Origin of the sequence: Pedobacter suwonensis (genome assembly GCF_900111825.1) — a bacterium.
Taxonomy (GTDB): Bacteria; Bacteroidota; Bacteroidia; order Sphingobacteriales; family Sphingobacteriaceae; genus Pedobacter; species Pedobacter suwonensis.
Map to the genome: position 1 here is coordinate 57672 of NZ_FOJM01000006.1, position 57671 is coordinate 115342.

Annotated in this window: 47 protein-coding genes (2 of these 47 cut by a window edge); 36 read left to right on the forward strand and 11 right to left on the reverse strand. The window is 39.7% G+C overall.

From position 1 onward, the window contains the following. Nucleotides 1-976 carry the 3' portion of a type I glyceraldehyde-3-phosphate dehydrogenase gene (gene gap / locus BM107_RS09045; protein WP_208864367.1) on the forward strand. It extends 20 nt beyond the left edge of the window, so 976 of the gene's 996 nt are visible here — the last part of the coding sequence; its start codon lies off the left edge, out of view; its stop codon occupies nt 974-976. A gap of 1 nt (nt 977) precedes the next feature. On the opposite strand, the gene BM107_RS09050 is transcribed toward gap (BM107_RS09045), so the two are convergent. After that, complete coding sequence (locus BM107_RS09050; RefSeq protein WP_090982469.1) at nt 978-1367, reverse strand: DoxX family protein; 390 nt, start codon at nt 1365-1367, stop codon at nt 978-980. A 366-nt stretch (nt 1368-1733) separates the two neighbouring features. Here BM107_RS09050 and BM107_RS09055 point away from each other — a divergent pair, with 366 nt between their 5' ends. From BM107_RS09055 to BM107_RS09145, 18 genes are all read left to right on the forward strand, one after another. Further along, nucleotides 1734-2171: a GNAT family N-acetyltransferase gene (locus tag BM107_RS09055; RefSeq protein WP_090982472.1), complete on the forward strand. Its 438-nt coding sequence runs from the start codon at nt 1734-1736 to the stop codon at nt 2169-2171. Between the two features lie 6 nt (nt 2172-2177). Continuing rightward, nucleotides 2178-3371 (forward strand): phosphoglycerate kinase, encoded by a 1194-nt coding sequence (locus tag BM107_RS09060; protein WP_090982473.1) that lies wholly within the window; start codon nt 2178-2180, stop codon nt 3369-3371. A gap of 404 nt (nt 3372-3775) precedes the next feature. Beyond that, nucleotides 3776-4243, forward strand: coding sequence for a division/cell wall cluster transcriptional repressor MraZ (gene mraZ, locus BM107_RS09070; protein WP_090982477.1), 468 nt, complete (start codon nt 3776-3778; stop codon nt 4241-4243). Beyond that, nucleotides 4233-5138 (forward strand): 16S rRNA (cytosine(1402)-N(4))-methyltransferase RsmH, encoded by a 906-nt coding sequence (gene rsmH / locus BM107_RS09075; RefSeq protein WP_090982479.1) that lies wholly within the window; start codon nt 4233-4235, stop codon nt 5136-5138. The genes mraZ and rsmH overlap by 11 nt, the downstream gene beginning before the upstream one ends. Beyond that, nucleotides 5135-5557: an FtsL-like putative cell division protein gene (locus BM107_RS09080; RefSeq protein ID WP_090982481.1), complete on the forward strand. Its 423-nt coding sequence runs from the start codon at nt 5135-5137 to the stop codon at nt 5555-5557. Before rsmH ends, BM107_RS09080 begins: the two co-directional genes overlap by 4 nt. Beyond that, a complete protein-coding gene (locus BM107_RS09085) occupies nt 5547-7649 on the forward strand; it encodes a penicillin-binding protein (RefSeq protein ID WP_090982484.1) in 2103 nt (700 codons plus the stop codon). The genes BM107_RS09080 and BM107_RS09085 overlap by 11 nt, the downstream gene beginning before the upstream one ends. Nucleotides 7650-7750: 101 nt before the next feature. Then, on the forward strand, nt 7751-9208 hold the full coding sequence (locus tag BM107_RS09090) for a UDP-N-acetylmuramoyl-L-alanyl-D-glutamate--2,6-diaminopimelate ligase (protein WP_090982486.1): 1458 nt from the start codon (nt 7751-7753) through the stop codon (nt 9206-9208). Further along, complete coding sequence (gene mraY, locus BM107_RS09095; protein WP_090982488.1) at nt 9208-10455, forward strand: phospho-N-acetylmuramoyl-pentapeptide-transferase; 1248 nt, start codon at nt 9208-9210, stop codon at nt 10453-10455. The genes BM107_RS09090 and mraY overlap by 1 nt, the downstream gene beginning before the upstream one ends. 137 nt (nt 10456-10592) lie before the next feature. Further along, on the forward strand, nt 10593-11981 hold the full coding sequence (gene murD, locus BM107_RS09100) for a UDP-N-acetylmuramoyl-L-alanine--D-glutamate ligase (protein WP_244278775.1): 1389 nt from the start codon (nt 10593-10595) through the stop codon (nt 11979-11981). Between the two features lie 15 nt (nt 11982-11996). Continuing rightward, nucleotides 11997-13190 (forward strand): FtsW/RodA/SpoVE family cell cycle protein, encoded by a 1194-nt coding sequence (locus tag BM107_RS09105; protein WP_186462440.1) that lies wholly within the window; start codon nt 11997-11999, stop codon nt 13188-13190. 271 nt (nt 13191-13461) lie between these two features. Beyond that, on the forward strand, nt 13462-14580 hold the full coding sequence (gene murG / locus BM107_RS09110) for an undecaprenyldiphospho-muramoylpentapeptide beta-N-acetylglucosaminyltransferase (protein ID WP_090982490.1): 1119 nt from the start codon (nt 13462-13464) through the stop codon (nt 14578-14580). A gap of 67 nt (nt 14581-14647) precedes the next feature. Continuing rightward, nucleotides 14648-16003 carry a UDP-N-acetylmuramate--L-alanine ligase gene (murC, locus tag BM107_RS09115; RefSeq protein ID WP_090982492.1) on the forward strand — a complete coding sequence of 452 codons (1356 nt, stop codon included), beginning with the start codon at nt 14648-14650 and terminating at the stop codon, nt 16001-16003. Further along, entirely contained in the window at nt 15996-17201 is a 1206-nt protein-coding gene (locus BM107_RS09120) for a cell division protein FtsQ (protein WP_090982494.1), read from the forward strand. Before murC ends, BM107_RS09120 begins: the two co-directional genes overlap by 8 nt. Before the next feature lie 4 nt (nt 17202-17205). Next, nucleotides 17206-18564, forward strand: a complete 1359-nt coding sequence (ftsA, locus tag BM107_RS09125; RefSeq protein WP_090982496.1) for a cell division protein FtsA — start codon at nt 17206-17208, stop codon at nt 18562-18564. Between the two features lie 130 nt (nt 18565-18694). Continuing rightward, nucleotides 18695-20326: a cell division protein FtsZ gene (gene ftsZ / locus BM107_RS09130; protein WP_090982497.1), complete on the forward strand. Its 1632-nt coding sequence runs from the start codon at nt 18695-18697 to the stop codon at nt 20324-20326. A 165-nt stretch (nt 20327-20491) separates the two neighbouring features. Next, complete coding sequence (locus BM107_RS09135) at nt 20492-21733, forward strand: aminotransferase class I/II-fold pyridoxal phosphate-dependent enzyme (protein ID WP_090982867.1); 1242 nt, start codon at nt 20492-20494, stop codon at nt 21731-21733. Nucleotides 21734-21987: 254 nt separating this feature from the next. Next, nucleotides 21988-22164, forward strand: a complete 177-nt coding sequence (locus BM107_RS09140; RefSeq protein WP_090982499.1) for a histone H1 — start codon at nt 21988-21990, stop codon at nt 22162-22164. Between the two features lie 99 nt (nt 22165-22263). After that, the gene (locus BM107_RS09145) at nt 22264-23433 is read left to right on the forward strand and encodes an esterase (protein ID WP_090982870.1); all 1170 of its coding nucleotides are present in this window, start codon (nt 22264-22266) and stop codon (nt 23431-23433) included. Nucleotides 23434-23501: 68 nt separating this feature from the next. Here the strand turns inward: BM107_RS09145 and dapA are convergent, their stop codons facing one another. The 4 genes from dapA to BM107_RS09165 form a co-directional block, all read right to left on the reverse strand. Further along, the gene (gene dapA / locus BM107_RS09150; protein ID WP_090982501.1) at nt 23502-24389 is read right to left on the reverse strand and encodes a 4-hydroxy-tetrahydrodipicolinate synthase; all 888 of its coding nucleotides are present in this window, start codon (nt 24387-24389) and stop codon (nt 23502-23504) included. A 344-nt stretch (nt 24390-24733) separates the two neighbouring features. Then, nucleotides 24734-26746: an NAD-dependent DNA ligase LigA gene (ligA, locus tag BM107_RS09155; protein WP_090982503.1), complete on the reverse strand. Its 2013-nt coding sequence runs from the start codon at nt 26744-26746 to the stop codon at nt 24734-24736. A gap of 30 nt (nt 26747-26776) precedes the next feature. After that, nucleotides 26777-28276 (reverse strand): hypothetical protein, encoded by a 1500-nt coding sequence (locus tag BM107_RS09160; protein WP_090982505.1) that lies wholly within the window; start codon nt 28274-28276, stop codon nt 26777-26779. A 37-nt stretch (nt 28277-28313) separates the two neighbouring features. Next, nucleotides 28314-28988 carry an ACP phosphodiesterase gene (locus tag BM107_RS09165; RefSeq protein WP_090982507.1) on the reverse strand — a complete coding sequence of 225 codons (675 nt, stop codon included), beginning with the start codon at nt 28986-28988 and terminating at the stop codon, nt 28314-28316. Nucleotides 28989-29160: 172 nt separating this feature from the next. Between BM107_RS09165 and tyrS the strand changes: the two genes are divergently transcribed. After that, on the forward strand, nt 29161-30447 hold the full coding sequence (gene tyrS, locus BM107_RS09170; protein WP_090982509.1) for a tyrosine--tRNA ligase: 1287 nt from the start codon (nt 29161-29163) through the stop codon (nt 30445-30447). A gap of 468 nt (nt 30448-30915) precedes the next feature. Here the strand turns inward: tyrS and BM107_RS09175 are convergent, their stop codons facing one another. Continuing rightward, nucleotides 30916-32127, reverse strand: coding sequence for a GTP-binding protein (locus tag BM107_RS09175; protein ID WP_090982511.1), 1212 nt, complete (start codon nt 32125-32127; stop codon nt 30916-30918). Nucleotides 32128-32213: 86 nt separating this feature from the next. Here BM107_RS09175 and BM107_RS09180 point away from each other — a divergent pair, with 86 nt between their 5' ends. From BM107_RS09180 to BM107_RS09210, 7 genes are all read left to right on the forward strand, one after another. Then, nucleotides 32214-32606, forward strand: coding sequence for a MerC domain-containing protein (locus BM107_RS09180; RefSeq protein WP_090982513.1), 393 nt, complete (start codon nt 32214-32216; stop codon nt 32604-32606). Nucleotides 32607-32769: 163 nt separating this feature from the next. Continuing rightward, nucleotides 32770-33396, forward strand: coding sequence for an ABC transporter ATP-binding protein (locus tag BM107_RS09185; RefSeq protein ID WP_090982515.1), 627 nt, complete (start codon nt 32770-32772; stop codon nt 33394-33396). Then, nucleotides 33396-34610, forward strand: a complete 1215-nt coding sequence (locus BM107_RS09190) for an ABC transporter permease (protein WP_090982517.1) — start codon at nt 33396-33398, stop codon at nt 34608-34610. Before BM107_RS09185 ends, BM107_RS09190 begins: the two co-directional genes overlap by 1 nt. Beyond that, nucleotides 34611-35051, forward strand: a complete 441-nt coding sequence (locus BM107_RS09195) for a hypothetical protein (protein ID WP_090982519.1) — start codon at nt 34611-34613, stop codon at nt 35049-35051. It begins immediately after the preceding gene. Nucleotides 35052-35063: 12 nt separating this feature from the next. Continuing rightward, complete coding sequence (locus tag BM107_RS09200; RefSeq protein ID WP_090982521.1) at nt 35064-35498, forward strand: hypothetical protein; 435 nt, start codon at nt 35064-35066, stop codon at nt 35496-35498. Then, nucleotides 35495-35944 carry a hypothetical protein gene (locus BM107_RS09205; protein ID WP_244278776.1) on the forward strand — a complete coding sequence of 150 codons (450 nt, stop codon included), beginning with the start codon at nt 35495-35497 and terminating at the stop codon, nt 35942-35944. Before BM107_RS09200 ends, BM107_RS09205 begins: the two co-directional genes overlap by 4 nt. Nucleotides 35945-35964: 20 nt before the next feature. Further along, nucleotides 35965-36402 carry a Fur family transcriptional regulator gene (locus tag BM107_RS09210; protein WP_090982523.1) on the forward strand — a complete coding sequence of 146 codons (438 nt, stop codon included), beginning with the start codon at nt 35965-35967 and terminating at the stop codon, nt 36400-36402. A 2-nt stretch (nt 36403-36404) separates the two neighbouring features. On the opposite strand, the gene BM107_RS09215 is transcribed toward BM107_RS09210, so the two are convergent. Genes BM107_RS09215 through BM107_RS09225 form a run of 3 tightly spaced genes read right to left on the reverse strand, consistent with a single transcriptional unit; the run spans nt 36405 to nt 40203 of the window. Further along, the gene (locus BM107_RS09215; protein WP_208864368.1) at nt 36405-37388 is read right to left on the reverse strand and encodes a LuxE/PaaK family acyltransferase; all 984 of its coding nucleotides are present in this window, start codon (nt 37386-37388) and stop codon (nt 36405-36407) included. A gap of 19 nt (nt 37389-37407) precedes the next feature. Next, complete coding sequence (locus BM107_RS09220) at nt 37408-37767, reverse strand: hypothetical protein (RefSeq protein WP_090982527.1); 360 nt, start codon at nt 37765-37767, stop codon at nt 37408-37410. A 6-nt stretch (nt 37768-37773) separates the two neighbouring features. After that, on the reverse strand, nt 37774-40203 hold the full coding sequence (locus BM107_RS09225; protein ID WP_090982529.1) for a penicillin acylase family protein: 2430 nt from the start codon (nt 40201-40203) through the stop codon (nt 37774-37776). A gap of 196 nt (nt 40204-40399) precedes the next feature. Here BM107_RS09225 and BM107_RS09230 point away from each other — a divergent pair, with 196 nt between their 5' ends. The 9 genes from BM107_RS09230 to BM107_RS09270 all read left to right on the forward strand — a co-directional run bounded on the left by BM107_RS09230 (nt 40400) and on the right by BM107_RS09270 (nt 54948). Continuing rightward, nucleotides 40400-43309, forward strand: a complete 2910-nt coding sequence (locus BM107_RS09230; RefSeq protein ID WP_090982531.1) for a TonB-dependent receptor — start codon at nt 40400-40402, stop codon at nt 43307-43309. Nucleotides 43310-43680: 371 nt separating this feature from the next. After that, nucleotides 43681-46143 (forward strand): glycoside hydrolase family 31 protein, encoded by a 2463-nt coding sequence (locus BM107_RS09235; protein ID WP_090982533.1) that lies wholly within the window; start codon nt 43681-43683, stop codon nt 46141-46143. Between the two features lie 62 nt (nt 46144-46205). Continuing rightward, a complete protein-coding gene (glgB, locus tag BM107_RS09240) occupies nt 46206-48170 on the forward strand; it encodes a 1,4-alpha-glucan branching protein GlgB (RefSeq protein ID WP_090982535.1) in 1965 nt (654 codons plus the stop codon). 674 nt (nt 48171-48844) lie between these two features. Next, nucleotides 48845-51004 carry an Ig-like domain-containing protein gene (locus BM107_RS09245; protein ID WP_139222286.1) on the forward strand — a complete coding sequence of 720 codons (2160 nt, stop codon included), beginning with the start codon at nt 48845-48847 and terminating at the stop codon, nt 51002-51004. A gap of 36 nt (nt 51005-51040) precedes the next feature. After that, nucleotides 51041-51760 carry a hypothetical protein gene (locus tag BM107_RS09250; protein ID WP_090982539.1) on the forward strand — a complete coding sequence of 240 codons (720 nt, stop codon included), beginning with the start codon at nt 51041-51043 and terminating at the stop codon, nt 51758-51760. A gap of 31 nt (nt 51761-51791) precedes the next feature. Then, nucleotides 51792-52727, forward strand: a complete 936-nt coding sequence (locus BM107_RS09255) for a T9SS type B sorting domain-containing protein (protein WP_090982541.1) — start codon at nt 51792-51794, stop codon at nt 52725-52727. A 22-nt stretch (nt 52728-52749) separates the two neighbouring features. Further along, a complete protein-coding gene (locus BM107_RS09260) occupies nt 52750-53721 on the forward strand; it encodes a PorP/SprF family type IX secretion system membrane protein (RefSeq protein WP_090982543.1) in 972 nt (323 codons plus the stop codon). A 216-nt stretch (nt 53722-53937) separates the two neighbouring features. Continuing rightward, the gene (locus BM107_RS09265; RefSeq protein ID WP_090982546.1) at nt 53938-54258 is read left to right on the forward strand and encodes a hypothetical protein; all 321 of its coding nucleotides are present in this window, start codon (nt 53938-53940) and stop codon (nt 54256-54258) included. An 81-nt stretch (nt 54259-54339) separates the two neighbouring features. Beyond that, nucleotides 54340-54948: a Crp/Fnr family transcriptional regulator gene (locus BM107_RS09270; protein WP_090982548.1), complete on the forward strand. Its 609-nt coding sequence runs from the start codon at nt 54340-54342 to the stop codon at nt 54946-54948. Nucleotides 54949-55384: 436 nt separating this feature from the next. Here the strand turns inward: BM107_RS09270 and BM107_RS09275 are convergent, their stop codons facing one another. Together BM107_RS09275 and gap (BM107_RS09280) are read right to left on the reverse strand one after the other, a co-directional pair. Then, nucleotides 55385-56608, reverse strand: a complete 1224-nt coding sequence (locus BM107_RS09275; protein ID WP_090982550.1) for a GAF domain-containing sensor histidine kinase — start codon at nt 56606-56608, stop codon at nt 55385-55387. Nucleotides 56609-57453: 845 nt separating this feature from the next. Beyond that, a protein-coding gene (gene gap, locus BM107_RS09280) for a type I glyceraldehyde-3-phosphate dehydrogenase (RefSeq protein ID WP_090982552.1) crosses the window boundary here: on the reverse strand, nt 57454-57671 show its 3' portion. Its footprint extends 781 nt past the window's final position; 218 of the gene's 999 nt are visible here — the last part of the coding sequence; its start codon lies beyond the right edge, outside the window; the stop codon is at nt 57454-57456.

The window sequence follows — 57671 nt, forward strand, 5'->3', positions numbered from 1 at the left end:
TTTTGGTAGAATAGGAAGAACATTTTTACGCCTGGCATTGGCCGAAGGCTTTGATGTAGTAGCCATTAACGATCTTGCAGATGCCAGAACAATGGCACATTTGTTTAAGTATGACAGTGTTCACGGTGTTTTTAAGGGTAACGTTTCGGCTAAAACCGATGCATTGGTGATTAATGACCTTTCCATTCCCGTTTTTGCCATTGAAGCAGCTGATGAACTGCCATGGTCGGCACTGCGTGTTGATTTGGTTATTGATTGTACGGGCAGGAACCTGACGCGGACATCAGCTGAAAAACATCTATCCTCAGGTGCCAAACAGGTCTTGATTTCTGCCCCGGCTGCAGAAGATATTCCAATGGTGGTGTTAGGCGTAAACGACGATCATCTTGATCTGACCAGCACGATATTATCAAACGCAAGCTGTACAACCAACAACATTGCCCCAATGATTAAAATTCTGAACGACAACTGGGGCGTGGAGGAAGGTTATATTACAACCATCCATTCTATGACGGGAGATCAGAATCTGCATGATGCCAACCACAAAGACTTGCGCAGGGCAAGAGCAGCTTCATCTTCTATTATCCCCACTACCACGGGGGCAGCAAAAGCCATCACCCATATTTTTCCCGAATTGGATGGCCGTTTAGGTGGCGCGGGAATCAGGGTTCCGGTATTAAATGGATCGTTAACCGATTTTACCTGTTTGTTAAAGAAGAAAACCACCATCGAAGAAATTAACTCAGCTTTTAAATATGCTGCCGAAAATGAATTGAAAGGCCTTATTCAGTACACTGCAGATCCGATTGTTTCCATTGATATTATTGATAATCCCCATTCCTGCATATTCGATTCGCTGTTGACTTCGATTGTTGGCGACCTGGTTAAAGTGGTGGGCTGGTACGATAATGAGTACGGTTATAGCAGTCGTTTGATCGATGTCGTGAAAAAAATCAATATCCTTAATACAAAATAATTTAGGGTTTTTGTGTTGATTTTAATGCCCAATAAACCAGCACTGGCTGAAAAAATAAGCGTAAAAAGCGTTTGCTATCTGTATTAAGCCCGAATGCGCTGCGTTTGTGGGTATATTGAGCTATATTTCCTGGAAAAACGCTAACAAACAGGCCAGCGGCAATTTTGCCAATTAATGCCTGATGTTTTTTGGGCGCTAATACCAAAGCAGTGCCCAGGGCAATTTCAACAAAACCTGAGTACACAACGGTATCGTCTTTCTTTAAAGGTACCCAATCTGGCACCTGTGCCTGGAAAGGTTTACGGGCAAAAGTTAAATGCCCAATCCCGGCGGTTATTAAACCCGCGCCCATTAATACCCTGGCTGCTGTTTTTATGTTTTCTTCTTTCATTGTTTACATCAAATGATAATTCAATTTGCTTTGACCTGAACTGGTATATTAGAGAAACTGTTTTTGTAAATGCCCTTAGATAGATTTTTGCTTTAATCAAAAGCTGGTTTTAAGCTATCCAAAAGCGAAAATTACTCGTTCAGCCCTGACCCTATTAATCAAACAAGTAAATAGGATGTCTGTTTTGCACGATGTGCATTTTATGTTCGCTTCAGCTAAGGCGGTTGATTAGATGGGTTTTATATCAAAATTTTAGCACTTTCTGGCATTATTATTAGCGTGTTTCAATTGCTTTATTAACTTTGCAAACGTTTGCGGTGTATTCAATGGCGATTTCTTTGGGTACAGACTAATCATAAAATAAATATGGTCAAATTCATTCTTCCTGAAGAAGTTCTGCCTTTAAGGAGCCTGGTTTTACGCAACGGCAAACCATTAGAAGCCTGTGTTTTTGAAGGGGACCTGGCCTACGACACCTTTCACCTGGGTTTTTTTAAAGATGGAGAAATAAAATCTATTGCCACATTTATGCGCAATGATTTTTTCCCCGGAGAAGGTGAAGGTTATCAGTTACGTGGGATGGCCACGCATCCGGATGAAGTTGGTAAGGGATACGGTGCAGCACTGGTTACTTTTGCTATCGAATATTTAAAAGAATACAAAACCGATTATTTATGGTGCAATGCCCGCTCAACCGCAGCAGCTTTTTATAAAAAAATCGGCTTCACTACTGATTCGCCGGAATTCGATATCCCGGGCATCGGTTTCCATTACGAAATGAAATTAAACTTAAATCAAAAATAATTAATCATGAACACCATTGACCAGTTTGACTTTAAAGATAAAAAAGCATTAATCAGGGTAGATTTTAACGTGCCTTTGGATGATGAATTTAAAATTACCGATGATAAAAGGATCAGGGCTGCATTACCTACCATAAGCAAGATTTTAAAAGATGGCGGTGCGGTTATTTTGATGTCTCACTTAGGTCGCCCGAAAGACGGCCCTACCGATAAATATTCTTTAAAACATATCTTATCTGATTTATCTGCGCTTATTGGTGTTGACGTTAAGTTTGCCGACGATTGTATTGGCGAAAGCGCGGTAAAACAGGCAGCTGATTTAAAATCGGGCGAAGTTTTATTATTGGAAAACCTTCGTTTTTACAAAGAAGAAGAAAAAGGTGATGTAGCCTTTGCAGAGAAATTATCAAAATTGGGTGATGTTTATGTTAACGATGCCTTTGGTACTGCACACCGTGCACATGCTTCAACCTCAATTATTGCCCGGTTCTTCCCAAATGCAAAGTACTTTGGTTATTTAATGGCTTCTGAAGTAGAAAATGCAGAGAAAATTTTAAATCATGCAGAAAGGCCTTTCACAGCCATTATGGGTGGTGCTAAAGTATCTGATAAAATTCTTTTGATCGAGAAATTACTGGAGAAAGTTGATAACCTGATTATTGGTGGCGGTATGGCTTATACTTTTGCCAAGGCACAAGGTGGCGAAATCGGTACCTCATTGTTAGAGGCTGATAAGCAGGAACTTTCTTTAGAACTGATCGAAAAAGCGAAAGCAAAAGGAGTAAACCTGATTTTGCCGGTTGATACCGTAATTGCAGATAAATTTGCCAACGATGCTGGTAAACAAGATGTTGCGGCAGGTCATATTCCGGCTGACTGGATGGGCTTAGATATCGGTCCTAAAACGGCTGAACTGTTCCAGGATGTAATTAAAAACTCCAAAACATTATTGTGGAATGGCCCGATGGGTGTTTTCGAAATGGAAAGCTTTCAGGTAGGTACCAAAGCTGTTGCCGATGCGGTAGTAGCTGCAACTAAAGATAATGGTGCATTTTCATTAATCGGCGGTGGCGATTCAGCTGCGGCGATTGCCAAATTCGGAATGGAAGATGAAGTGAGTTATGTTTCTACCGGTGGTGGTGCCTTACTTGAGTATATGGAAGGTAAGGAATTGCCAGGTGTCAAAGCCATTAACGAATAAGAGATAACAACCTTATAAAAGGCCTTGCAGATAATCTTTGCAAGGCCTTTTTGTTTAAACGGCTGAAAATGCAATTCGTATTTAATGTATGGTGCACCATGTAAATTCGGCGTTGAAATCTGGTTGATTTTTGCTATCAATAAGTTATTAAGACGCTCATTTTTAGTGCTATTTCGTTTTAGGTGTAAAAAGTGGGCGAACGTGACACTTTTATTTAATTTGTTTTTAACCTGCTTATTATCAGTTATTAATATGTTTTTAATTGTACGGGTGGGTTTGCTGTAGCTATATTTGCTAGCCATTAATGTAACAAAAAAGATGTGGAAAACTTTTTTGTGGTAAAAAGTGGTAAAAAGTGGTAGAACTATTTACTTTTACACTAGATAAAAAGTGTAGATACCACTATGACCCAACTTTTAGGAGAATTTGATTGTAAACTTGACGCAAAGGGACGCCTTATGGTTCCTGCTGCGCTTAAGAAACAATTGCCTGAATCTGAGAAGGAAGGGTTGATCATCAACCGTGGTTTCGAAAAAAACCTGGTTATCTATCCAAGGAAAGTTTGGGATGCTGTTGTTGCCGATCTTTCTAAGCTTAATATTTACGATCAGGAAAACCGGGCCTTTGTAAGGGCCTTTACGCGTGGAGCAACCGAGCTTTCGCTTGATGCTGCCGGCCGGGTACTTTTGCCAAAATCGCTGGTTGATTATGCGGGTATCGGTAGTGATCTGGTGCTGGCTTGTCAGTTAGATCGTATTGAAGTTTGGGATAAAAAATCTTACGAAGATATTTTTGATGATGTGCCGGCTAATTTTGCCAGTCTTGCCCAAAAGGTAATGGGTGATAAGAAAGGAGGAGCTGATGGAGAATAATTACCATGTACCTGTGATGTTAAAGCCTTGTATTGATGGCCTGAATATCAGGCCTGACGGGGTTTATGTTGATGTGACCTTTGGTGGTGGTGGTCATTCGAAAGAGATTTTGAAACATCTTGGTCCGAAGGGTAGGCTGATTGCTTTTGATCAGGATCCGGATGCGCAGGCTAATATTCCGGCAGACGATCGTTTTATTTTTATCGACCAGAATTTCGGTTTTTTGAAAAATAACCTCCGTTTAAAAGGTTTTAGGCAGGTTGATGGTATACTGGCTGATCTAGGGGTTTCTTCTCATCAGTTTGATGTGCCTGAACGTGGTTTTTCCATCCGTCACAATGCTGATTTGGATATGCGGATGGATCAGCACCGTGATTTAACGGCGGCTGAAATTTTAAACACCTATCCTGAAGACAAGCTTCATAAAATATTTGGGATTTATGGTGAGGTAAAAAATGCAAAATCTTTAGCGCGTGCTATTGTTACTGCGCGTTTAGAACAGTCTTTTACCGATATCAATAGTCTGAAATCGGCTATATCGGCTTATATCCCTAAGGGAAAAGAAAATAAATATCTGGCGCAGGTTTTTCAGGCACTTAGGATAGAGGTGAATGCAGAAATTCAGGTGCTGGAAGATTTTTTACAACAGGCGGCCGATGTGTTAAAGCCGGGCGGTCATTTGGTGGTGATGTCTTATCATTCGTTAGAAGACAGGCCGGTAAAAAACTTTATGGCAAAAGGGAAATTTCAGGGAGAAGTAGAAAAGGATTTCTTTGGAAATCAGCAAAAGCCATTTAATGTAATTACACGTAAAGCGATTGTGGCCACTGATGAGGAGATTGCGCAAAATAATCGTGCCCGTAGTGCTAAACTTAGAATTGCAGAAAAAATATGAACAGGTTTAGAGAGGAGATAGAGGAAGAGGAAGCTGGGCCTGAACCGGAGTTAAAAGCAGTGCCCAAAAAGCCGAAAACTGCTGAAGAAAAAATGGATAGCAACTCTTTCATCAGCAAGCTTTTTAATGATGGATTGGTAAGTAAAGAGGCGGCAACAGATGCTTTGCCTTATTTGTGTTTTCTGGCTTTTTTGGGGATGATTTATATCGCCAATAGCCATTTTGCGGTAAACAATGTTCGCCGTATTGATAAATTAAATAAAGAAGTAAAAGAATTAAGATGGGAGTATAAATCCCTTAAGGCCGACCTGATGTTCAAAAGTAAATTAACAGAGGTTGCTAAAAAGGTAGATACCCTTGGTATAAAAGAACTGATTGAACCACCAAAAAAAATAATTGTTAAAAGCGATGAATATTAGAGCAAACATCTTGCTTCGTGTATATCTGGCATTTGGCTTAATTGTGCTTTTTGCTTTTGCGGTGTTTTTACGCCTGGGTCAGGTGCAGTTTGTACAGGGAAAAAAATGGAAAGCTATGGCGGATAGTCTTTCTACCCGTTATGTAAATGTAGAAGCTACCCGTGGCAACATTTACTCCAATGACGGCAGTTTGCTGGCTACTTCGGTGCCGGAATATGAACTGCGTATGGATATGTTCGCCGGCGGTATTGCTGATGATAAAGTATTCAATGAGAAAGTAGATTCGCTGGGTTATAAATTATCGCAGATTTTTCAGGATAAAACTGCAAAAGAATATGCGCGTTACCTGCGTAAGGGCCGTCAGGACAGTGCACGTTATTTATTGATTCACCGTAAAGTAGGTTATGCCGATCTAAAAACGATCAGGACTTTTCCGCTTTATAACATCGGTAAATTTAGTGGTGGCTTAATTGCCGTGCAACAGAATAAACGGATTCTTCCTTTTCAGGCGCTAGCTGCCCGTACCATTGGTTATAAAAACGAAAATGTAGCCAATGGTGTAGGTTTGGAAGGTGCTTATAAAGAATATATTAACGGTGAAACCGGAAAAAGATTGATGCAGCGCATTGCCGGAGGTGTTTATATCCCGGTGAATGAAGAAGCAGAGGTTGCGCCAAAGGATGGTGCTGACATTATCTCGACCATTGATGTGAATATGCAGGATATGGCACAAAGTGCCTTAGAGAAACAGTTGATTAAATCAAAGGCCGATCATGGTGCAGTAATTGTAATGGAAGTGGCAACGGGCGAAATCCGAGCAGTGGCTAATTTCTCCAAAGTAGAAGAAGGTGTTTACAAAGAGAAATTTAATTACGCCATCGCCGGTAACCAGGATCCGGGTTCTACTTTTAAACTCGCTTCTTACATGGCTTTGCTGGAGGATGAACTGGTTGATACCAATACCATGGTTGGAACGGGTACCTATAAAATCCCGGGGCATACCATTAAAGATTCTCACGGAAGCATCGGTGTGGTAACCGTTAAGAAAGCTTTTGAACAATCATCCAATGCGGCGATTGCCTACCTGATTAACAGTAAATATGGTGCAAATCCGAAAAAGTTTACAGATCATTTGTATGACTGGCGCTTGCATGAAAAAATGGGTTTGCAGATTCCGGGTGAAGCCAGGCCCGCAGTAAAAAATCCGGTTACCAATAAAAGTTGGAACAAGAATATGACCTTGCCGCAAATGGCATATGGATATGAAATGCAGTTGACACCATTGAAAATGTTATCGCTTTATAATGCGGTGGCCAATAATGGTAAGATGCTTCAGCCGATTTTTGTAAAAGAGATCAGAAGGTTGGGAAACCCGATTGAGCAGTTTAAAGCCAGGGTGATCAATGAAAAAATTTGTTCTGATGTTACACTGAGCAAGATTAAAAAAATGCTTGAAGGGGTGGTAACTGAGGGCAGCGGAAAGCAGATTGTTTACAATCCGTTATATCCGATTGCTGGTAAAACCGGTACCGCACAGGTGGCTGATGCCAATAAAGGATATAGAGCGAATAAACAGTATCAAGCCTCTTTTGTAGGTTATTTTCCTGCAAATAAGCCAAAATATTCAATGATCGTGGTAATTAATGATCCAAAAGGTGCTTATTATGGCGCATTGGTATCAGGTCCCGTTTTCAGGGAAATTGCCGATCGTATTTATGCCAGCGACATGCAGATGTACAATGATGTACCTACCCGTTTGGTTGGCAATACCGGGACGCCGCCAACAAAGGCCGGACAAAGCAAAGCAACGCAGAAGGTATATAAAGCTTTCGGATTTAAACCACTTTTTGCTTCAAAATCTGAGTATTACAACATTATAGATACCAGTGCAGGAACAATTTTTCAGGAAAACAGCGAGCGTAAAGGTGTAATGCCAAACGTAACAGGGATGGGGCTGAAAGATGCCTTGTACCTTTTAGGTAATGCAGGTTTAAAAACAAAGGTTTTTGGTGCCGGCAAAGTGATTAGTCAGTCGATAGCTGCCGGTACAAAAGTGGGTAGAGGATTAGGTGTACAGATAGAGTTAAATTAAGGTGGAAGGTTTAGGGTTTAAGGCGTAGGGTTTAGGATGGAAGGTTTAAGGTATATGCCTTGCTACTTGATACTCACTGCTTGATACTAAAAATAAAAAAAATGCAATTACAAGATTTACTTTACGGTGTAACGATTAAAGAATTGGTTGGTAAAACCGATCGGCAGATCAATGCGCTGAATTTCGATTCGCGTAAGGTAGGTAAAGATGATATCTTTTTTGCGATGGTAGGTACCCTTACTGATGGGCACCAGTTTATTGAGCAGACCGTTCAGCAGGGCGCAGGCGTAATTATCTGTGAAAATTTACCGGAAATCGACGATTTTACGGTGACTTATATCAAGGTTGAAAATACATCGGTTGCCCTGGGGATTATGGCCGGTAATTATTTTGGAAATCCATCAGCAGATTTAAAACTGATTGGTATTACCGGAACGAACGGAAAAACGACCATTGCGACCATTCTTTTTAAATTATTTAAAGATCTGGGTTATAAAACCGGGCTTTTATCTACGGTAGAGAATTACATCAATGATACGGTAGTGCCTGCTACGCACACTACGCCAAACCCGATTGCCTTAAACCAGCTGTTAAGGGATATGGTAAAGGCAGGCTGCGATTATTGTTTCATGGAAGTAAGTTCGCATGCCGTGTCCCAGCACCGGATAGAAGGATTAACTTTCTCCGGGGGGGTGTTTTCGAATTTAACACATGACCATTTAGATTTTCATAAAACTTTTGATGCCTACCTGAAAGCCAAAAAAGCATTTTTTGATATGCTGCCTAAATCGGCATTTGCGCTGACCAATATCGATGATAAAAATGGCATGGTGATGCTACAGAATACCAAAGCACATAAAAAGACTTATGCGCTGAAGCAGCTGGCAGATTTTAAGGCTAAAATTATCGAAAACCAGTTCAGTGGTTTGCATTTGGATATCGATAACGAAGATGTTTATTTTAAATTGGTAGGCTCTTTTAATGCCTATAATCTATTGGCCGTTTACGGAACTGCGATTTTATTAGAACAGGATAAATTAAGGGTGCTCACGATGTTGAGTCGTTTATCAGGTGCAGAAGGAAGGTTTGATTATATCACTTCTGCTGATAACATTATTGGTATTGTAGATTATGCACATACTCCGGATGCCGTTCAGAACGTATTAAGTACCATTGCTAATATCCGTAAAGGAACCGAACAGGTAATTACTGTAATTGGTTGCGGTGGAGATCGTGACAAAACCAAAAGGCCGATTATGGCCCAGGTGGCCTGCGACTGGAGTAATAAGGTGATTCTCACATCTGATAATCCACGTACAGAGGATGCTCAAGCCATTATCCATGATATGGAAGCAGGTGTTTCGCCGACAAATAAGCGTAAAACATTGTCCATTTTAGATAGAAAAGAAGCGATTAAAACAGCCTGTCATTTAGCGAAGCCAGGAGATATTATTCTTGTTGCGGGTAAAGGGCATGAGAAATACCAGGAAATTAATGGGGTAAGGAACCATTTTGATGATAAAGAAATTTTACTTGAACAATTAAAACCAATCAGCTAATGTTATATTTATTATTCGAATACCTGCATAAGCATTATGATATACCTGGGTTAAGGTTGTTTCAGTACATCACTTTCCGGGCTTCTATTTCCATCATTTTATCGCTGATCATCACTACGGTATATGGCCGGAGGCTTATTGATTTTTTACATAAAAAACAGGTGGGCGAAACGGTTAGGAATTTAGGCTTGGAAGGCCAAATGCAGAAACAAGGCACTCCAACAATGGGTGGAATCATCATTTTGCTGGGTATTCTTATTCCAACATTACTTTTTGCCAATATTGCCAATATTTATGTCATCCTGATGGTAATTACCACAATATGGATGGGCGCAATAGGCTTTTTAGATGACTATATCAAAGTATTTAAGAAAAACAAAGAAGGTCTAGCTGGTCGTTTTAAAGTGGTTGGTCAGGTAGGTTTGGGCTTAATTGTTGGCATAACCATGTATTTTCATCCCAATATCGTGGTGAGAGAAACTGTTCAGGATAATGTTAAAAGCACTTCTACGGTTCCGATGGTATTGCGCCAGAAAGGCGAGACATTTTACTATACGCAGGATGTAAAATCAACCAAAACCAACATGCCTTTTTATAAAAATAACGAGTTCGATTATGCCAAGGTATTAAAGTTTTTAGGAGGTGATTATCAGAAATATGCTTTTATCATATTCCTCGTGTTCACCGTATTTATCATTACCGCAGTTTCAAATGGAGCCAATATTACCGACGGTATTGACGGGCTCGCCACGGGTACTTCTGCTGTAATTGGTATTACACTGGGAATTTTGGCTTATGTATCGGGTAATACGATCATGGCCGATTACCTGAATATTATGTATATCCCGAACTCGGCAGAGCTGATGATTTTTGCGGGAGCATTTGTTGGTGCATGTGTGGGTTTCCTTTGGTACAACTCTTATCCTGCCCAGATTTTTATGGGCGATACCGGAAGTTTGGCCATCGGGGGAATCATAGCCGCTTTTGCACTGATGATCCGTAAGGAGCTTTTAATCCCGATTTTATGCGGAATATTCCTGGTAGAACTGGTTTCGGTGATTATGCAGGTTTCTTACTTCAAATATACCAAGAAGAAATTTGGAGAAGGCCGCAGGATTTTTCTGATGTCGCCTTTGCATCACCACTACCAGAAAAAGGGATATCATGAAGCTAAAATTGTAACCCGTTTCTGGATTATCGGGATCATGCTTGCAATTATGACCATCGTAACATTGAAATTGAGGTAATTCAAGGTGGAAGGTTTAAAGGTGGATGGTGTAAGGTTTAAGTAGATCAGTAAAAATAAAAAATAAAAAATAAATAAAAGTGTAATAGTAGTGTCTTGATACCTGATACTAATTACTTAATACAAAAATATAAAACAATGAACACGAATAACATCACATCAAGCAATACTAAGTCAGCAATGACCGGGCAGGGCCGTGTGGTTATTCTTGGTGCCGGCGAAAGTGGGGTAGGTGCAGCAAAGCTGGCACAAACCAAAGGTTTCGACGTATTCGTTTCGGATTTTGGTATCATAACCGATAAATACAAAGCTGCACTAGAAAAGCTTGGCGTGCCCTTCGAATCTGAAAAGCATACCGAAGAATTGATTCTGAATGCAACGGAAGTCATTAAAAGTCCTGGTATCCCGCCAACAGTACCTATCGTTAAAAAACTGGTTGCCCGGGGTATTCCGGTAATTTCAGAAATTGAGTTTGCCAACAGATATACCAACGCCAAAACCATTTGCATTACAGGGTCTAATGGTAAATCAACTACAAGCCTGTTAACCTATCATATCTTAAAAAATGCGGGCTTAAATGTAGGTTTGGCTGGTAACATCGGGCAGAGTTTTGCCGCGCAGGTAGCCACAGAAGACTATGAATATTATGTGCTGGAAATATCGAGTTTTATGCTTGACGATATGTTCGAGTTCAAGGCAGATATTGCTGTTTTATTAAATATTACACCCGATCATTTGGATCGCTACGATTACAAGCTGGAGAATTACGCTGCATCAAAAATGCGCATCATTCAAAACCAGACTGCAAATGACGTTTTCATTTATTGTGCAGATGACCAGGAAAGCCTGAAAGCCATGGCAATTACTAAACCACTTGCCAGAACCTATCCTTTTTCGATTGTTAAACCAGTTGAAAGGGGCGCTTATTTAGAAGATAATACTTTACACATCCTTACAGAACCTAATAACCAACTAACCATGTCTATTTCAGATTTAGCCTTACAGGGCAAGCACAACATTTACAATTCTATGGCCTCAGGCATTGTGTCGAAAGTTTTAGAATTACGAAATGAGTCCATCCGCGAGAGCATGGGTAATTTCAAGAATATTGAGCACAGGTTAGAGCATGTTGCCAAAATTTCGGGGATCGATTTTATCAACGATAGTAAAGCCACCAATGTAAACTCTACCTGGTATGCTTTAGAAAGTATGACGAGCGATGTGGTGCTGATTATGGGCGGTGTTGATAAAGGGAACGATTACAATATGCTTAAGGATCTGGTTAAAACTAAGGTGAAAGCCATTGTTTGCCTGGGTAAAGACAATAAACGTATTCATGATGCTTTTGAGGATGATGTAGATATTATTGTCAATACTTTTTCTGCAGAAGAAGCTGCCCAGATTGCTTTCCATCTGGCAAAACGTGGCGATGCCGTATTGCTATCGCCAGCATGTGCAAGTTTTGATTTGTTTAAAAATTATGAAGACCGTGGTAACCAGTTTAAGGCGGCAGTAAGAGAATTATAATAGGAGGCTCAATATATGTTGCAGGCACTACTTAATAAAACAAAAGGAGATAGATGGATCTGGCTGATCATCATCCTGCTTTCGCTTATATCTGTAATGGCAGTGTATAGCGCAACGGGTACTTTGGCTTATAAAAAAGGAGAAGCTGTAGAGAAACTTTTGCTTACCAAACACCTTATTTTCGTTTTGCTGGGCATAGGTATGATTTACATCGCCCACCTGCTTGACTATCGCTATTATGCAGGTATTTCAAAGGTGTTAATGATTGTAACCATTCCTTTGCTGTTTTACACCTTAATTTTTGGTACGAACTTAAACGATGCTTCGAGGTGGGTTAAAATACCGGTAATTGGGTTAACCTTTCAAACTTCCGATTTAGCCAAGCTGGCATTGATTACCTTTTTGGCCCGGATGCTGACCAAAAAACAAGAAAATATTAAAGACGTTAAAGAGTCATTTATACCAATTATGGGGTCGGTTTGTGTGGTTTTTGTTCTAATTGCACTGGCCAATTTATCTACAGCTTTAATGCTTTTTGGTGTAAGTATATTGCTGCTGATTATCGGTAGGATCAGTATTAAACAGATCGCTATTGTTTGTGCAGGAGGTTTTGTGCTGCTATTGTTCGTTTTCTTTTTAGGGCCGAGGCGAAAAACCTACATGTCGCGTATCAATACGTTTATGCATCCTGAAATGCAGCATTCAGATAAAACTTTCCAGGCAGATCAGGCAAAAATTGCCCTGGCTACTGGTGGTGTTTTTGGTAAAGGACCAGGTAATAGTACGCAACGCAATTTCCTGCCACACCCATATTCCGATTTTATTTTCGCCATTATTATTGAAGAATGGGGGACTGTGGGAGGAATTGTTATCATGATACTATACCTGGTGCTTTTATACCGATGTATCAAGATCGTAACCCGGGCACCAAAGGCTTTTGGTGCGCTGCTGGCCGCCGGATTAAGTTTTAGTCTGACCATTCAGGCCTTTGCAAACATGGCGGTAGCAGTTGGTTTAGGGCCGGTAACCGGGGTTCCATTGCCGCTGGTAAGTATGGGGGGTACCTCGATGATTTTTACCAGTGTGGCGTTTGGTATTATTCTGAGTGTAAGCCGCGACGTAGAAGAAAATGCCAATGCAGCAACAAAAGAAGATAAAGATAAAGTGAAAAATAAAGTAATAATTGGTGAAATACCAGCAATGGCATAGTTGATCGTTATTAAAAGGTGTTAAAATAAATTAACCACAGAGAGAACAGAGAGTAAGGCACAGAGAAACACTAAGAAAAATTTGTGATTCAAAAATAAGCTTAATGTTCTCAGTAGTAAAAGTAAACTTAGAGTGCTTTGCGAAAAACTTTGCGTGCTTTGCGGTTAAAATAAAGCTTGATGCCCGCAGTGTACTCTGTGGTAAAAAACTTAATGTGCTTTGCTGAAAACTTAGTGCACTTTGCGGTTAAGAAAATAGATAAACAATTAAAATGAATAATTCCCCAAAAATTATCATATCAGGTGGTGGCACCGGCGGGCACATTTTTCCCGCCGTAGCCATAGCCAATGCGCTAAAACGTATGGTGCCAACCTGTGAAATCTTATTTGTGGGTGCGATAGGCCGAATGGAAATGGAAAAAGTTCCTGCTGCCGGCTATAAAATTATAGGATTGGATATTAGTGGCATACAACGCGGCTCGATTATCAAAAACCTGGCGCTTCCGCTAAAGGTTATTGGTAGCGTGCGGAAAGCCCTGCAGATTATTAATGATTTTAAACCCGATGCAGTAGTAGGCGTTGGTGGTTATGCTTCTGGACCCCTGTTGTATGCATCATCATTAAAAGGAATTCCTTATCTCATACAGGAACAGAATTCTTACGCGGGGGTAACCAATAAGTGGTTAGGTAAAAAGGCTTCGAAAATCTGTGTCGCTTTTGATGAAATGGACCAGTTTTTTCCAGCTGACCGGATTTTAAAAACAGGAAATCCTGTCCGTCAGCAAGTGGTTGATATTAAAGGAAAACACCATGCAGGAGCTGAACTATTAAAACTAGACCCACTAAAAAAGACCATTATGGTTACTGGTGGAAGTTTAGGCGCAGGAACATTAAATAAGGCAATTGAAAAACACTTGCCTGAAATTATTGCACAAGATGTGCAGGTGATCTGGCAAACCGGTAAGTATTACTATAAAGGGATTATGGAAAGATTGGGCCCCGATTACCACCCAAACGTCCGGATCCTGGAGTTTTTAAATAAAATGGATTTGGCTTATGCCGCCGCCGATGTGATCATCAGCCGTGCCGGAGCAGGGACAATAGCAGAACTTTGTTTGATCAAAAAGCCAGTGATTCTGGTGCCTTCGCCAAATGTTGCTGAAGACCATCAGACCAAAAATGCAATGGCCCTGGTTAAAAATGGAGCTGCAGTACTCATTAACGATCGCTCAGCCGAAGATACTCTGGTAAAAGCGGCACTTGAACTTTTAAATAATAAAGAACAAAGCGAACAGCTGGCAGAAAACATAGGAAAAATGGCATTGCCGGAAGCCGACGAAATAATTGCGAATGAAGTATTGAAATTGATTAATAAAGATGTGAGAAACTAGATGTTGGATATGAGATCAGACTATTTGTCTAGTGTCTTAAATCTCCCATCTCAAATCTAAAAAAATAATGGAATTAAGTAAAATAAATAGGGTTTTCTTTGTAGGTATCGGTGGTATCGGCATGAGTGCGCTTGCCCGTTATTTTGCTAAACGCGGACAGGTGGTTTGTGGTTATGATAAAACCCAGACCAAACTTACTGAAACCTTAACGCAGGAAGGGATCTTAATTACCTTTCTTGATGAAATTTCTGCATTGCCTAATGAATTTTCAGATCATCAGGATGATACCCTTGTTGTGTATACACCAGCAATTCCAAAAGATTCGAAGATTTTAAATCACTTTATAGAAAGAGGTTTTACACTAAAAAAACGTTCAGAAGTTTTAGGTATCATCAGTAAGGGAATGTTCTGTATTGCTATCGCCGGCACGCATGGTAAAACTACAACTTCATCTATCGTTGCTCATGTTTTAAAAGATACCGGTTACGATTGTACTGCTTTTTTAGGCGGCATAACCAGTAACTACAATAGTAATGTGCTTTTCGGAAAAAACAATGTGGTAGTGGTAGAGGCTGATGAGTACGATCGCTCATTTCTCACCCTTCATCCTGACATAGCTGTGGTTACTTCGATGGATGCCGATCATTTGGATATTTATGGCGATAAAAGCCATCTTGAAGAATCCTTTCGCTTGTTTGCTGGCCAGCTGAAAGCAGAAGGTACACTTTATGCGCATGAAGGATTGCCGCTGGAGGAAAGCATCAGCTATGCAGCAAGTTCAACGGCAGTAGAAAAGGCAGAAAATCTAAGGGTAGAAGGTTCGAAATTTCTTTTTGATTATACCGGTGGTGCCCAAAGCATAAACGATATCAGTTTAATGCTTCCAGGTAAGCACAATGTAGAAAATACAACGGTTGCTATTGCCATTGCCTTACAGTTGGGCATTGATGCTGAAAAGATAAAACAGGCTGTTGCAAATTTTAAGGGTGTTAAACGCCGCTTTGAATACATTGTAAATAATAGTAATCAGATTTATATTGATGATTATGCACATCATCCCGAAGAACTTAGGGCTTGTTTTGATGCGGTAAGGCAATTATATCCTGATAAAAAGCTAACCGTAATTTTCCAGCCGCACCTGTTCACCAGGACACGGGATTTTGCAGATGAATTTGCAAAAGTTTTGAGTACTGCTGATGAACTGATGCTATTGGAAATTTACCCCGCAAGAGAATTACCAATTGAAGGGATAAATGCACAGTTTTTACTGGATAAAATCACGCTGGCAGATAAACAGGTATGCGGAAAAGATTTTGTAGTCCAGTATGTTAGGGATACAAAACCTGAATTAATTTTGACAGTAGGTGCGGGAGACATAGACACTATTATCGAACCCCTAAAAAATACTTTGAACAATGCTTAAACGGATAAACTGGAGCACAATTTTTACTGGCTTTGCCTGGCTGATCAGCCTGGCAGGGGTGGTGGTGCTTTTGAGTTTTATCAATGTGAAGAAACAGACGGTTAAATGCAAAGATGTTAAGATTCTGATTCCCGGAGCAGATAATTTCATTGAACGTGAAGAGATTGATGCGATTTTGAAAGAAGATCAGGGTGTGCTGTTAGGCCGTAACCTCGAAAACATCAACATTCATAATATCGAAAAAAAACTGCAGTCTAACCCTTACATTGGTTTTGCGAAAGTATATGTAGATATGGATGGGGTATTGCATATTGAAGTAAAACAGCGTCAGCCTATCCTTCGCATATTGAACGAAAACGGGCAGGATTTTTACATTGATAACGACGGACTGAAAATGCCTATTTCATCAAACTTTACTGCGAATGTGCTGGTCGCAACAGGACATATTACCGAAATTTTTGGGAGTAGGGTAGATACATTGCGTACACAACTGGCAAGAGATTTATATAAAACTGCGCAGTTTATTAAAAAAGATACGCTCTGGGATTCGCAGATTGAGCAGATTGTAGTTGATCAAAAAAACGATATCGAACTGATACCAAGAGTAGGCAATCAGCGGATTATTCTTGGCAATGCCGATTCGCTTGAAAAGAAAATGACAAACCTGCTGTTGTTTTATAAAAAGGCAATGCCCCAGGTAGGATGGGACACTTATCGGACCATTAACATCAAGTATACCAACCAGATTGTTTGCGAAAGAAGAGATTCGACAGAATTGGCAAAAAAAGCTAAAACAATTTCTGCAGCAGATAGTTTGAGGATACAACGAAGTGTAACCGACTCATTAATCAGAAGTACAATTGTTGCCGCTATGGATGATCGTCCGGAGGCCGATGAACCGAAAAAAACAGAAGTTCGAAAGGTTGAACCAAAAAAGGTTGTAGAAAAAAAAACTGAGCCTAAAAAAGCAGAGCCGAAAAAAACAACTCCGGTTAAAACAGCATCGACAAAGCCAGTGGTTACTTCAGCCACAAAACCAAAGGATACGAAATCTGCAGATAAAAAAGAAAAACCGAAGCAAACGGTAACAACATTACCAAAGCCGGCAAAATCCGCGGCTCAATTGAAAAAAGAAATAGAAGCAAGAGAGAAAGAAATCAAAGCCCTAGAAAAACAGTATAAAACTCAGCAAAATTAACAATATGGACAAGGCAAAATTTACCAGTCAGTCGCCAATTGTAGTAGGATTGGATATCGGTACTACAAAAATTTGTGTTATCGTTGGCCGTAGAACGCAGCACGGTAAGATAGAAATTTTAGGAATAGGCAAGGCAGAATCGGCGGGGGTAACGCGTGGGGTGGTTTCTAACATTCAAAAAACAGTACAGGGAATTACTCAGGCTGTTGAAGTGGCAAGCGGACAATCCAATGTAGAGATACAGGTGGTAAATGTGGGTATTGCTGGTCAGCACATTAAAAGCTTACAGCATAGAGGTATTTTAACAAGAAGAGAACTAAACAATGAAATCGGTAAAAAGGATATCGATAAGTTGATTGATGATATGTTTAAGCTGGTAATGCCTCCGGGTGAGGAGATCATTCATGTATTGCCGCAGGAATTTACCATTGATAACGAGCCGGGAATCAAAGATCCGATCGGTATGGCGGGAGTTCGTCTTGAAGCTAACTTCCATATTATTTCTGGTCAGGTTACGGCCGTAAAAAATATCATCAAATGTGTAAATAATGCAGGATTGCAAACCCAGGATTTAATTCTTGAGCCATTGGCTTCATCTGAATCGGTGTTGAGCGAGGAAGAAAAAGAAGCTGGTATTGCATTGGTTGATATTGGTGGTGGTACTACGGATATTGCTATTTTTCACGAAGGTATTATCCGCCACACCGCGGTTATCCCTTTTGGTGGTAACAGTGTTACCGAAGATATTAGAGAAGGTTGTTCTGTAATGCGTAATCAGGCTGAGTTGCTTAAAACGCGTTTTGGTTCGGCATTGGCTGAAGAGAATAAAGAGAACGAAATTATCTGCGTACCAGGTTTACGTGGCCGCGAACCAAAAGAAATTTCGGTTAAAAACCTGGCCTACGTTATCCAGGCACGTATGGAAGAAATTATAGAACACGTATACTACGAGATCAAGTCTTCAGGATATGAGAAAAAACTGATTGGTGGTATTGTGATTACCGGTGGTGGTGCTTTACTAAAACATTTATCTCAGGCTGTTGAATATGTAACGGGTTTAGATTGCCGTATCGGTTACCCGAACGAGCATTTATCTAAATATGAGGATATGCCTAAAGCCATTTACGATGATCTGAAAAGTCCGATGTATGCAACAAGTGTAGGTTTGCTGATCAAAGGAATTCAGAAAGCTGAAGAACTGATGGAAGAAATGAAACAGCCGGGTGTTTTTGTAGAAAAGCCAAAAACTGCCAAAGAAAAAGAAAAACGTGGACCAGGATTGTTTGATAAATTACTGGCGAAAACAAGGACTTTCATTCAGGATGATATGAATGTGAGCGATGAAGATTACCTGAAAAGCTAATTATTTTTCAACAAAAGAAGAGTTTTCCACATTCTTAACACTTGTGGAAAACGTCTGTTGAAAAAGTGTTAATATTACATGGAGTAATGAACAGAATTTAAAAATTTTTAAACAACTGATTCATAAAGATATGCAGTTCGAAATGTTAAAAGATAAATCTTCAATCATCAAGGTTATTGGTGTTGGAGGTGGTGGCGGCAACGCAGTGAACCATATGTACCTGTCTGGTATTACTGGTGTAGATTTTATTATTTGTAATACCGATGCCCAGGCGCTCGAATCCAGCCCTATACCTAATAAGGTGCAATTGGGTGCTAGCTTAACCGAAGGAATGGGAGCTGGTTCTATTCCTGAAGTTGGTAAAAATTCAGCTATAGAAAATATAGATGATATCAAAGCCATGTTAGGCAATACCACCAAAATGCTTTTCATTACAGCCGGAATGGGCGGTGGTACCGGAACAGGCGCTTCACCAATCATTGCGAAAGCAGCAAAAGAACTTGACATTTTAACTGTTGCCATCATTACTACACCATTTTCTTTCGAAGGAAAAAGACGTAGATTGCAAGCCGATGAGGGAATGGAAGAGTTGAAAAAATATGTAGATTCTTACCTGGTCATCTCTAACGACCGCTTGCGTGAAATATTTGGAAACTTAACCCTGGGTTCTGCCTTTGGCCAAGCCGATGATATTTTAACAACAGCTGCAAAAGGCATCGCAGAAATTATTACGGTTCCGGGATATATCAACGTGGATTTTAAAGATGTGCGTACCGTAATGAAAGATAGCGGTGTGGCCATCATGGGTAGTTTTGCCGCTGAGGGTGATGACCGTGCATTACAGGCTGTAGAAGGTGCTTTGGCTTCTCCATTGTTAAAAGATAATGAAATTGAAGGGGCCCGTTATATTTTATTGAACATCAGTTCTGGTTTGCGTGAGGTAACGATGGATGAGGTTTCGATCATTACCGATTATATTCAGGAAAAAGCCGGTTTATCAGCAGATTTAATTTGGGGTAACTGTACAGATGAATCTTTAGGTGATAAACTTTCTGTAACCATTATTGCAACAGGTTTCCAAACATCTGAAGAACGCGTAAAAGAAGAAAAAAATAAAAAGAAAATATCACTTTTAACACCAGAAGAAGCACCGCTTATTCGCCCTGTTGAGCCGGTAAACTCGTTCATCCAGCCTAAAGCAGCGCCATCTTATGAGCCTGTTTTAAAAACCAGGGAAGAAGTTTCGCAGGCAGATCTTTTTGGCGGTATGTTCAGCAAATCTGAGCCTCAAAAAGTTCAGGAGCCGGAAAATCATATTGTTCGCCATACTTTAATTGAAGAAGAGCCCCAGGTAGAAGAAGCGAAAGAGACCGGGTTTGAGTTCGAGGTTAAATTGGCTGAAACCAATTTTGTGTTTGAAACACCAGTAGCAAAAGCAGCTCCCATGCCACAGCCTGAACCGGAAATCGAAATGCCGGTTGTTGGCGTAGACGATGACAAGAATGATGAGTCAATGGAAGAGCAATTGAGAAAATCTAAAGAACGTATTTTACGTCTTAAAGATCTGAGCATGAAATTGCGTACAACAAATGGTTTACAGGAGCTTGAAAACGAACCAGCCTATAAACGCAAACAAATGCAATTACAGCAGGTTCAGCATTCTTCTGAATCACAGGTAAGCAGGTTTACATTAAGCAACGATCAGGATGGTGGTACAGAGATCAGACCAAATAATTCTTTTCTGCACGATAACGTTGATTAAAACCAACCAAATATAATTTAAAGCCCCGTTGTAACATCGGGGCTTTTTTGGCATACTATTGGAGCATAAAAACAGGTCTTAATTAGTGCCTAAAAGTTCGCTAAGTTGATTTTAAGACTAATAAAGCTTAAATTCGCAAAATTTATATTAAAAACAGGTAATACATTGGATATATTTGATAAAATCGCAAAGCACATGGGGCCACTTGGCCAACACCAGAAATGGTCTCATGGGTATTTCTCGTTTCCAAAATTAGAGGGAGAAATTGCACCTCACATGCAATTTAAAGGAAAAGAGCATTTGGTTTGGAGCTTAAATAATTATTTAGGCTTAGCCAATCACCCGGAAGTTCGAAAAGCAGATGAAGAAGCTGCAGCTCAATATGGTATGGCTTACCCTATGGGCGCCCGTATGATGAGTGGAAATTCTAAATTCCACGAGCAGTTGGAGCAGGAACTAGCCGCCTTTGTTGGTAAGCCAGATGCATTTTTATTAAATTATGGTTATCAGGGAATGGTATCAATTATTGATACCCTGGTTGATCGTAATGATGTAATTGTTTACGACGCTGAATCGCATGCCTGTATTATTGACGGTCTTCGTTTGCATATGGGTAAAAGATTTGTTTATAAGCACAATGATATTGACAGTGCACGTAAACAATTAGAGCGTGCTACCAAATTAACGAAAGAATCTGGCGGTGGTATTCTTTTAATTACTGAAGGTGTTTTCGGAATGAGCGGGGCTCAGGGTAAATTAAAAGAGATCGTTGACCTTAAAAATGATTTTGAATTCCGTATCCTGGTTGATGATGCACATGGTTTTGGTACCATGGGTAAAACTGGTGCAGGTACACATGAGGCACAAGATTGCATTGATGGCATAGATGTTTACTTTGGTACATTTGCTAAATCCATGGCAGGTATCGGTGCTTTTGTAGCTTCAACAGAAGAAATTACCAATTTCTTAAGGTACAATATGCGTTCGCAAACTTTTGCGAAAGCCTTACCTATGCCAATGGTAATTGGATTATTAAAACGTTTAGAGTTATTGAAAAGCAAACCAGAACTTAAAGATAAGTTATGGGAAATTGCTACGACTTTACAAAAAGGGCTTCGTGAACGTGGTTTTGATTTAGGAGTGACCAATTCTGTTGTGACACCGGTTTTCTTAAAGGGTGAATTATCTGATGCTACAGCGATTACCTTCGATTTACGTGAAAATTATAGTATATTCTGTTCAATCGTAGTGTACCCGGTTATTCCTAAAGGAATGATCGAGTTACGTTTAATTCCAACAGCTGTACATACACTGGAAGATGTTCAACGTACACTAGACGCTTTCAGCGAGGTTGCTGAAAAGTTAGAAAACGGTTATTATAAAGAGAATCTTTTCGCTACTGCTTAAAATCAATAGAAATTTTACAAAGCCCTTTAAACATGTTTTAAAGGGCTTTTTTTATGTGTTTTTTTGTAATTGTTTGTTTATCAGCTATTTGTTTGTTTTGTTGTCAAATTCGGTGTTTATAAACCTACCAATTGTGGAAAAAAACGATTTAGGGGGGCATCTTTTTATTCTTCTAAAATTTTTTTATTTCGTTAAACCCTTTAAATTAGATAATTAAATCTAAAACTTTAAAAAAACATAGGAGTAATCAAAAAATGAAAAAATTCGAAGAGGTAAAAAGTTTAGTGGCGGCTTTAGAAGCTGATGCAGACAAATTTTATAACAAGGGCAATAGCGCAGCAGGAACCCGTGTACGTAAGGGGATGCAGGATCTTAAAAACTTAGCTCAGGCCATCCGTTTAGAAGTTCAGGAAACCAAAAACAAAGCGTAATCGATTTTAAAATAGATATTATTCCAGGTGGCCTCTTTATGTGAAGAGGCCATTGTTTTTAATAGACAAAATGATCATCCCGATTCCCTTATCCTTACCATGAAAAAAATCATTCTACTAGTGTTGCTTGGTTGTACGCAATTGATGTATGCCCAGGAAAATTTAAATTTTGGCCGTCAGAAAGAAATTATATCACCGCAGATGAATACTGATGGTACCGTAACTTTTCGGCTTAAAGCACCAAATGCCAGGAAGGTAGAAATACAGGGGGATTTTTTGGTTTCGAACGGAAACATGCCGCCCACGCAGGAAATGAAATTAGGAACAGATAGTGTTTGGTCATATACATCGGTGGTTTTACCCTCAGAACTTTATAGCTACAGTTTTATTGTTGATGGTTTGAAGATCCGGGATCCAAACAATGTTTATCTGATCAGAGATGTATCATCTGTTGTCAATGTGTTCTTAGTGGGAAATGGCAAGGCAGATTTATATACGGTTAAAGATGTACCGCATGGAACAGTGGCAAAACGTTGGTATCAATCTGCTGGGCTCAAAACGAGTCGCCGACTTACTGTTTATACACCTCCGGGTTATGAGGCGTCAAAAGGACGTTATCCTGTTTTATACCTCTTACATGGCGTTGGGGGAGATGAAGAAGCCTGGATGCAACTCGGCAGAGCTTCTCAGATTTTAGATAACCTCATCGCTTCCGGTAAGGCCAGGCCGATGATTGTGGTAATGGCTAATGGCCACACCAGTAACACCGCTGCACCGGGAGAATCATCAAAAGGACTCTATAAACCAATTATGATGACGCCCGATGTTTTTAATGGTGATATGGAATCCTATTTTAAAGAAATTATCGATTTTACAGAGAAAAACTATCGTACTGGTAAAGAGCAGCATGATCGGGCCATTGCGGGTTTATCAATGGGAGGATTTCACTCCCTCTATATATCGGCCAATTATCCTAAAACTTTTGGTTATGTCGGTTTATTTTCTCCGGCGATATTGCCGCCGGCTAGTGCAGTAAATGCTATCTACAAAGATTTGGATCTGAAGCTTGAAGCGCAAAAGAAAAATGGCTACGACTTATATTGGATTGCGATAGGCAAAACGGATTTCTTATATAAAACTGTAAGTGAGTTCAGAAAGAAGCTCGATGGAATCGGCCTCAAATATGATTATAAAGAAAGTGAAGGTGGGCATACCTGGGTTAACTGGAGGGACTACTTATCAGAATTTATACCGATGTTGTTTAAATAATTCCTATCAAAGTAAAAAGGCCTTCAAATTTTAAATTTGAAAGCCTTTTTGCTCATCTGATTATGCGATTAAACCGTTTGATTTATTTTATCAAGTTCAGCATTAATTGCTTTTTCTAACATTGAAGAAGCTTTAACCAATGGTAACCTAACCGTATCGCCACAAACACCTAAATGTCTTAGTGCCGCTTTTATCCCAGCCGGATTACCTTCTGCAAAAGCCAAACGGGTGAATTCTATTAACGCTAAATGAGCAGGCAGGGCTGTTCTGTAGTCGCCGGCTAAACAAAGGTTTACCATATCAGAAAATTGCTTAGGTAAAGCGTTTCCGATCACTGAAATAATACCTGCAGCACCTAATGCGATCATCGGCAAAGTAACCGGATCATCTCCTGAAATTAAAAGAAAATCTGCAGGCTTGTCTCTCATAATCTGGTTAAATTGATCAAAACTTCCTGACGCTTCTTTAGTTGCAATAATGTTTTTAAAATCGTGAGCCAGTCTGCATGTGGTTTCCGGACTCATATTACTTCCCGTACGCCCTGGTACATTGTATAAGATTAAATCTAAAGGAGAAATTTCAGCCAAATGTTTATAGTGCTGATAAATGCCTTCCTGAGTAGGTTTGTTGTAATAAGGACTCACGGATAAAATAGCGCTATAACCCGCAGTATCAAATGATTTAATGTCTTCAGCAACAGCTAACGTATCATTTCCGCCAATACCAGCAACCAATGGTAACCTGTTATTGTTAATTTCAGCAGTATAGGCCCACACCTTCTTCTTCTCGTCCTTGGTCATTGTAGCGGTTTCGCCGGTTGTACCTAAAGAAACGAGGTAATCTATCCCTCCTTCTGTCAAATGATTAATCAGGTTTTTTAAGCCATTATAATCAACTGATCCATCTGTGTTGAAAGGCGTAACCAACGCTACACCAGTACCCTGAAATTTGTTCATTATATATTTAATTATTATTCTCCAATCACGAAGCCGCAAAGGAACGAAGTGTTTTTATTTTGGGTTATAAATAGCCATTTATTACCCGCTTAATTCCATCTTTTATGTTTGCCACCTTAAAATTGATTTACAATCTGATAATTTTAAATAGGTAATGGTTTGTGCCGGATGTATCTCATTTAAAGCTTACTGCTTTAATTTCTACCACAATTTTTTGCCCTGCTAAAATATCAATCCTATAATTACAGTTAGTTAATACCCCCGGTATATACGGGAAGTTTTAATTGCCGTAAAACCTGCATTCCTGCATTTTCCAATTCGTAAATCAAACCTTATGGTCAATTTTATTTTATCATTTCCAATAGCTCAGCGTCGCTGATGATGGGAATGTTTAGTTTGTTCGCTTTTTCCAATTTAGATGGACCCATGTTATCGCCTGCTACCAGGTAATTCAATTTCCCTGAAATGCCGCTCAGCATCTTTCCGCCATTGGCTTCAATCATATCTTTGAGCTCATCACGGCTAAAGTTTTCAAAAACGCCCGAAATTACGAATGTTTTTCCAATAAGTCTATCACTGGCCAGCGTAATTATCTTTTCTTCAATTTCAAACTGCAATCCTGCTGATTTTAATAATTCAACCTGCTTTAAGTGCGCTTCTTTTTCAAAATACTCAACAATGCTCTCTGCAATGCGTTGTCCGATCTCATCAATGGCAATTAATTCCTCTACCGAAGCCTTAATGAGGTTGTCGATATTTTTTACACCAGCAGCAGTTTTTCTTGCTACAGTTTCACCAACATAACGGATGCCCAAGCCAAAAAGCACCTTTTCGAAGGGCATTTCCTTCGATTTTTCGATACCCTTGAGCATGTTTTCGATTGAACGTTCTCCGAAACGGTCTAAGGTTTTAAGCTGATCTGATTTTTCATGTAGGGTATATAAATCACTAATGTGCCTTACGAGACCATGCCTGTAAAAAGTTTCGATCGTTTCGTCACCGAGTCCATCAATATTCATGGCTTTGCGCGAAATAAAGTGCTGGATTTTTCCAACAATCTGCGGCGGACAGCCTTCATCATTCGGACAATAGTGTACTGCTTCTCCTTCTTTTCTGATCAGTTCCGTTCCACATTCAGGGCATTTATCCAGGTAGTGTATTTTTGCTGCCCCATACAAACGTTTAGCTAAATTTACCTTGATGATTTTGGGGATAATTTCGCCACCTTTTTCAACATAAACGGTATCACCTTCGTGCAGATCCAAACGTTCTATCTCGTTAGCGTTATGCAAAGTAGCACGTTTAACGGTAGTTCCGGCCAGCAAAACGGGTTTCAGGTTGGCAACAGGTGTAACCGCTCCGGTTCTGCCCACCTGATAGGTTACTTTTTCCAGAACCGTCTCAACCTCTGCGGCTTTATACTTATATGAAATAGCCCAACGTGGAGATTTGGAAGTAAAACCCAATTCCTGTTGTTGTGCGTAACTGTTTACCTTAATTACAATGCCGTCAATATCATAACTCAGTTTAAAACGTTCGTTTTCCCAATGATGGATAAAGTCAAGCACTGCATCAATATCTGGGACCAGTTTATTGTGTTCGCAAACATGAAAGCCCCATTCTTTTACAGCATTTAAGCTATCCCAGTGAGTTTTAAATTCATTTTTATCGGTGTACAAGAAGTAGATAAAGCCATCTAAAGGCCGTTTGGCTACTTCCTTGCTATCCTGCATTTTAATCGTTCCAGAGGCAAAGTTCCGTGGATTGGCGTAAGGGATTTCACCAAGTTCTTCCCGGTAAGCATTTAAGCGTAAAAAAGCCGCTTTGTGCATAAAAATTTCCCCACGGATTTCGAAATGTTCAGGTGCCACCGCTGATTTGATTTGATGTGGAATAGTATGAATGGTTTTTACATTATTGGTTACGTCATCACCTTGAGTTCCGTCGCCACGGGTAACCGCACGTAAAAGTTTGCCATTTTCGTAAGTAAGGCTGATGGACAGGCCATCAAACTTTAATTCACATACATATTGGAAATTATCGCCAATGGCCTTGCGGATGCGCTCATCAAAATCGCGGAGATCTTGTTCGTTATAGGTATTCCCCAAAGACAACATGGGGTATTTGTGTTTTACCGTAACGAAATTTTTGGTGATATCGCCACCAACCCGCTGGGTGGGCGAATTCGGATCCGCCAAATCAGGATTTGCCTGTTCAAGCTCAGCGAGGTGCTTTAATTTTTTATCAAACTCATAATCGCCGATGGTAGGCATAGCCAGCACATAGTAGTTATAATTATGCTGGTTTAATTCGGCCACCAGGGCATCCATTTCTTCTTTTATTGCAGTTAGCGACATAAGGCAAATATAGAAAAAGGAGTTGCGTGATTAATATTTTAGTTGTAAAAGCTGTAAGTCTACTTTCTTGCTAAAAAGCCCCATGCGCTCAACAAATGGAATAACGAAGCTATTATTTAACCAGCTAATTGATTCTGTATTGGCATAGTAAGAACTTTTGATATCATCTTTTGGGATTAGATTGATCTTGTTGATTGTACCCGATCCTAAATCCATTTCAGCATAAATGGTAGCAACAGAACCTCCATCTGATTGATTGGCCAGGATGCGAAGCGTATTTTGTGTTTGGTCGAATGCCACATCCGAGCCTTCTCCCATACTACGGCTTAAGTAGGTGCGCGGTAGAAATTGGTGATAAAGCGGTTTCATCTGTGCGTCATATGCATTCATCAATACTGATCCTTCGGATGTAAAGGAGCCATGGCTGCTTGAAACACTGTATTTTGGAGAAATAGTTACCAGAAGTGTATTGTTGTATTCTGAAATATGTCTGATGTTTAAATACTTAATATCGGAAAAATCAAGGTTGTCGAATTTCTTATTGGCTGGTACAAAAGATTTTTGTAGTTCCTTAATATGTGCCTTATCAAATACTTCCTTAGTTGAGGTAAAGCTTCCATTATTAAAATCGATTCTAGCAATTAAAGTAGCTCGTTCCTTATTGGTATTTTTATAAAATATTCCAATATAACTGATTAATGGCTTTTTACTACTTGCAAAGGTAATTGACGAAACATCATCCTGGTTAATAGCATCAACAGGAATACTCACAGTTTTGAGTGGGCTGGGGTTGCTGCTCAGGTAAATAGCCACATTACATTTACCTTTTGAAGCATCTACCGTACTGATGATAAAGCTCCCGTCATCACCGCAAGATGCTTTCCAGGTATCTCCATCTGGCATATCCGGTTCCATTTTTTGTATTTGTTCCAGCCTATCATTAAAATCTATTACCGTATAACTTTGAGATTCGTTAAAGTCTTTGTCCATTTTCAATGCGGTGAAGAAGCCTACAACAGGTAATCCGATGTGAACCTTGCGTTTTAAGCTAGTTAATCTCGTCGCCATCTTAAAATAAGCGCCGTCTTCAGAAAAAAAGAATTCAGGCATTTCTACAAAATCCTTACTTCCATCATAAATGATCTTTTCTGAGATCATTTTCCCCGTTTTTTCCTCTAAAAGATAGGCTTTGAACTGATTGGAAAAACTTTTGAAATAACTGCGATCTGCTGCAGCAATAACCATAATATTATTTTTAAACTTTCCGATGGCCATTGGAAAACCTGATAGTTCTGTTATCCATTTTTGAGTTAATTTATCATCAACGGTAACTACAGCGAAGTCAGCTTTGGGAACATCAACAATCATGGCAACGGAATTACCCGATAAGTCCACTTTCGAGCCATACCTACTATCATAAGATGCTCTGACATTCCATGTTGGTTTTTTAATAACGTTAATCTGCTGTTGGGTAAAGGCGTTGAACTGCACAAAGATGAGCAGTAAGGAGAACATTAGTTTATTTTTCATTTAAATTATTTGGTTTTTTCCAAATATATCAAAATAATCAAATCAGTTTTTTCTCAATCTCCTCAAAAATCTCCATAAAATCTTTTTGTAAAACCGCTTTGAAAATGCCCAGTTCTAAAGTGAGCAGATTTAACTGCCTTTCACTTAATGTTTCTGGCCAAACACGCATACAGATTCTGTTTAGGGCATAACTGATATTCTCAAGTTTTTGATAACTCAACAGGTATTTACTGCTGATGAATTTTGTTAAAAAACCAAAAAATATTTCCGGATTTTTTAGTTTACAGTGTTCCAGAAAATCGCTTAATGAATCTTTTTTTACCTTTTCAAGCTTATCATAAAAATGGTTTACCTGGATGAGGTTCTGTTCAACCAGTAAATGGTCTAGCAATAACTCCAGGCCTATATGGGCAAGAAAAGATGGGCGCACTGCTGTGTCTTCTACAATCGGCTTAATGAGTTGCTTAAGTGCGGTGGTTTTCTCCAGGAAAAAGGCAGAAGAATGAAAGAGCAGGTCGACCGCTAAATGCCTTTTCCAGCCCATAAGCAGGCTTTCTTCGTCAGGATTGCCTTTAAACAGGAATTCATTTTTCTGTGGATATAAATTTGCTTCTTTTGAAGCATTTTTAATCAGATCAGGTAAAACCGTTCCCATTACCACATAGGCATCATCACTTGTCCGGTCGAAATAATAATGGGATAAAAAGTTCATTTCGCAAGGTAATGTTTTCCGGCAGGCTTGTAAAGAGCAGATAGTAAAATGTTGGTCAGGATACGGTGCTGCAAAAAATCAGTTGCGATAACTCGTTTACAAAACCAACTAATTTGCTTTAAACTAAGCTAAAATTTTATCTTTGCACGCACATTATTAAAGTGTTTGTACAATGACGAATTTTGTTGAAGAGTTAAGATGGCGTGGCATGCTGCATGATATTATGCCGAATACGGAGGAAAAGTTAAACGAAGGTATGACTTCTGGTTATATCGGTTTCGATCCTACTGCAGATTCGTTGCATGTTGGCCACTTAACACAGATCATGACACTGATTCATTTTCAAAATGCCGGGCACAAGCCATTTGCTTTGGTTGGTGGTGCTACCGGTATGGTGGGCGATCCATCCGGTAAATCTGATGAACGTAATCTTCAAACACCTGAGATGATTGAGCATAACCTGAAAGGGATGAAAAAGCAATTGGCTAAATTCTTAAAATTTGAAGAAGGCGGAAATGGTGCCGTAATGGTTAACAATGCTGATTGGTTTAAGGATATGAACCTTTTTACTTTTATCAGGGATGTAGGTAAACACATTACCGTAAATTACATGATGGCGAAAGATAGCGTAAAAAGACGTTTGGAAGGCGATTCAGGCCTGTCTTTTACCGAATTTTGTTACCAATTGATTCAAGGGTACGATTTCTATCACTTGTGGAAAAACGAAAACTGTCTGGTGCAAATGGGCGGATCTGATCAGTGGGGAAACATTGTTACCGGTACAGAGCTGATCAGAAGAAAAGATGGCGGAACTGCTTATGCCATTACTACACAATTAATTAAAAAAGCTGATGGAACTAAGTTTGGTAAAACCGAAAGCGGTGCCGTTTGGCTTGATCCGGAGAAAACTTCTCCATATAAATTCTACCAGTTTTGGTTAAATGCATCAGATGATGATGTGAAAAAATGGATCCGGATTTTTACGCTGAAAAATAAGGAAGAAATAGAAGCCTTGGAAAAGGAACATGATGCTGCACCACATTTGCGTATCCTTCAAAAAGCTTTGGCTGAGGATATTACTGTTAAAACCCACTCGGTAGAAGCTTTGGAAGCCGCTATTAAAACATCTGAGTTTTTATTTGGTAATGGTTCGTTAGAATTCTTAAAAACATTAACTGAAAATCAGGTATTGGAAATGTTTGAGGGCATTCCGCAGTTTAATATATCCAAATCTGATTTAGCTGAAGGAATTGATGCAGCCACTTTACTTGCAGAAAAAACCAAGGTATTCCCTTCCAAAGGCGAAACCAAGAAACTGATCCAGGGCGGAGGTGTTTCTGTAAATAAAGAAAAAGTAGCGGATGTAATGCAGGTGTTTAGTACTGAACATTTGATCAACGATCAATTTATTGTGGTACAAAAAGGCAGAAGAAACTACTTCCTTTTAATCGCAGACTAATATTTGCAAGCCCAATGAAAATCCTCATTTCATTGGGCTTGAATTTAAATTGAAAAGACGACTCGCCCCAGAGCGCTTCTGTTAAGCCATTTTGCTCTTGAATTAATAACAACGACTAAGACGTTTTTGATTATTAATTGAATACCATCAATCTCAGTATGCCGTTGCTATTTGTAATACAAACCGGGGGGCGGTTAGATCGCTAATTAAATACGTGAAATTTATTTAAACATTTAAAGCATACATAACGTTTAACGGGCAACCATGGCATCAGTGTCTTAAATATAAAACTCCTGGGTATTCTGTAGGTTTCGGGATTCTTACATTTTTTACAGGGAGGGCAGTTTAAAGCATCAGATAATTCTTTAGGCGATGTCATAATACGAATAGTTGTTTGGGAGCTCAAATTTACCAAATAAAAAGCATTTTGTATTATAAAACTGATAATTTTATTCTTTTAAGGAATATTTATGCGTGTTGAAAGAGTACATTCTCAAACGGGTTCGTAAAACCATTACCTGTCTGGTAATCTTTAATTTCACTGTCATTTAACAAACAGGTACTTAATGATTTTTTCAATTCTTCATTATCCATTTCCTGCCCGATAAAAACCAGTTCGTTTTTACGGTCTCCAAAATCTTTATCCCATTCAGCATCAATTTCTATTTTGTTTTCCAGGTAGTCCACGTATTGCTCACGCTCACGCTGTTGCATACTTGCCCACCAAACCCCAGCCAGATCGATGCGTAAAGAGCCACCTGCTTGCGAGAAATTAATAGCTTGGTTTGGCATGGCCGCTAAATAGAAAATTCCCTTTGAACGGATAATATTCTGTGGAAATTCCTTGTTAAGATAATGCCATAACCTTTCAGGGTGAAAAGGTTTTTTAGAATGGAATACAGTCGAACTTATCCCGTATTCTTCAGTTTCCGGTTGATGGATTTCTTCCAGTTCTTTTTTCCATCCAGCTCCATCTGATGCCGATTCAAAATCAAATAAACCAGTATTTAAAATTAAAGCCGGGTTTATTTCTCCAAAAAGGGTGTGGTATATTTTAGCCGTTGGGTTAAGTTTTGCAATTAATGCCTTTAATACTTTAAGGTCGGTGTCGCTTACCAGATCGGTTTTATTTAATAAAATTACATTGGCAAACTCAATCTGGTCGGTAAGCAGGTTTACAATAGTACGTTTGTCTGCCAAGTCATCCACCATCTTCCGGTCGGTAAGTTTGTCTGCCGAACCAAAATCCCGATAAAAGTTAAAAGCGTCCACAACCGTTACCATCGTATCTAACCGGCTAAATCTGCTGAGGTCTATACCTGAAGCTTCATCAATAAATGAAAACGTTTGCGCTACCGGGATGGGTTCGGATATTCCGGTGCTTTCAATCAGCAGGTAATCGAACCGGTTTTCTTTTGCCAATCTTTCTACTTCAATCATCAGGTCTTCGCGCAGGGTGCAGCAGATACAGCCATTGCTCATTTCTACCAGTTTCTCATCCATCTTAGACAAGGTGTGCTGATTTTTAACCAAAGCGGCGTCAACGTTTACCTCACTCATATCATTTACGATAACGGCTACCTTTAAATCCTGCTTGTTTCTCAATATGGCGTTAAGAAGCGTTGTCTTTCCGCTACCTAAAAAACCGCTTAATACGGTTACGGGTAATTTCTTTATCATTTTAATGCAATTATGTTGCAAATATAATATGTATTATTTCAAATGCAACTAAATTGCTTTTATATTTGGCCATAAATTTTTATGGAATGAAACAAAGGAGCTACAAAATCAACCTTGACCGTATCGGCATTACAGCCTCAACATTGTGTGCCATACATTGTGCTGCATTGCCGTTTTTAATTACCGTTTTACCTTTATGGGGCATGGGTTTTTTAGCTAATGAAGCCGTGGAGATTACTATGATTGCATTTTCACTGATCATTGGTATTTGGAGTTTAAGTGCTGCATATCGCAAACAGCATTGCCGCATAACACCAATTCTGGTATTGATTACCGGCTTTGCCTGTATCGCTTTTGGGCATTTTTCGGGTATTGAATTGTTAGAACCCGTCTTAATCCCTATTGGTGGCCTTACCGTCGCCGCTGCCCATTACATTAATTTACGAATGCTTAAATCCTATCCATTGGGGCATCGATAATCAATTATACCAATGAAATATAAAATCTTCTTTATCACCGCATTATTCTTTATTTCAGTGTTAAGCCCTGCTTGTAAACACGGCAAAAACGATGGGATAGCACTTTACAGGCGTTATGCAATAAAAAATCTGGTTATTAAAAAAGTGCAAAAAGTAGTTCGTCATGATTAGGATCAGTTCATTAGTGCATGTTTATGATCAAGGGAGGAGTTTGAAGTTTCCGGATTGGGAAATCGGCGATATGGAGCAATGGCTGTTATTAGGTGCATCAGGCAGTGGCAAGAGTACACTTCTTAATATTATTGCCGGTCTTTTAAAGCCGGGACAAGGTGAAGTTTTAATTAACGGGACCGATTTGTATGCTTTGTCTGCACGTGAGCGCGATAGTTTCCGGGGGAAGCATATTGGCATTGTTTTTCAAAAACCACATCTTATCCGTTCTTTAGACGTACTCGATAACCTGGAGCTTGCTGCGGTGATGGCCGGTTTGCCGGTAGATCATGAACGAAACCTTTCGCTTTTAGCTGATCTGGGTATTAGCGAGCTGGCGAAAAATTATCCTGATCAATTAAGTCAGGGCCAGCTGCAAAGGGTTTCGGTAGCACGTGCATTGGTAAATAAACCCGATCTCCTGATCGCTGATGAGCCAACTTCCAGTTTAGATGACGAAAACGCCAGTCAGGTAATCAGGATGTTGGCTATCCGCGCTAAAGACAATGGTGCGGCACTGCTTATCGCTACCCACGATGCAAGGGTTCGGGATCACTTTACTAAAACCTATCTACTCTAATGAATATCTTTAAAATCAGCGGCAAAAATCTAACCAGGAATAAGTTAACCACCATTCTGAATATTATTTTAGTGGCTTTTGGTGTGGGCATTCTTTCTGTTCTTTTTCTCGCTTCTACACAGATAAACAACAAACTGGAAAAAAATGCAAAGGATATTGATCTGGTTGTGGGCGCAAAAGGAAGTCCGTTGCAATTAATATTAAGCAGTATTTACCATATTGATAACCCAACCGGAAATATTTCAGCCAAAGATGCCTACAAATTGATGCACAACCCCATGGTAAAAAGGGCTGTTCCATTGGCATTAGGCGATAATTATAAGGGTTACCGCATTGTAGGTACCGATACCACTTTCAGCCACCTTTATGGTTTAGCTGTTCAGCAGGGAAATTTCTGGCAAAAAGATTTGGAGGTAACCATAGGCAGTGCAGTGGCTTCTGAATCGAAACTGAAAGTTGGCGATTCGTTTTTCGGAGCGCACGGATTAACGAGCAACGGCGATATCCATAAGCAGCACGCATACCTGGTTAAGGGAATCTTGAAACCACAGGGTAACATAACTGATAACCTGATTCTTACCAATATTGGCAGTGTGTACAAAATGCATGAAGAGAAGCATGACGAAAACCATAGCCATACAACAACAGAAGAGACCAGAGAAATTAGCGATAAACAGATTACAGCATTGTTGATCCAGTATAAATCACCAATGTCAGTAATTGTTTTCCCTCGGATGGTTAACCAGAGTACCAATATGCAGGCAGCCTCTCCGGCAATGGAAAGTTCAAGGCTATTTTCGCTTATCGGGGTTGGAATTGATACCTTAAAATGGTTTGCCATTTTTATTATGGGAGTTGCGGCGCTGAGCATTTTTATCAGCCTTTATAATGCGATGAAAGAACGGAAATACGACCTGGCCATTATGCGTTGTTTAGGTGCATCAAAATTTAAAGTATTTTTTCTGGTCCTGTTTGAAGGAATTGTGGTAACGTTTATCGGTACCTGTTTGGGACTGTTCATCGGGCATGTTGCCCTGGAGGTGATTGGGGCCTGTCAGGGAGCTTCTCAGGCCAGATTAACAGGATTTACTGCTTTCCCTCAAGAAATATACCTGATCTGGACCGGTCTTTTTATCGGCGCTTTGGCTTCGCTTATTCCTGCCATGCAGATTTACAAAGTTGATATAGCGGAAACATTAACGAAAGACCGTTAAATGATGAAGACATTGATTTTTTTAGTTTTCTTATGTTTAGGTTACCAGAAATTGGCTGCGCAGGTTAAGGTACATACCGACATGCGCACGCCAACCTGGAATTTAATCGGGCTGAGGTACGATGCCGAAATTGCGCCCCGTAAATGGGGGAGTGTTTTTCCGCCAGCATTGAAAGCACTAAACAATAAGATAATTGAATTGCCCGGTTACATCATCCCAACAAAGGTCGGATCGAAATTCAGCGAGTTCATGCTGTCCATAGTGCCTATTGCTTCCTGTCCATATTGTGGTTCAGGTGATATTCCGTCAATGGTGCAGGTAAAAATGCTAAATGCAATACCCATTACCGAAAAACCCATTAAACTTAAGGGAATCTTCGTCATTAACGATTCAGGCGATGACAGGAGTGAATTTTTTCTCTTAAACGCAAAACAGTTATAAACCCGATTAGTGATGAAGAAATACATGCTGTTACTCTTTGTTTTAATTTCCAAGACTACGTTTGCCCAGGTACCTGTTCATCGTGAAACACGGACCGCTACCTGGAATCTTATCGGTCTGAAATACGATAAGCAGGTAAAACCCCTTGTTTGGCAGGCTGTTTTTCCACCCGCACTAAAGGCTATACATAATAAGATAATTGAGCTTCCGGGGTACATTATTCCTACTAAGGTTGGTAACAGCTTTAATGAATTTATGTTTTCTATGGTTCCAGTTGCTTCTTGTCCTTATTGTGGCACGGGCGATATACCCTCAATGATAGAAGTGAAAACTTTAAAACCCATCAACTGGACTGAGACACCCATTACCCTTCGTGGTAAATTTATAATCAATGATTCGGGCGATAGCCGGTCTACTTTTTTCCTTTTAGATGCAGTAAAAAAATGAAGTATTTATATGTTGTTATAATTCTGTTTTTAGTTTGCTCAGCTCAGGCACAAACGAAAAAGCATAACCCGAATGACCAGTTACGCTCTTTAAACTGGGACGTGATTGGCTCGGTAAAGTTTGAACTGACTGATAAGAATGAAATTCTCCCTCTTTTTACAGAAACAATCAGGCGTTTTGAAAACAGGGAATTTGATTTAACCGGTTACCTGATTCCTATCAAAAGCGGACAGAAACAGCAGAAATTTCTTTTGGCCACCTTGCCTATTAATCAATGTTATTTTTGCGGACAAAATGGTGTTCCGGTGATGATTATGATTGAGATGACGAATGCGGTTCCTTATTCTGAAAAGCCCATCCACGTACAGGGCGTTTTAAAATTAGAAGAAAAGGATGCGAGCTATAAGCCACCAATAACCATCAAAAATGCCAAACTCATTGATTAATTGCTTATTTTTGTATTGCTATGGAAGATAATACTGCACGTTTTGAAAAACTTTTGGTTAAGAACGGACTAAAAAGAACCGCCCCGCGTTTGCAGGTACTGGAAATTTTAAGTGGAAGGGATTCTGCCACATCTCAACCTTATTTAGAGCAGGTGATGGGAAAGGATGCAGACCGTGTTACCCTTTACCGTGTTTTGCAGGCTTTTGAAGAGAAGGGAATTATCCATAAGGTTTTAGACCAGCAGGGCACGGCCAATTATGCCATTTGTTCGGATGGTTGCAGTGCGCATGAGCATCATGATGAGCATGTGCATTTTAACTGCGATAACTGCCATAAAATTTACTGTTTGGATACCGTTAAAATTCCGGCATTAAAAGTTCCTGCCGGATTTAAGGTAAATCATCTTAATCTGATTGCCACAGGCTTATGCGCCAGTTGTGCTGATAAGGTGAACTAGAATTACTGTACCAAAAGATTACATCCCCTGATATCGGAATGATCAAACCTGCCCAGTACTTCAAAACTTTGATCGGGATTGATTTTGCCCAGGTCCTGAGTGGCAATAAATGAACAGGAATTGATATTGGCCAGGTCGATTACATTGATGCCACCGGTCCTGCCGGTTTCCATTAAGCTTAAAGGATCATTGGTGTCTCGGATCAAAATCTGCATCCAGCTCGGGCAATTGAAAATGCCTTCACCCAAAGAATAAGCCTGAGAAAGCAATTCAGTCATTCCATATTCGCTATGGATATTTTTTACACCAAATCCTTTGGTTAACTGCTCATGAAGCTCTTCGCGTATCATTTCTTTACGTTTTCCCTTCATTCCGCCGGTTTCCATTACAATGAGCTCAGGAAACTCAATATCATATTGCTCTATAAAATCAAGCAACGCATAGGTTACGCCAATTAAAACTGTTTTCTGTTTTTTGATTTTCAGATCGAGCAGCGTTTGTAACAGCTCTTCATGGTTATATAAAAAGTAACCACTTTGCGGATGACCGCTTTTTTCAATCAGGTCGTTTACCATGTAGATTAACGACGAACCCGACCTTTGTTGATAGGAAGGTAACAATGCCAGGAAGCAATAGTCGGTAATGTTACCATAAAACCGGGCAAATGCCTGCAGGTAACTCTGTTCATATAACATAACATCGGTTACATGATGACTGCTTTGGACCATACCCGTTGTACCCGAGCTGCTGAAGGTAATTTCAACAGGTTTATTGCTGCTCAGAACAGCATGGCTTTTAAAAAAGCTGATGGGTAAAAACGGAATAGCTGAAATTTCGGTTACCAACTCGGCATCAATACCAAGGTGAAAGATATATTCGCGGTAAATATTACAATTTTGGGCCTGTAACTTAAAAATATTTAAAGCAAGGGCATTAAATGCATTACTGTCTTTTACAGAGAAAATCTCGTTAGGGGTTAAATTCACAAGGCAAAAATACAAAGCATTATGCTATTTTCTCGTCAGTTTTTTTAGCCAGCATAGCCATTCTGAACTGATAGCCGCAATAACCACTAATTCCTGCCACCAAGCCACTTAAAATTCCGGTAAGCAATAGCAATGCCCACCATATTTTTATGCCCGTCATTAAGGCTACGCGGCCGGCAAGTACATTGTCATTAGGCAGGCTTTTAAACAAGGCATAGCCGATCCAAAGCAAAAAAATGGCAAAAAATGATTGCCAAAAGGCTATTTTTCCTGTTTTTCCAATAATACCACAGGTAGCAAAAGAAATGACGATGATGACCCACCAAGGGGCAATCATTTGTAAAAGGAAACAAATAATTAATATAACGATGAAAACCATTTTAAACTATTTAGATATTTTTAAACGAGAAATAACTGTGCCCGATTTATCATCAGGATTTTGCATGTAAAACAGATCGTATAATTTGCCATTTGCCCAGGTATCGATCATATTATCATAAAATTTGCTTCCCGGGTTACCCGACTGTCCACCCGGATAAACACCATGGCCTTTTGGTATTTTGCCCAGCTCAATCACCATCCGCCAGGAAGGTCCGTTGGTTTCACTCAAAGCGTTAATGGTGCTTTTGGCGCCACCAATCTGTAAAACTTTCGAACCAAATCCTGGTATTTTGGCCAGGTGCGGCACATTGGTCTGTTTTACATTTGCCCAGGCCCAATCTTTATTTATTGGTCCAAAGCGCCTTTCAAGGCTATCGCAGCTATATTTAAAGGATTCGTTTACCAGATCAGATAACGTCTCTTTTTTGCTGGTGTTGATGTTATCGTACCAGGTTGCATTGGGTTCTTTTAAGATCATCTCCACCGTACGGTCTCTTGAAGGATAACGCATCGGGATGCCTTTCACTTCAAATTCATCAGCCCAGATATTATATGATAAGCGTTTAGTCCAGATTTCAAATACGCTGGCTGCAATTTCATGGGCATCATAACGTTTGTTCCATTTGCGCAGGTAAGCCAATGCTTCTTTTTGCGTAGCATTTAACTGTTCATTGTTCAGTAAAGGCAATAAAGCTGGAGCCAGGTTCTGTGCCATGATGCTGTAATTATCGGTTTGCATGAGGCGGATACTGTCTAAATTAGCCTTCTTCATTACCGATAAACGGTCGTTAATACGTTTGCCTCGCTCATAGGGTGCAAATTCCCAGTTGATGTAGTATGGATAGGTGGTGTCGGTAGAAGACTGGTTGGCCGAACTCACAAAACCACGCGGCGGATTTTTAACCGTTGGGTTCTGTGCATTTGGGATCCAGCCCTGCCAATCGTAAGCAGGATCGGTACCATCTAGAATAAATTTACCCTGGTCTTTCCATTTTAAAGGGAATTTACCATTTGGCGTAATGGCGATATCATTATCTATACTGGCGAAAACAAAATTCTGTGCAGGAGCGGTATAAAAAGTTAACGCTTTGCGGTAATCGTTATAATTTTTACCCCGGTTAAGGTAATAAAAAGTCATGAGTTCATTTGATTCATCATGTGCGATCCACCTGAGTGCATCGCCAACAGGCACATTGTCGGCCCTGCCATATTTTGGTTTCTGGAAATAAACAACCGGGCCGTGATGGGTGTAGTAAACGGTATCTACTTCATCTTTTCCGCCGCGTACTTTAATGGTTTCCAGTCTTTTGCTGGTAGCGTTCCATTTATTGTTATACCAATATTCATGATGGGTCGAATCCTTAAATTTAATCTGATAAAAATCGAGTACATCAGCAGCAACATTGGTTACTCCCCAGGCTATTTTTTGGTTAAAGCCTATAATTACCCCAGGAGCACCAGGTAAAGAAACCCCATAGGTGTTTACCCCAGGCGCATGTAACTGAATCTGATACCAGATTGATGGAAGTGTTAAATCTAAATGGGGGTCGTTTGCTAAGATCGGATATCCTGATGCAGTTTTTGTACCGGATAACGCCCAGTTATTACTGCCAATACCTTCTACTTTTTGAGCGGTCTTCACTTCGCCGGTTTGTGCCTGCGTGAAGCTTTCTGGCGTTTTAGGTATTGGTAAAGGAGAGAAATTCCATTTCGTGCCAACGGGGATAATGGGATCTTCGCGGAAAGGATAATCCGGAAAAAGATTTTTAGTCACCTCAGGGCCAAATTTTTTGAGGATATTGGTCATGTAAAATTCATCTGAACCCATTGCTAATACGGCCGACATCTGCTTCAGCAACAAAGCACATTTTACAGGTGTCCAGTTTTCGGGTTTAAAATCCAGAATTTTATATTCTATCGGATAATTTGCTTTAGAAAGTGTTTTAATGTAGGCATTAATTCCTTCGGTATAGGCTAAAATCATTTCTTTAGCTTTTGGATCGGCCATCATCCCCTTCAATGAGCGTTCTGCGCCATAAACCATGCCCATCCGGCGTTGATACCGGTCTACCTCTATCGCTTTATCGCCCACCACTTCACTAATTCTTCCGGCGGCAAAACGGGTCTGGAAATCCATTTGCCAAAGGCGGTGCATAGCCGTAACATAACCTTGTGCCAAATAAAGATCGTGATCATTCTGCGCAAAAATATGTGGGATCATGCGATCGTCGAAAACGATTTCAATTTTATCAATCGCTCCTTTTATTTTCGTTTTATGGTTAAACATAAAATGGTTGTTCTCTGCATTTTGCCAGAAACCCATAAAAGGATTTAGAAATTTTAACAATGGAGGCATGTTGCCTAATTTGGTGTTAAATAAAAAAGCTAATGCGATCGGGATTACGATGCAGAACAGGGCTTTAACTTTATTCATAATGGCTAGCTAACAAGTCTTTTGCTAAGATAGGGCAAAATGACGGTTTATGTCTAATGCAAAATACAACAAACTGTATATCAATCAAAATTATAATTTGTTTTGAAAATATTATGCTTACATAATTTGTTTAATTCAAAAAAAGAAATTAAGTTTATATAACTAATAATACAAATAACCAAATTAATAATCGCGTATGAGCAGGATTTTTACACAGATTTTCTATGTGTTCTTATTTGTGTTTGCTGGTAATATGGCGGCACGGGCACAAGGTATTACGGTAAGCGGAACCGTAAAAGACAAGCAGACTAAAGAAGGATTGGCTGGAGTTAGTTTAACCATTAAGGGCCAGTCAGGCGGTACGGCATCTACAGCCAACGGAACTTTCAGTTTTAGTACAACGGCAAAATTACCTTTTACTTTAGTGGCATCTTATGTAGGTTATGGTACGGTTGAGCAGCAAATTACAGGGAGTACTTCAGGTATTAATCTCGAAATGGAAACCGCAATTGTATTAGGCGGGGATGTGGTGGTTTCTGCTTCGCGTACACCGGAACGTATTTTAGAATCGCCGGTTTCTATCGAACGGATGAGTGCAGCCACAATCAGGGAGATCGCTGCGCCGTCGTTTTACGATGCCTTGAACAATATGAAAGGGGTAGAGAGCAGCATGCAGAGTTTAACTTTCAAGTCGATCAATACCCGCGGTTTTAATTCAAATGGTAATACGCGCTTTAACCAATATATAGATGGAATGGATAACCAGGCTCCCGGATTAAATTTCTCTGTAGGTAACATTGTGGGTATTACCGAACTTGATGTGGATAATGTGGAACTTTTGCCAGGTGCTTCATCTGCACTTTACGGAGCGGGCGGCATCAGCGGTACCTTATTAATGACTTCAAAAGATCCTTTCAAATATCCTGGTGCTAGTTTTCAATACAAAACAGGTGTTAACCATGTTAATGATAATAACAGTACGGTACAGCCTTTCAATCAATTGGATGTACGCATGGCAAAATCATGGAACAATAAATTTGGGGTAAAAGCTGCGTTTTCATTTCTTCAGGCCAAAGACTGGTTTGGAAATAACTATTCAAATTTCGACAGGATTGCCAGAACCGCTAAAGCTGGCGACCGCAACAGCGACACCAACTACGATGGGATAAATGTTTATGGAGATGAGGTAAGCCAGAATATGCGAAATGTGGCGCTAAGTGTTCAAAATGCCACCATTTCAGGAATTAATGCAGGTTCGGGTGGTTTAATCCCTAACATCAAAGCCGCTATGGACGGCGCTTTCGGGGCAACTATTCCAAATGCGGCGCAACAGGCTGGTTTTCTTGCTGGTCTGCCTGCAGCATTACGTCCGGCAGTACAAAATTATCTGCCCTTTTATGTAGGCTTAAAGGCTAATTTAATTCCTGATCAAAATGTATCAAGAACGGGCTATAATGAAGAAAATCTTGTTGATTATGGCACTAAATCACTAAAAGCTTCCGGGGCATTATATTACAATATCAGCAATACAGTGCAGGCAGTAGCGCAAGCCAATTGGGGTACAGGAACTTCAGTTTATACCGGCTCTGATCGTTACTCGTTACGTAATTTTAATATTGGCCAGTATAAACTGGAAATAAAGGGCGAAGATTTCTTCGTTAAAGCATATACCACTCAGGAGCGGTCGGGCGATTCTTATATTTCATCTATTTTAGGCAGTTATATTAATGAACTTTCAAAACCATCTACCACATGGTTTCCACAATATATTGGCAATTATGTAGGTGCCAGGGCTGCCGGACAAAGTGATGCAGCCGCACATGCTTTAGCCAGAACTGCCGCTAACCAGGGGCGTTTTGAGCCAGGTTCGCCTCAGTTTAATCAGGCAAAAGATAAGATTATGAATACCACCATCAGTGCTTCTGATCCATCCAAAGGTATTTATGGTGCTAAATTCGATGATAAATCCAATTTATACCACTACGAAGGAATGTATAACTTTACCAATCTTTTTGATAATGTGGTAGAATTTCAGGTTGGTGCCTCTTACCGTCTTTATGATTTAAATTCGGCAGGAACCATTTTCAATGACTTAATTAATTCCATTGACATTAAAGAATATGGTGCATTTGGACAGATCGGTAAAAAGTTCTTTAACGACAAGGTTAAATTTACCTTTGCCGGCCGTTATGATAAAAGCCAGAACTTTGAAGGCCGTTTTACACCAAGAGTAACCGGAGTATTTACGGTTGCCAAAAATAACAACATCAGGGTTTCCTATCAAACCGGTTATCGTAACCCAACTACGCAAAACCAATATATAGATCTATCTGTTGGTGGTGGTTCGCAGCGCTTAATTGGTGGTTTGCCAGAAATTATCTTCGACAAGTACCACTTAGATACCAACAAACCCTATACTGATGTGAGCTACCGCGCATTTCTGGCATCGGCTGCGGCTACGGGAACGCCAAATCCGGCGCTTTTGCAACAATATAATTTTGACGCCAAAGGTGTACGTCCTGAAAGTGTACAATCTTATGAGTTAGGCTATAAAGGTTTGATCTTGCCTAATTTATTGATTGATGCTTATGGTTATTACAATATTTATAAAGATTTTATTACAGCTGTCGACGTTTATCAGAATGTAAACGGAAGTTTTGTGAAATTCGGTGTTCCAGTTAATGCCGAAGGAGAAGTAACTTCTTACGGCGCTGCTTTAGGTCTTGATTACCTGGTAGGCAAATGGAACATGAGCGGTAACGTCTCTTACAACCAGATCGGGGATTTGCCGGTTAACTACATTAACGATTTCAATACGCCGAAAATCCGTTATAATCTGGGCCTGGGTAATAAAGAGATCATTAAAAATTTTGGTTTCAATGTTGCTTACCGGTGGCAAGATCAATTCTATTGGAATTCATCTTTTGCTTCTGGTCAGGTACCTGCATACAGTTCTCTGGATGCCCAGGTCAGCTTAAGGATTCCTTCGGTGCAATCAGTTGTTAAATTGGGCGGTTCTAACGTGTTGAATAAATATTATATCACTTCTTATGGTAACCCTATGGCAGGTGCAATCTACTATGTTGGGTTGACCTTTAATCCATAATTAACTTATTGATTTTTAAGCCCGCTGTATACCAACTCAGCGGGCTTTTTTATTTAAAATCTAATGAATTTGAGTTTATTAGATCTCTTTCTCATAAATTCAAAATTATATGCAATCGGATATAATTCTACTTTTTATCTAATTTTTATATCCGATCGAATATAGTTTCAAAAATAATTGATAAGTTGGTTTAAAATTAATTTCTCACCTTTAACACCGGTTTGACACAACCTTCTTAGTGTAAATAATACACTTTACTAAACGGGCCTTGAAAAAAAGCTTGATCCCTTTTAATAAAATATTTGTATTATAGTACTTTCTTAAACGAATCCCCGTTTGGGGATTGTTTGTTAGATTATAGATACAAAAGGATGGAAGCGCAAAACGATAAAAGCAACGAAACAAATGATTTGATTGATAAGGAGCAGGAAATACAGCACCTGAACAATCCGGTAGACATATCTGTAAAGCCAATTGTTAAACAATATCTTGGTGAAGTAAAAAAAGTTAAGAAAGAAGGTAATCGTTTTTATTTCTCTGACGGTGATGCGAGGGTAGAAATACGGGTGGTAAGTGATGAGATTATTAGGGTCCGTCTGGCGCCCCATGGTGTATTTTTAGATGATTTTTCTTACGCGGTACCCGAAGTAGATCAAAAGGTTTCGGTATTTAAAATGCAGGAACATGATGATCATTATACGATTTCTACCCATTCTGTAACCTGCAAAATAGAAAAAGCCAATTTCCATATTTCTTTCCATGATAATATTACCAATGTGATGATGGTTGATGAAGCCAACTCGATGCATTGGGAAGAAAATGTAGATTTTGGTGGTTATTATATCTATGCAACAAAAAAATGCCATCCGGAGGAAAATTTCTTCGGTTTGGGTGATAAATCGGGTAATTTCAACCTTCGTGGCCGTCGTTTCGAAAACTGGAATACCGATGCTTATTCTTATGGCTGGAACCAAGATCCGCTGTACCGTACCATACCGTTCTATATTGGTTTGCATAACCAGGCTGCATACGGTATTTTCTTCGATAATACTTTTAAATCATATTTCGATTTCGGATCTGAAGATGTAAATAAAACCAGTTTCTGGGCCGATGGTGGTGAATTGCAGTATTACTATATTCACGGACCACATATCATGGATGTAGTTAAACGTTATGCTACCTTGACAGGTACGCATCCAATGCCACCAAAATGGACTTTGGGCTATCAGCAATGCCGCTGGAGCTACTATCCTGAAACTAAAGTTAAAGAAATCGCCAGGCAGTTTCGGGAACGTAAAATTCCTTGCGACGCCATTTACCTGGATATCGATTATATGGATGGCTACCGATGTTTCACCTGGAATAAAAAGTACTTTCCTGATCCGCAGAGGATGATTAAGGAACTTTCTGACGATGGTTTTAAAACCGTGGTGATGATTGATCCGGGGATCAAAGTTGATGATGATTACTGGGTGTTCAAAGAAGGTAAAGAAAAAAGGTTTTTTTGCCGCCGCAGCGATGATTATTATATGGAAGGGCATGTTTGGCCCGGCCGTTGCCAGTTTCCTGATTTTACCAACCCAAAGGTGCGTACCTGGTGGGGCAATTTATACAAAGAACTGGTAGATATGGGCGTTGCAGGTTTCTGGAACGACATGAATGAGCCTGCGGTATTTGGCTCGGGTACCTTCCCGAACGATGTACGCCACAATTACGATGGCTATCGCGGCTCTCATCGCAAAGCACACAATGTTTATGGTATGCAGATGGTTCGTTCTACTTACGAAGGGCTTAAAAAACTTATGCGTAATAAACGCCCCTTTACCATTACAAGGGCTGGCTATTCGGGCATGCAGCGTTACGCAAGTGTTTGGACGGGCGATAATATTGCCACCTGGGAACACCTAAAGATCGGAAACATCCAATGTCAGCGTTTATCGGTGTCGGGTGTGCCTTTCTGCGGAACGGACATCGGTGGGTTTAGCGGTGAGCCTGATGGCGAGTTGTTTACCCGATGGATTCAGCTGGGTACTTTCTCGCCGTTTATGCGTGCGCACTCTGCTGGTGATACTGCTGAGCGGGAGCCATGGAGCTTTGGTGAGTTTTTTGAAAACATCAACCGCAAATTTATTGAGTTGAGGTACCGTTTAATGCCTTATTTATATTCAGTATTCTGGGAGCACCACCGTTATGGTTTTCCGATTTTAAGGCCATTGGTTATGCTTGAGCAGGAAAACATCAGCAACAGCTTCCGTCAGGATGAGTTTTGCTATGGCGATAAACTTTTGATTTGTCCGGTACTGGAGCAGGGAGCCATTTCGCGTAAAGTTTACCTGCCTAAAGGCACCTGGTATAATTTCTGGACCAATGAGACTTTAGAAGGCGGTAACGAATATACCGTTGATGCCAAGATAGACAGCATGCCAATGTTTGTGCGTGCAGGTTCTGCTTTACCAGAATATCCGGTAATGCAATATGTAGATGAAAAATCGATTACAGAAGTAATTTTGAATATCTATCATAGTGATTATGAAGTGAATTCATATATGTACGAGGACCATGGAGACACCTTTGCATATGAACAGGATATTTACCTCGAAAAGAAGTTTACCGTAAAAGGTGATACACAAGCTATAAAGATAAATCAACGTATTGAAGGCTTGTATACGCCGAATTATGAGTTTTATGTATGTAATGTTATTGGTGTAAAATTCCAGGTGAGAAAAATTATTATCGATAATAAAGAAGTCACTGATTTTTATACGGATGACAAGCAAGTACTGCATTTCAAATGCAATAAAAATTTCTCTGAGATACAGATTTTAAGTCTGTAAATCTTTTAGCCCCAAATGTTGTTTAGCATTTGGGGCTAAATTTATCTAGCCAAAAAACAGCTATGCCATCAGCAAAAAAAGTTACTGCAAAAAAAGCAGTTTTAGCCAAAACCGATCACACAAAAGCGGTTTGGGTACACAGTTTATTTACCGATTACGATATTGATCTTTTTCTGGTTGGAAAGCATTTCAGGCTTTATGAGAAAATGGGTTCTCACCTCATTTCGGTTAATGGTACAGCAGGGGTTTATTTTTCGGTATGGGCGCCTAATGCTACTGCTGTAAGCGTTGTGGGTAACTTTAACAGTTGGACCAATACTTCACATGGCCTGAACAAAAGGTGGGATAAGTCAGGTATTTGGGAAGGTTTTATTCCAGGTATAGCAAAGGGTGAAGTTTATAAATATTTTGTAAAAGGCTTTGATGAATCTGAACATTTAAAAGGCGATCCTTATGCGCGCAGGTGGGAACATCCGCCGCAAACCGCTTCTATTGTTTGGGACACCGATTATAAATGGAAAGACAAGGGCTGGTTAAATAAGAGGGCAAAGCTGAATGCTTTAGACCAACCGATATCGGTATATGAAATACATTTAGGCTCATGGGAGCGCGATCCGGATAATCCGGAACGTGTTTTAACCTGCAGGGAAGTGGCCGGCAGGCTAGTGCCTTACGTAAAGGAAATGGGTTTTACGCATGTAGAATTAATGCCTGTAATGGAGTTTCCATTTTTCCCAAGCTGGGGCTACCAGATAACCGGGTATTTTGGGGCAAGCTCACGCTACGGTTCTCCACAGGATTTAATGTACCTTATCGATGCCTTGCATAAAGCCAATATTGCGGTAATATTGGATTGGGTACCTTCTCATTTTCCTGGTGATAGACATGGTTTGTATGAGTTTGATGGCACCCATCTTTATGAGCATGCTGATATGCGCAAAGGATTCCATCCGGACTGGAAATCATACATTTTTAATTATGACAGGAATGAGGTCAGATCTTTTCTGATCAGCAATGCGATATTCTGGCTGGATCAGTATCATGCCGACGGATTAAGGGTGGATGCGGTGGCTTCGATGTTGTATTTTACTTTTTCCCGGGAGGAAGGAGAATCCGCAACCAATGAATATGGTGGAAGTGAAAACCTGGGAGCAATACAGTTTTTGCAAGATCTGAACATTGCTGTTTATGGAAATTTTGATGGCGTGCAAACTATTGCAGAAGAAAGCAGTACTTACCCTGGTGTTACACATCCGGTACATGCTGGCGGATTGGGTTTTGGTATGAAATGGATGATGGGTTGGATGAACGATACTTTAAAGTATTTCAAGGTAGATACATTAAATAGAAAACACCATCATAATCAGTTGAGTTTTAGCATGACTTACGCATTTACCGAAAACTTTATGCTTCCGTTTTCTCACGATGAAGTGGTGCATGGTAAGTCGCCGATGCTTTATAAAATGCCTGGTGATGATTGGCAGAAGTTCGCCAACTTAAGGGCACTTTATGGTTATATGTTTACACATCCCGGAGCAAAACTGTTATTTATGGGTAATGAGTTTGCTCAAACCAAAGAGTGGAATTTTACACAATCACTGGATTGGCATTTATTACAGTATGCTCCCCATAAAGGCATGCAGGAAACAGTCAAAGCCTTAAATTTTTTATACCGCAAAGAGCCTGCATTATATCATTTCAACTTTAATTATGAAGGTTTTCAATGGATTGATGCCGATAATGCAAACGAATCTGTATTTGTGTATATGCGCAAAGGACCGAAAGCTAAAGATACTTTGATTATTGCAATAAATTTAACCCCGGTGGTTCGGGAAAATTATCGGATTGGCGTGCCATTTAAAACGAAATGGAAAGAGATTTTTAATACTGATGATATTGGCTTTTATGGTGGCGGTATCAACAACAGGGGAGATATTGTTCCCGATCCGAAAGACTATAATGGGCAAAAATATTCAATTGTCGTCGATTTACCACCCTTAGCAGTAGTGATTTTTAAAAGCAAATAAGGTATTACCTACTTTATCCCTTCCAAACCTTGTAATTCGGTTTGGAAGGATAATCAATTACTTTAAATAAGAAAAGCTTCCCATTGCTGGAAAGCTTTCTTAAACTCCGGACTGGAAGCTTCCAGAGTGGGTGCAAAGATACAATAAACACTGTCTCTTGCAATATTATTTTTTAAATATCAATAAGCTAAGATATTGCTATCATAATCCCTTCCATATAGATTAAAATGTCTAATTTTTTCTTATTCTGGTACCCCATTAATCGGTTTGATGCCAGATGATATAAAGCACTCATCAAAGCCACTTCGCCCACAAAATGTGCCTGCTATGATAAATGCAGCGCTAAGTGCTATAAAGTAACCCGATACGGATAATCCTGATATAAGCTGATCAATTGGATGGCATGAAACAAAAGCGTTTGATATGGAGATCAAATTTCTTTTGCAGAAAGCAAATACAGCATTACCTTAAGGTTCCTGTTTTTCGATGATGGTATCAGCTGGTCACGCTCTTACTTTTTGATAAATGATTAATGAATAAAGTGAACGGATAATGTAGCGTTTGTCAGTAGTATGTTTGTACTGGCAAACAGACAAAATTATTTTTCACATTATTTCAAACTCACATTGAAAAGGCGCTCTTGTCAATTTTTCTTGGTATTTCTGTTATTTTTTATGCCTGCGTATTTATATGCACAGTGTGAAAATACAGGGCGTACATACGCAAACTTTCAGGGGGCCTACCTTGATGGATTGAGTGTTTTAGGTGGAAGTTTATACGGTAACATCGCCAATGCTTCAAATGCTGTAAATGGGCAAGTTAAAGATGCATCAACCTTATCAGTTCCAATTGGAGTGCTTGGGCTTACAGGTTCTGCCACACAATTTCTGGAATTTACCAATGATGGTACCAATGCTGGTAAACGCACAATTGCCGCAAATACGGCAGTAACAGTTAAACTAGCGCTACCCAAAGAACTTCTCGGGCTCCTGAGCAATTTTGAAATTGGAAGTTTTACGGATCTACATCCTGTTTCAGCAAGTAAGCCTTTGGTAGGTTATGGATATGATTCTGGATATGATGCAACAAAGAACCCGATTTATACAGCTGCAAATATTGCTGGGGTGATTGGCGGGGCAGGAGAGATGGAAATTACGGTTACCCCTACACAAGCTTTCAACGGGATATATATTAAGATTGTGGGTGCGGTAGTTTCTACAGCTTTATCAATAAAAATTTTCCATGCGTATATTTTGGAACCCAATACAGGTTCAGTCAATTGTGATGAGGCAATTGATGTATTATCGGGAGTGAAACCAACTTCTTTAGGTGGTATTGCAAATCTAACAGGAAGTGTTACTAACCCTTTCAATGCCATTGATGCTGATCTAAATAGCTTTGCACTGATCGATGTGGGTGCTTCCGTACTCAATCAGGTATATCTTACAGCTGTATTCAATAAACCCTCTCAACCAGCAGATTCGGTTAGTATTATACTTGAAAATCCTGGTGGTGGACTGTTGGATCTCAGTCTTTTAACAGGTTTTGCCATACAGCCTTATCTGAATGGAGTTAAAGCCGGGTCAGCATTTGCAAACACAAGTACGTTTTTAGACCTTAAATTACTTCCTGGATCAAGCAGTAAATATAGCTTAAAGTTTGCGGTAGCTAATGTTTACGATCGCCTTGAGATTTCGATGGGCGGACTTACTGGCGCTTTCAGCCGTTTAAGGATATATGATATTAAGCGTAAGCTGGTAAAGCCGCGCACATTGGCCGATCCTTCATTTACAGACGAAAAAATGGTTTGTCAGGGGCAAACGGCAACATTTGCTGTTCAGAACGCACAAACCTGCACCGAATACAAATGGTACGATGCTGAAACAGGGGGTAATTTGATACATACCGGCCTAACTTTCGCTCCGCCAAATACGCTTACACCAGGCGATTATAACTATTATGTTCAGGCAAACAGAACCTATTGCGTTACCGCCGTTTCTGAACGTTTAAGGGTAAAATTCAAGGTGAATGCGTTGCCTGTGGTTACCGTACCAGGCACGATAATCTGTAGTGGTTCTTCTGCTACACTTTCAGTTACGGCACCTGATGCGGGTTACACTTATAATTGGTATTCTTCGTCCTCTGGCGTTACGCCATTTAATACGGGTACTACATACACTACACCCCTTTTAATTGCAAGTACTATTTATTATGTAGAAGCGGTTAATACAGCAACAGGATGTAAAAATGCCGGTGGCGCTCAAGCTGTAGAAGTTAAAGTAAAACAATATGCCCCTGTCCCCGCAATAAGTGGTGCAACTGTTATGTGCGCAGGAACAAGTACAACATTTACCAATGTTTATCCAAATGGAGTTTGGAGTACAACTGATGCTGGAACGGCAACGATAGATGCCACCGGTAAGGTTACTGCAATAGCTGCTGGTAATGCCGTAATAAGTTATACCGTTGCTGAAGATGCGACTTATTGTGCCAAAAAAGTAGATTTTCCATTAGCTGTAAATCCCCAGCCCAACATAACATTGGGTTCGGAAATAAGTATTTGTGAAGGATTAACCGCAACCAAAATTACTTACTTCAATGCCATTTCTAACCCCATAAATTATAGTGTTTCTTGGGCCGGTAATTTATTGCCTGCCGTCTTAAATCAGGCTTTACCGGCAAATGAAATAACCATTAACATACCACCAACTACTCCTGTTGCAGTGTACCAGGGAGTTTTAAACATTAAAAATGAAAATGGCTGTGAACGCGCTATCCCTTTTAGTTTGAGGGTTAAGCTGGTGCCACATAAACCAACAGTATCCATTAACTAAAAAGAAAATAAATTATTCACTCAACCATTTAAAATTATGACAAAAAGAACTAAAAAACGTAACCTGAAAATCTTTGTATTTTTAATTTGCTTATTGCCGGTAAGTGCTCTTGCACAAAGCCCAAGTGTATATCTGTGCGGAACGAATACCGTGAAATTGAATCCTGCTTTCTCTGGGTATACACCAGCTAACGGCGATAGAATTGTATGGACGGTTGACGGAACTGCGGAAGCTCCGGTAGTCTATAACGGTTCAAATGCTTTCTATCAGATTGCTGCCGGCCTGGCTGTCGGAAGCCATACGTATTCAGTTCAGGTTATACCGGCTGATGCAAATCTTTGTCCCAGCGATGCCTCTGATAATACCGTTGTGGAAAAATTGCCTGCACCTGTTATCGTTGTAGCAGCGCCTGGAAGTACTTATTGTACAGACCAAACAGCGTCTACTGTAATTACAGCAAGCAAGGATGCTTCAATAACACTACCGGCCGGGGTAACCATGACCTATACCTGGTCAGCAACGCTAGGCGGTACCGCGGTAACCGATATTAGCACTTTGGGTACAGCATCTGGTTCAGGAGATACTTTTACACTTAAAGCTGGCGTGGCTCCGGGTGATTATGTTTTCGCTGCTGTTGGAAGTTATGCTACTGGTACTGTCCCGATTGTAGATGCAGCAACTTGTACCGCAACTGCAAGTAAAGCCATAACGGTTACTGCTAAACCAGGTAAAGCAACAATTTCTGTAGCACCATAGGTATTACTGTTGAGTTGTTTTCATTATTGTGATGTTTAACAGATTTGGAATAATTGCGTTCAGTGTGCCGCTGCTTTATGCAGCGGCATGCTTTGCGCAATCGCCTGATCCAAACAGATTGAACCTTAAACCAGGTGCTACTGTTAAACTCAGGGCCAACGGTACAGGTGCTGCATCTTATCAATGGTTTAGAAATGGAGAAGCTATTTTAGGCGCTACTTTGCAAGATTATGTGGTAAATGCAGCCGGAAAATACACCGTTATTACCTTTAGTTCAGGTGGATGTAGTTCAGACCGCTCTGAAGAGATGGAAGTGGTTATGGAACCAAGGGTTTTAGCCGATGTTTCCATTATTAAAAGATCTGAAAGCAGGCAGGTAACGAATACGGAAGTATTTAAATACAATCTATTGGTTCGCAATAACGGACTGGGCATGGCGACTAATCTGCAGGTTAAAGACGAGCTTCCGGAAAATCTAATCTTTGTTAGTGTCGATCCTGCTAATGTTGGTGCCGTTAATTATAATCAGCAAACCAAAACGGTATTGTGGACTATACCATCTCTTGCTAATGGCAGTTTTGTAGAGCTGATCATTAATGTAAGGTCAGTTAAACCCGGTAAAGTGATTAATCGTGCTTCGGTTACCATTAATGAAACCGATCCTGATCTATCAAACAACGTGTCTATAGATAATAAGGACGTTATCGGACTTAAAATCCCAAATGTATTTACACCAAATGGTGATGGAAAGAATGAAACCTTTTTTATTGAGGGTTTGGACCTTTATAACGAAAATCAGCTTACCATTATTAACCGCTGGGGAAGCACGGTTTATGAAAAGAAGGGCTATCTAAACGATTGGACTGCAGATGGTTTGACAGATGGGACTTATTTTTATGTGATTAGGGTGAAAACTGCAAATACGCAATGGCAGGAATTTAAAGGTTACGTAACCGTAATGAGATAAATGAAAGTTAAAAGGTGAGGATATGAAAAAGATATTTTTAACAATATTGTTTAATTTGCTTTATCTCTGTCTGTTCGCGCAGCAGAATGCCCAGTTTGGACAATATATGTTCAATGGTCTTTACATCAATCCGGCTTATGCCGGCTATAAAGAAGAACTTTATATGCAGGCCTTTGTCCGGGCGCAATGGGCAGCTATTCAGGGTGCACCACAAACGCTTTCTTTATCTGTAGATGCTGCGGTTAAAGAAGAAAGTTTAGGGTTGGGTTTATTGGTGTCCAAAGATAAAATCGGCGCGCAGAATTCCCTGAATTTATCAGGTAATTTTGCATACCGGATTAAACTGGACCGTACTGCAACCAATATCCTGGCATTTGGTGTTGGCATTGGCGTAGTACAAATGGGATTGAACGGTAGTTTGTTGAATCCTACAGAAACCGGCGATAACCGGATTCCAACCGGATATGAAAGCAGAACTGTACCAGATATCAGGGCAGGGGTGCATTATTCGAACCAGAAATTATTTGTGGGCTTCTCTGCCAATAACCTGCTTACGCAGTATCTTCCAGTTTTTAGGAATAATAATCTCCTTAATATTGCCGCAAAGCCACATTTTTATTTAACGGCCGGCATGGTATTTCCCATGGATAACGACTTTACGTTCAAACCCACTTTTTTAATTAAAGACGATTTAAACGGGCCAACCTCGTTAGATCTGAACGCTTTTTTATTGATCAGGGAAAAGTTTTGGTTAGGTGCTGCGTATCGAACCTCTGTAAAACTTTATCCTAAACCGGCATTGTCAAATGACTTGCGTGCAAGAAGTGCCGTTGGACTGATTACCGAATTCCTTGTCCGCAACAACCTCAGGATTGGTTACGGTTACGATTATAGTTTAAATAAGCTGGGTAACTATGATTATGGCTCTCACGAGATATCTATTGGTTATTACTTGCAAACAGCAAAAAGCAGAAAGCCAAAGTGTTATTTTTGATGCCCTGGTTTTTACAATATCAGTGTCTATAGTCGTTTACATCGCTGAGCATATAGGATAAGCCGCCTGTTTATTCTGAAGAAATATCAGGGAGTCAATCTTCATGACTTTATTTTCGGAAGCCGTACGCTTCTTACTCCATTCGGTTGTTTGATTTTGTTCCCTTGCATAAACAAACAGAATGTCGATGTGTTATTATCCCATATCAAATTACTCATGCAACCGTTATATAAAAGAAATACCCATCAAGAAGTAAATGTTGGCGGTAACGCTGATTTATCGGATGATCAATTCTTTTTTACGACACTACAGCCCTATGACGGTGCTGCATTCAAAGCGCTCTATCAGAAATATTCTGCCGCTATTTATGGGAATATTATCAGGCATGTAGATAATGAAGAAAAAGCTAAACTAATTTTACAGCAAACATTTTGTGAAGTTTGGGAAGCTTTTCCGCAATTTGATCAAACTAAATTCAGAATTTTTACCTGGATAAATCAATTTGCCCTTCAAGCTATCAAGAAGTTTACGCTTTAAAAAGCGGTTTATAATCTGTAACATTTTTATATTCCATTCGAAATTGCTATAATTAAGGGTCTAAAGTCTAACCCAATTTGTATGCTCGAATCTCAAAAGGTGTTTTTGGTAAACGCTGTGTTAAACTATTTCAGCCAGTTGTCTCCGATATCATCAGAATTTATCCAGGAAATAGAAAAAAATGTGGAGCCGCTTCTTATTAAGAAGAATAAACACATTCTATCGCCTATTGATAATAATAATTGCGTTTTTTTTGTGGTATCAGGACTAGTAAGAGGTTTTATTAGAGAAGGGAACAAAGAAATTACCACCTGGATTAGCGCAGGCAATGAATTTGTTGGTGCCATTCAGCATCCGGGTGCTCCTCCCAAACCTTCTATTGAATATATACAGGCCTTGGCGAAATCAGAATTAGTTGCAATTCCATACCTATTAATTGATGAGCTTTATTCAAATTATCCTGAAACAAACATCATATGGCGAAAAATACTCCAATTCCAGTACCATGCAGCTTCAGAACGATCAATGCTTGCACGTATCCCGTCTGCCGAAAGGCGTTACGAGAAATTTATGGAGCTAAATTCTGTTGATGCATCCAGGGTTCCTTTGCGCTGTATGGCTACTTACTTAGGTATGCGCCTCGAAACGTTGAGCAGAATACGGAGTAAAATGGTTAGGCAGGTAGTATAATAGATCTAGTTAAAAAAAAAATACAACGCAGACGGCATTAGCATTAATTTTTAAAAATAATTGATCAAAAATACATTTCTTCATCAAATCTTAATCTTTCTACCGTAATATTGTAGACATAAGGGGTGAGAGCCTTATACAACTTCATAAGTTGAGAGCGTTAATTTAGATAAGGATGTAGCCAACTGGTTACATCCTTTTTTTCTTGGCTAGGGTATTTGGGCCGTATATGTTATTTCAACCGCTTTTTTCCGGTAATAATATTTGTTATTTATATTGTGAGGTCCCTTAAGTCGAAGGCTTTCCGGCGGAAAACCGAATCCGTTGATGTAGTGGCCAATTGATCAGTATTGATGGCTACTTCCGTATCCTGCGAAGCGAATCTGGATCGAACTCGCTGAATAAAAGGTGAAATAAAATGGAAAGGAATTTTATGCTAATCCGTAATGGGTAAGCTTTCTTGTTTTGGAAGGGAAATAAAAAAGGAACTGCCTAAATTTTTACCGGCGCTACTTGCCCATACTTTACCGCCATGCAGTTGCACCAGTGTTTTAACGATATATAGCCCAATGCCGTTAGAGCGTTCTTTTGCAGTGGGTACCGATGAGAGCTTGGCAAATTTCGTAAACAACTTGGTAATGTCTTCCCTGGTCAGGCCTAAACCGTTGTCTTTAAATTCGAATATAATACTGTTGGCTTCCTCGCTGCAGATAATCTCTATGGTTGCTCGTTCATGCGAATATTTAATTGCATTACTCAATAGGTTATTTAAAACGTCATTTATACGTTCCTGATCTACCTGGATATAGCCATCAGTTAGGCAGCTAATTTTAAGCGTTTGCTGTTTTTCTTTTAATGTAGAATCAAAAGTTGCAGCCGCTGCATTGATCAGGTCGATTACTTCGACCGTTTCAAATCTGAGATCTATGGCAGCATTTTCATTTTTAGCTTCATTCAGCAGATTGTTCATCGTTTGCTCGATGTTCCGGCCGGTTTGCTCAATTTTTTTACCTAGTGATACAAGTTTTTCCTGAGAGAGCAAGCCTTTATCTAAAAGTTGTCCGTAAGCAATCAGCGATGTGGCCGGGTTTTTCATGTCGTGTGCCAGTCGGTGCAAACGGTCATCGTAAGCGCGTACCGAAATGCGGTTAATGAGTCGCGATTCCAATTTTTCCAGGGTGATCCTGGCCAGCCATTTCAGTACCAACAGTTGGTCTTGTTCAATGTCATGCCTTGGCTTTTCGTCTATTACGCTTACGGTTCCAATTATAAAGCCTTCCATCGTAATTATTGGTGCGGCAGCATAAAATCTGATTCCATTGTCCATTTTAACGTAAGCATTATTGCTGATTTCAAGATAGGAATGGGTGTCCTCAATTAGGGTAATCTCCGTCGTTTGTGAAGCTACTGCGCATAAGCTATCTTCTTTTTCAATAACTGAGACCGGTATCGGGCTGGTATTTGCCTTAAAATATACTTTTGCTTCATCAATAAATGAAATAAATGATCCCGATGCTTTAAAAGTAGTCTTCGCTATTTCTGCAATCAGATCAAAGAGAAGTTCCGGAGGCGAATCAATAATATCATACCGCCTAAGTTTGTTTAGACGCTGTAATTCATATTCTGTTGTGTTATCTGAGGGTTTGCTAAACTTACTCATGAATGGAGGTTGTTTTAAAATTGCCAGATGGTCAAGGTTTTTAACAAATATAAACCAAAGAAGTTTTATTCTGTAATTTAGCTTAGCCAGATCAGGAATGTTTTAAATGGTTATTCGTAATCGTAAATATTTAGGTTGAGGTAAAAGGGGAGGAAGCATTTCAATTATTTTGAAACTATCGTAATGTTGGGTAACTCCATAATAATTTGGCTTGATGAGGTGTGATTTAACGGGTTAATAAATCAAAACCCCGTATAAAAGAAAAGAGATACTCCATCCAGACGTATCTCTTTTTTCTAACCAAATATAAACCTGTTATGAGCCAGGCTTTGTCTTTAACTTTCTTTCTAAACCTGGGTTTATCCGGAAAGTGATTTTATCTATTTCTATTAGTAACAAACATCGTTCCGTTTATTATGATACAAATATAGTAAAAAAAATGATAGTGTAAAAAATACACTAAGAAAATTTTAAGTATTTTTTTTGTCATTTTTTATTTCCTGTTCTTTTTTCAGAAGATTTCCGGAATTAAAATCATAATACAGCAAAGATAATGTAAAAATGTGTTAATAAATTGTTAAATAAGCTTGACTTGGGTGTTTTGTTTTTGGATTTTATGTCTTTTTTTGTTTTAAAACAGATTTTAAACATGTTATTAACGTATATTATTACTTTTTTAGGTTAATTAGTGAAATAATAAGCTGCGTTTTTTTGCTAATTAAATTCTTTTGTCTGTTTTCAGGACGCACTTTTATTGGTGAAACTTATTTTCAAAATAAAAAGGCAACATTATTTAATTAATGTTGCCTTTTATGATGTTGAAATTGCTTAAAGCAATTTTTTTGTTATAAACTAGCGTAGTATTCTACAAATTTAGCTAGTGCAGAAGAGTAACCCCATTCGTTATCGTACCAAGATACCACTTTAACGAAGTTGTCATTTAATGAAATACCAGCTTTAGCATCAAAAATCGAAGCGTGGTCATCGCCAATAAAGTCAGAAGAAACAACTTCGTCTTCAGTATAAGCCAATACGCCTTTTAATTCACCTTCAGAAGCTGCTT

Excerpts from the sequence above, each read along its gene's own strand:
- murC (WP_090982492.1), top strand. The coding sequence starts at position 14,648 with ATGGAATTAAGTAAAATAAATAGGGTTTTCTTTGTAGGTATCGGTGGT.
- BM107_RS09250 (WP_090982539.1), top strand. The coding sequence starts at position 51,041 with ATGACAAAAAGAACTAAAAAACGTAACCTGAAAATCTTTGTATTTTTA.
- BM107_RS09255 (WP_090982541.1), top strand. The coding sequence starts at position 51,792 with ATGTTTAACAGATTTGGAATAATTGCGTTCAGTGTGCCGCTGCTTTAT.
- BM107_RS09205 (WP_244278776.1), top strand. The coding sequence starts at position 35,495 with ATGAAGTATTTATATGTTGTTATAATTCTGTTTTTAGTTTGCTCAGCT.
- murD (WP_244278775.1), top strand. The coding sequence starts at position 10,593 with ATGAACACGAATAACATCACATCAAGCAATACTAAGTCAGCAATGACC.
- BM107_RS09165 (WP_090982507.1), bottom strand. The coding sequence starts at position 28,988 with ATGAACTTTTTATCCCATTATTATTTCGACCGGACAAGTGATGATGCC.
- rsmH (WP_090982479.1), top strand. The coding sequence starts at position 4,233 with ATGGAGAATAATTACCATGTACCTGTGATGTTAAAGCCTTGTATTGAT.
- BM107_RS09080 (WP_090982481.1), top strand. The coding sequence starts at position 5,135 with ATGAACAGGTTTAGAGAGGAGATAGAGGAAGAGGAAGCTGGGCCTGAA.
- BM107_RS09265 (WP_090982546.1), top strand. The coding sequence starts at position 53,938 with ATGCAACCGTTATATAAAAGAAATACCCATCAAGAAGTAAATGTTGGC.
- ftsA (WP_090982496.1), top strand. The coding sequence starts at position 17,206 with ATGGACAAGGCAAAATTTACCAGTCAGTCGCCAATTGTAGTAGGATTG.
- BM107_RS09175 (WP_090982511.1), bottom strand. The coding sequence starts at position 32,127 with ATGATAAAGAAATTACCCGTAACCGTATTAAGCGGTTTTTTAGGTAGC.
- BM107_RS09090 (WP_090982486.1), top strand. The coding sequence starts at position 7,751 with ATGCAATTACAAGATTTACTTTACGGTGTAACGATTAAAGAATTGGTT.
- BM107_RS09195 (WP_090982519.1), top strand. The coding sequence starts at position 34,611 with ATGATGAAGACATTGATTTTTTTAGTTTTCTTATGTTTAGGTTACCAG.
- ftsZ (WP_090982497.1), top strand. The coding sequence starts at position 18,695 with ATGCAGTTCGAAATGTTAAAAGATAAATCTTCAATCATCAAGGTTATT.
- BM107_RS09185 (WP_090982515.1), top strand. The coding sequence starts at position 32,770 with ATGATTAGGATCAGTTCATTAGTGCATGTTTATGATCAAGGGAGGAGT.
- BM107_RS09260 (WP_090982543.1), top strand. The coding sequence starts at position 52,750 with ATGAAAAAGATATTTTTAACAATATTGTTTAATTTGCTTTATCTCTGT.
- BM107_RS09140 (WP_090982499.1), top strand. The coding sequence starts at position 21,988 with ATGAAAAAATTCGAAGAGGTAAAAAGTTTAGTGGCGGCTTTAGAAGCT.
- BM107_RS09060 (WP_090982473.1), top strand. The coding sequence starts at position 2,178 with ATGAACACCATTGACCAGTTTGACTTTAAAGATAAAAAAGCATTAATC.
- BM107_RS09235 (WP_090982533.1), top strand. The coding sequence starts at position 43,681 with ATGGAAGCGCAAAACGATAAAAGCAACGAAACAAATGATTTGATTGAT.
- BM107_RS09190 (WP_090982517.1), top strand. The coding sequence starts at position 33,396 with ATGAATATCTTTAAAATCAGCGGCAAAAATCTAACCAGGAATAAGTTA.
- BM107_RS09180 (WP_090982513.1), top strand. The coding sequence starts at position 32,214 with ATGAAACAAAGGAGCTACAAAATCAACCTTGACCGTATCGGCATTACA.
- mraY (WP_090982488.1), top strand. The coding sequence starts at position 9,208 with ATGTTATATTTATTATTCGAATACCTGCATAAGCATTATGATATACCT.
- BM107_RS09160 (WP_090982505.1), bottom strand. The coding sequence starts at position 28,276 with ATGAAAAATAAACTAATGTTCTCCTTACTGCTCATCTTTGTGCAGTTC.
- BM107_RS09200 (WP_090982521.1), top strand. The coding sequence starts at position 35,064 with ATGAAGAAATACATGCTGTTACTCTTTGTTTTAATTTCCAAGACTACG.
- tyrS (WP_090982509.1), top strand. The coding sequence starts at position 29,161 with ATGACGAATTTTGTTGAAGAGTTAAGATGGCGTGGCATGCTGCATGAT.
- dapA (WP_090982501.1), bottom strand. The coding sequence starts at position 24,389 with ATGAACAAATTTCAGGGTACTGGTGTAGCGTTGGTTACGCCTTTCAAC.
- BM107_RS09275 (WP_090982550.1), bottom strand. The coding sequence starts at position 56,608 with ATGAGTAAGTTTAGCAAACCCTCAGATAACACAACAGAATATGAATTA.
- glgB (WP_090982535.1), top strand. The coding sequence starts at position 46,206 with ATGCCATCAGCAAAAAAAGTTACTGCAAAAAAAGCAGTTTTAGCCAAA.
- ligA (WP_090982503.1), bottom strand. The coding sequence starts at position 26,746 with ATGTCGCTAACTGCAATAAAAGAAGAAATGGATGCCCTGGTGGCCGAA.
- mraZ (WP_090982477.1), top strand. The coding sequence starts at position 3,776 with ATGACCCAACTTTTAGGAGAATTTGATTGTAAACTTGACGCAAAGGGA.
- BM107_RS09210 (WP_090982523.1), top strand. The coding sequence starts at position 35,965 with ATGGAAGATAATACTGCACGTTTTGAAAAACTTTTGGTTAAGAACGGA.
- BM107_RS09245 (WP_139222286.1), top strand. The coding sequence starts at position 48,845 with ATGCCTGCGTATTTATATGCACAGTGTGAAAATACAGGGCGTACATAC.
- BM107_RS09220 (WP_090982527.1), bottom strand. The coding sequence starts at position 37,767 with ATGGTTTTCATCGTTATATTAATTATTTGTTTCCTTTTACAAATGATT.
- BM107_RS09055 (WP_090982472.1), top strand. The coding sequence starts at position 1,734 with ATGGTCAAATTCATTCTTCCTGAAGAAGTTCTGCCTTTAAGGAGCCTG.
- BM107_RS09050 (WP_090982469.1), bottom strand. The coding sequence starts at position 1,367 with ATGAAAGAAGAAAACATAAAAACAGCAGCCAGGGTATTAATGGGCGCG.
- BM107_RS09145 (WP_090982870.1), top strand. The coding sequence starts at position 22,264 with ATGAAAAAAATCATTCTACTAGTGTTGCTTGGTTGTACGCAATTGATG.
- BM107_RS09225 (WP_090982529.1), bottom strand. The coding sequence starts at position 40,203 with ATGAATAAAGTTAAAGCCCTGTTCTGCATCGTAATCCCGATCGCATTA.
- BM107_RS09120 (WP_090982494.1), top strand. The coding sequence starts at position 15,996 with ATGCTTAAACGGATAAACTGGAGCACAATTTTTACTGGCTTTGCCTGG.
- BM107_RS09105 (WP_186462440.1), top strand. The coding sequence starts at position 11,997 with ATGTTGCAGGCACTACTTAATAAAACAAAAGGAGATAGATGGATCTGG.
- BM107_RS09230 (WP_090982531.1), top strand. The coding sequence starts at position 40,400 with ATGAGCAGGATTTTTACACAGATTTTCTATGTGTTCTTATTTGTGTTT.
- murG (WP_090982490.1), top strand. The coding sequence starts at position 13,462 with ATGAATAATTCCCCAAAAATTATCATATCAGGTGGTGGCACCGGCGGG.
- BM107_RS09085 (WP_090982484.1), top strand. The coding sequence starts at position 5,547 with ATGAATATTAGAGCAAACATCTTGCTTCGTGTATATCTGGCATTTGGC.
- BM107_RS09270 (WP_090982548.1), top strand. The coding sequence starts at position 54,340 with ATGCTCGAATCTCAAAAGGTGTTTTTGGTAAACGCTGTGTTAAACTAT.